Below are 57,463 nucleotides of genomic sequence, written 5' to 3'. Positions count from 1 at the left end.
TCGGTGCACAGCAGCTGGGTCAGCCACAGGGTCAGGCAGTCGATCAGCAGGCAGCGATCCGGCGCCGCGGCCTCCTGCAGCCGGGCGGCCAGGTCGTCGCCGGCCTCGATCAGGTCCCAGCCGGCCGGCCGCCGGCGGCGGTGCTGTTCCACCCGCCGCAGCATCTCGTCGTCGTCGGCGCGCGCGGTGGCCACGTAGGTCACCGGCTGTCCGGACGCCAGCGCCAGCTGTTCCGCCATGCGGCTCTTGCCCGAACGCACGCCGCCCAGTATCAGGGTTCTCATGACCGGGCGCCCCCTTGTTGCACGTGCAGCAGGTCCAGCAGTCGGTCGATGTCCATGTGTTCCTCCAGTGCGTCGGCCAGACGCTCCAGGCTCGCCTCGCGCAGCGCGTCCAGATCCACGGCGGCGCCGTCCGCCTCCAGCCCGGCCCAGGCCAGCAGTGCCCCGGCGGCGGCCGGCTCGTCGAACACCCCGTGCACGTAGGTGCCGGCCACTGCGTCGTCCGTCGAACGAGCGCCGTCCGGCCCGGCGGCCAGTTGCAGCACCGGGCGTTCGCAGTCCGCCCCGGCGGTGTGCCCGGCGTGGATCTCGTAGCCGCGCACCGGCGCCGCCCGCTCCATCACGCCCTTGCCGGTCACCTGCCGCAGCTGCTTGGCCGGGCGCAGCGTGGTCTCCACGTCCAGCAGGCCCAGCCCGACTGATGAACCCGGGGTGCCCTCGACGCCTTCCGGATCGTGTACCGCGCGCCCCAGCATCTGGTAGCCGCCGCAGATCCCCAGCACCCGACCACCGTAGCGCAGGTGGCGCATCAGTTCGCGTTCGAAGCCCTGTTCGCGCAGCCAGGCCAGGTCGTCGCGCACCGCCTTGGACCCCGGCAGGAGCACCAGATCCGCCGGCTGCAGCCGCTCCCCCGGCCCGGCGAAGCGCAGGGACACCCCCGGGTGCAGGCGCAGCGGGTCGAAATCCGTATGGTTGGAGATCCGCGGCAGCGCCGGCACCACCACCCGCAGGGCCTCGCCCTCGCCGCTCGCCCACGCGTCACTCGCCGGGGCCGCCTCGCGCAGCAGCGCGTCCTCGGCATCCAGCTGCAGCCCGGACAGATACGGCAGCACGCCCAGCACCGGCTTGCCGGTCTCGGCCTCCAGCCAGTCCAGCCCGGACTGCAGCAGCGCCGGATCGCCACGAAAGCGGTTGATCACGAAGCCGGCCACCCGCGCCCGTTCGCTTTCCGCCAGCAGCGCCAGCGTACCCACCAGATGCGCGAACACCCCGCCGCGGTCGATGTCGGCGACCAGGATCACCGGGCAGTCCACCGCCTCGGCGAACCCCATGTTGGCGATGTCTCCCGCGCGCAGGTTGATCTCCGCCGGCGAGCCGGCCCCTTCCACCAGCACCGCGGCATATTGCGCCGCCAGACGCCGGTGCGCCGCCAGCACCGCCTCGCGCGCCACCGGCTTGTAGTCATGGTAGGCGCGCGCGTCCAGCTCCTCCACCGCGCGGCCGTTGACGATCACTTGCGCACCCCGGTCGCTGGAGGGCTTGAGCAGCACCGGGTTGAAGTCGGTATGCGGCTGCAGCCCGCAGGCGGCGGCCTGCAGGGCCTGGGCCCGCCCGATCTCGCCGCCCTGAGCGGTCACCGCGCTGTTGAGCGCCATGTTCTGCGGCTTGAACGGCGCCACCGCGATCCCGCGCCGGCGCAGCACGCGCCCCAGCCCGGCCACCAGCACGCTCTTGCCGGCATCCGAGGTGGTGCCCTGGACCATCAAGGTGCCGCCGGTGTCAGTCATCACTCAGCTCCGTAAGCGCGGCCTCCAGGCGCTGCCAGCCCGCCTCGTCGCCGGGCAGCCCGAAGCGCAGGCTGGCCGGCTCGTCGAAGCGCCGCACCAGGATCGCCGCGCGCGCCAGCCGGTCCTGGATCTCCTCGGCACGTTCGCTGCGCACCCACTGGAACAGCGCGGTACCGCCATCCGGGGCGAGTCCGTGTGCGCGCAGCAGGGCCGCCAGGCGTTCGCCCTCGCCCGCCAGCTGCACGCGCCGCGCCGACTGCCAGCCATGATCCGCCAGCGCCCCGGCCGCGACCTGCCGCGACGGCCCCGGCACGCTCCACGGCCCCAGGCGCGCGCTCAGCGCCCGGCGCAGCGCCTCGGGCGCGAACACGAACCCGACGCGGGCCCCGGCCAGGCCGAAGAACTTGCCCAACGAGCGCAGCACCACCAGCCCGTCACGCGGACCATCGGGCACCAGACTCAGCTGCGGCTCGCTGTCGACGAAGGCCTCGTCCACCACCAGCCAGCCGCCGCGCCGCGCCAGCCGCGCGTGCCACTCGCGCAGCTGCGCGGGCCCGAAGCGCGTGCCGGTGGGGTTGTTGGGATGGATCAGGACCAGCACGTCGAGCGCATCCAGCACGGCCTCGATGGCGCCGGCCTCGGGCTCCACCGGCTGCACGACGTGGCCGCAGGCGCTCCAGGCGCGGGCGTGTTCGTTGTAGCCGGGGTGCAGCACGCCGACCCGGGCCTGCTCGCGGCCGGCGCCCTCACCCCACAGCGCCGGCAGGGCCTGGATCGCGGCCTGGGACCCGGGCAGCGGCAGCAGGGCGTCGCTGCCGTAATACGCGGCGGCCGCCGCCTCCAGCCCGTCGTCGGCCTCCGGCAGCCGCGTCCAGGCCTGCGGCGGCAACGGCGGCACCGGCCAGCCCCGCGGGTTGATGCCGGTGGACAGGTCCAGCCAGTCCTCGACCGGATGCCCCCAGCGCCGGGCCGCCGCGCGCACGCCCCCGCCATGGCGCGACTCCGGCGTCGCGCCGTCCCGGGATCCGGACCGGGTGTCAGGCGAGGACAACGAACGACACTCCGATCACGATCACCGCCATCCACAGCGCCAGCGCGCGGTCCACCAGCGCCATCGCGCGGCGGATGCGCGCGGCCCCGGACGCGGCGACATCTTCCGATGCGGTCTCCGGGGCCATATCCGGGGCCACGTCCGGGACCGGCTCGGGCCCCAGCGACGGCCGCCACTCGCGCCGGCCGTGGTAATACGCATAGCCGCCCAGACGCACGCCCAGCGCGCCCGCGCCGGCGGCCATCACCGGCCCGGCGTTGGGGCTCTTCCACGCGGCGGCCTGTTCGCGCCAGCAGCGCAGCGCGCTGCCCATACGCCCGGCGGCGGCATAGGCCAGCGCGGTCAGGCGCGCGGGGATGTAGTTGAGCACGTCGTCCAGCCGCGCGGCGGCCCAGCCGAAATGGCGGTGGCGCGGCGTGCGATAGCCCCACATCGCATCCAGGGTGTTCACCAGCCGATAGGCCACCACACCCGGCGCGCCGGCCACCAGGAACCAGAACACCGTGGCGAACAGCGCGTCGTTGCCGTTCTCCAGCACCGATTCCACGGTCGCGCGACTGACACCGTCGGCATCCATCTTGTCGGTCGCGCGCGACACCAGCATCCCGGTCCCGGCGCGCGCCCCGTCCAGGTCGTCCTGCTCCAGCGCCACCGCCACCCGCTCGGCGTGCTCGTCCAGCGAGCGCCAGCCCAGTGCCAGCACCAGCACCAGCAGGCTGACGATCCAGCCCCAGGCGAGACTGGCCGCCCAGGCCGCCAGCACCACCCAGGGCAGCACCAGCACCGTCAGCAACAGGGTGCCGCGCAGCCGGCTGTCCGCGTGGAAGCGCCGTTCCAGCCCCTGCGCGAGGCGCCCGAAGCCCGCCAGCGGATGGAAGCGCCGCGGATCACCGAACAGCCGGTCCAGGGTCAGGGCGCCCAGCAGGACGAGAAAGGCGGTCACGCGCTGTTCTCCTCCCGGGAGCCACCCCGGAAATCGTCGCCGACGTCGTCCTTCGGATCGGGGACCGGGGTCGAACCCGCCCGGCCCCAGCAATCCTCGAACACCAGCTCGTCCAGCGGACGCCGGGTATCCCAACCCTCGGTCTCCAGCATCGGCTCGTCGTAGAACGCCTCCACCTCACCCAGGCACAGGATCGCGATCGGGTGCGCCCCCTCCGGCATCCCCAGGGTGCGCGCCAGCCATTCCGGCTCGAACAGCGACACCCAGCCCATGCCCAGGCCCTCGGCACGCGCCGCCAGCCACAGGTTCTGGATCGCGCAGGCAGCCGAACACAGGTCCATCTCCGGCAGGGTGCGCCGGCCCAGCACGTAGCGCTCGCGCCCGTCGGTCAGCGCGACCACCAGGATCTCCCCGGCGTCGCGGATGCCCTCCAGCTTCAGCCGCTGGACCTCGGCACCGCGTTCGCCGCAGGCTTCGGCCGTGCGCTCGTGTTCGGCGGCCACATGGCCGTGGATGCGTTCGCGCAGCGCCGGATCGGCCACCCGCACGAAGCGCCAGGGCTGCATGTAGCCGACGCTGGGCGCGCGATGCGCGGCCTCCAGCAGACGCCCCAGCACCTCCGGGTCCACCACCGTGCCGGCACGGAAATGCCGCATGTCGCGGCGCTCGTTGATGGCGCGGTAGACCGCCGCGGCCTCGGCAGGCGGGAAGGCGTTGGCGGAAAGGTCCGACGAACTGGCCGGCCGCGAACCGGACGGCGGGGCGGATGACGGGGTGTTGCGGGACATGCGAAGTCGTCTCCCGGCAGCGGGCGAGATGGGTGCAAGGGTGTCGCGAGGATCCGGCGCATGGCCGGACGGGAAGGCAGGATGATACGCGTTCGCACCCGCCCTCTCCAGTGCGCCCGGTCACACACGGCCCTGCCGCGGGCGGGCTCTCCCGCGGGGGCCGTGACACTCCTGTTATGATATTGCGTCCTTGCAGGCGCGGCACACCGCCGGTTGCGGCTTTTTCCCGCCGGGGCACCATCCGCGCCAGCCCCCCGGAACCGGAAATCCAGGAACCACTGCGCATGTCATATCGTTCGAACCTGTTGCCGGCCCTGCTCGCGGCGAGTGCCCTGCTGCTGAGCCCGGCCGGCCACGCCGCCGACAACGACTCCATTTCCGTGATCGACGACACGGATCGGGAAGTCCGGCTGGACGCCCCGGCCGAGCGGATCGTGAGCCTGGCCCCGCACATCACCGAGGTACTGTTCGCGATCGGCGCCGGCGACCGCGTGATCGGCGCGACCGACCACAGCGATTACCCCGAACCGGCCGCGGACATCCCCCGGGTCGGGGGCTACACCAGTCTCGACCTGGAACGCATCCTCGCCAAGGAACCCGACCTGGTGGTGGCCTGGGAGAGCGGCAACTCGCGCTCGCACATCGAGCGCCTGCGCGAACTGGGCCTGACCGTCTACACCTCCGAACCGCGCGGGTTCGACGGCGTGGCTTCCAGCATGGAGCGCATGGCCGAACTGGCCGGCACTGCGGAACAGGGCCGCGCCGAGGCCCAGCGCTTCCTGCAGGAGATCGAGGCCCTGCGCGCCGAATACGCGGATCGCGACCCCGTCCCGCTGTTCTATCAGGTCTGGGACCAGCCACTGATGACGGTGAACAACGAACACCTGATCGCCGAGGCCATCGAGGTCTGCGGCGGCGAGAACGTGTTCGGCCACCTCGACCGCCTGGTACCGCGCATGGACCGCGAAGCGGTGATCCACGCCGACCCCGAGGTCATCATCGGTGGCGGCATGGGCGAGGACAACCCCGCCTGGGTCGAGGCCTGGCGCGAATGGGACAACATGCTCGCGGTGCGCCGCGACAACCTGTTCTTCCTGCCGCCGTCGCTGCTGCAGCGCCACACCCCGCGCATCGCCGAGGGCACCGCCCTCATGTGCGAGGAGCTGCAGACCGCCCGCGACCGGCGTCCCGAATCGCCGTAAGTCCCCGTGACCCGATCCTTCCTGCTGGCGGCGGGCGTGCTGCTGCCCGCCTCGCTGCTGTCGCTGGTGGTGGCCCTGGCCTGGGGCAGCGTGGCCATCCCGCTCGGCGAGCTCCCGCGGGTGCTCACCGGCGAGGCCTCGGCGCTGCACGCCACGCTGATCACCGAACTGCGCCTGCCACGCGCGCTGGCCGCGTTCGCCGCGGGCGGGCTGCTGGGCGTGGCCGGCGCGCTGATGCAGGTGCTGCTGCGCAACCCGCTGGCCGACCCCTACGTGCTGGGCCTCTCCGGCGGCGCCTCGGTGGGCGCTCTGCTGGCCATGCTCGCCGGGCTGTCGATGTTCTCGGTATCCGCCGCGGCCTTTGCCGGGGCCATGCTCTCCACACTCATCGTGTTCGGCCTGGCGCATGGCACCGGATCCTGGACCGCCACCCGCCTGCTGCTGACCGGCGTGGTGGTGGCCGCCGGCTGGGGCGCGCTGATCAGCTTCCTGCTGGCGGTCAGCCCCACCGCGGAACTGCCGGGCATGCTCTACTGGCTGATGGGTGACGTCTCGCATGCCCGCCATCCGGGCCCGGCCTGGGGCGTGCTGGTGTTCGTGGTGCTGGCGGCCATGCCGCTGGGCCGCACCCTCAACGTCCTCGCGCGCGGCCCCATGCAGGCCGCCGCGCTGGGCGTGTCGGTGCGCCCGGTCGAATGGTCGATCTACATCGCCGCGTCGCTGATCACCGCCACCGCGGTCACCCAGGTGGGCGCAGTGGGCTTCGTCGGCCTGATCGTGCCGCACATGCTGCGTCTGGTGTTCGGCAACGACCAGCGGGTGATCCTGCCCGCCTCGGCGCTGGCCGGCGGCATCCTGCTGACCCTGGCGGATACCCTGGCGCGCACCATCATCGCCCCGGAGCAGCTGCCGGTGGGCGTGATCACCGCAATGCTGGGCGTGCCGGTGTTCCTGTTCCTGCTGTACCGGAGCCGCTGAGATGAGCCGCGCCGACGCACATGCCGATGCCCTCAGCGTGCACGAGGCCCCCACCGCCGACACCCTGCTGGCCACCCGCGACCTGGTGATCGACATCCCCGAACGCGCGGACTCCTCGCCGCTGCACCTGACCGTCAACCCCGGCCAGTGCTGGGGCATTCTCGGGCCCAATGGCGCCGGCAAGAGCACGCTGCTGCACACCCTCGCCCGCCTGCGCCCCCCGCGCGCCGGCGGGATCGAACTGACCGGGCAGCCCCTGGGCAGCCTGTCGCGGCCGGATCTGGCACGGCGCCTGGGTCTGGTGTTCCAGAACCACCATGACGGCTTCCCTGCCACCGTCCTCGAAACCGCGCTGATCGGCCGCCACCCGTACCTGCGCCCCTGGGACATCGAGACCCGCGAGGACGTCGACGCCGCCCGCGCCGCGCTGGCCACCGTGGATCTCGACGGCATGGAGAGCCGGCAGGTGGATACCCTCTCCGGCGGCGAACGCCAGCGTCTGGCCCTCGCCACCGTACTGACCCAGGACCCGCAGGTCCTGCTGCTGGACGAACCCACCAGCCAGCTCGACCTGCACCACCAGGTCAGCGTTCTGCAGCGCGTGCGCGAAATCGCCGGCGGTGAACGCCGCGCTGCGGTGATGGCCCTGCACGACGTCAATCTGGCCGCCCGCTTCTGCGACCACCTCCTGCTGATGTTCCCCGACGGCGGCGCCTGCTGGGGCCCCACCCGCAGCATGCTGGTGCCCGCCGCGCTGGAACGCCTGTACAACCAGGCCCTGAGCGTGGGCGAGGTGGACGGCCACCCGGTATTCCTGCCCCGAGTGGAGTAGCCCATGGAGTTTCATCGCATCCTCGAAGGCACGACCGATCCTGACAGCCTGCAGCGACGCCTGACGGTGCCCGCCCTGCCAACAGCCTGCGAACTGATCGACAACCTGGTCGAAGACCGGGGGACCGCCCAGGGCGTCATCTATTGCCTGTGGGGCGAGTTCCGCGTGAACCGCGAGCTTATCCACGGCGGCGTGCGCTTCAGCCTGCCGGACTGCCCCAACGGCGTGGCCTGGACCCTGACCACCGGCCACCCGCCCGACGAATCGGCCGTCGTACTGCATCTGACCATGCATCGGCGCGAACACGAGCCCGACTTCATCGAGAGCCTGGAGGCCTTCGCCGACGCGTGGCAGCTCCCCTGACCGGCAACAACGCGCCGGATCGGACCATGCAATTTTCTTTTCGTTTTGCGGTCGGTATGGTGCAGACTCGACGCGAAGGAGAACGCCATGAACCCCACGCCACCGGACAGCATCCGCCACTCGCACCCGACGCAGGACGGCGCGGGCGTGAAGATCCGCCGCATCCATGACTTCGGCGGCGGCCTCGACCCGTTCCTGATGCTGGACGAGCTGAAGACCGCCCCCGGCGACGAAGACGTGGGCGGCTTTCCCGACCATCCGCATCGCGGTTTCGAGACCTTCACCTATCTGGTGCGCGGCGGCGTCAGCCATCGCGATTCCATGGGCAACGAAGGACAGGTGCAGGCCGGCGGCGCGCAATGGATGAGCGCCGGCCGCGGCGTGATCCACTCCGAGACCCTGCATCCCGATCCGGAAGGGCTGCACGGCTTTCAGCTGTGGGTGAACCTTCCGGCCGCGCGCAAGATGGAGCCCCCGCGCTATCGCGACGTCGGCACCGACGCCATGCGCCACCTGCCGGAGGAAGACGCCCCGCTGGACTTCAAGGCCGTGGCCGGCTCCTGGCAGACCAGCGCCGGCGACACCGAGGGCCCGCTCGGCCAGATCGGCGAAGGCGCGGGCATGGCGGATCTGAGCCTGCCGGCCGGCTATCGCCTGTCACTGGCCGTGCAGCTGGACGAGCGCGTGCTGGGCTACGTCTTCGAGGGCGCGCTCACCGGCCTGAACGCCGGCGAACTGGGCGTCTGGCACGGCCACACCATGATCCACCTGATCGCCCGTCAGGACAGCCGCGTCCTGCTGTTCAAGGGCCGCCCGCTGGCCGAACCCATCGCCCACTACGGCCCGTTCGTGATGAACAGCGACGCCGAGATCCAGCAGGCCATCTCCGACTACCAGTCCGGCCGCCTCGCCGCCCGCCCCGCCAGCATCGACTGACAACGGGGCCGCGGGGCCACGCGCCCACGCGACGGCGGCGCACGAATTCAATGCATTGTCCCTGTCTGCATTCAAGACCGGCCCTTCCAGTACCCCGGCTCTCGATGAAGGTTCATCACCGCAATGACGAGGACACCTCCCTCTTCCGCGGAGTAAAGCACTCCATACGGAAACCTCCGTACCAGGGCCCTCCGGATATCTCCGTCAAGCACTGGCCAGGCCGCTGGATACGATACGGCCCTCTGAACTGCCGAATACACTTCCACAGAAAGATCGTATCCGAGGCCAGGCTCGATCTCTTCGTAGTAGCCCACAGCCTCACGCAATTCGCGCTCAGCTTCCGGATGAAAGCGGAAGCTCATTGAGATTGCTCGCCCCAGATCTTCGCAAACACTTGTTCTCCGGGAACGGCCTCCACATCACCGGAACGAAACTCCTTCAATCGCTCCTGCGCCACCGAAGCCCATTTTTCATCGATCCGGGATTCGGGGGGATTGAGACTGCGCAGAAGCGAATCGACCACCAGCGCACGCTCCTCAACTGGGAGTGCCTCGGCTTCATCAATCAGGTCCTTGATCCTCATAGATCACCTCTCACGTAGATCCTGTTACTTCCGAACGCCAGCCATCAGACGCTCAAGACACGATCGGCCCCCGGACGGTACTACACCACAATACTCCGCGACGCGGGCCTACCCCCGCGCGTCGCGTTCCCAGTTCATGCAGCGGCGCACGGCTTCCTTCCAGCCGTGGTACTGGCGGTCGCGCGTGGCGGCGTCCAGCTGCGGCTCGAACACGCGTTCGATGCGGCTGAATGCGCGCAGGTCGTCGCGGCTCCACAGGCCCGTGGCCAGACCGGCCAGGCCGGCGGCGCCCAGGGCGGTGCTCTCGGTGATGGCCGGGCGCTCCACCCGCACCCCCAGCTGGTCGGCCTGGAACTGGACCATCAGATTGTTGGCCACCGCACCGCCGTCCACCCGCAGGGTCTGCAGGGCCAGGCCGGAATCGGCCTGCATGGCCTCGATCACGTCGCGGGTCTGGTAGGCCAGGGCATCCAGCGTCGCGCGCGTCACGTGCTCCTTGCGCGTGCCCCGGGTCAGGCCGAAGATCGCCCCGCGCGCATGCGGATCCCAGTACGGCGCCCCCAGCCCGGCGAAGGCCGGCACCACGTAGACCCCGCCGGCGTCCTCCACCCGGCTCGCGAAGTACTCCGACTCCGCGGCCGTATCGATCAGGTGCATCTCGTCGCGCAGCCACTGCACGGCGGCCCCGGCGATGAAGATGGAGCCCTCCAGGGCGTATTCCACCTGCCCGTCCAGGCCCCAGGCGATGGTGGTCAGCAGGCCGTGTTCCGAGGTCACCGGGCGGGTGCCGGTGTTCATCAGCAGGAAACAGCCGGTGCCGTAGGTGTTCTTGGCCATGCCCGGCTCGAAACAGGCCTGGCCGAACAGGGCCGCGTGCTGGTCCCCGGCCATGCCGGCCACCGGCACCCGCGCGCCGCCGAACATCTCCGTGCCGGTGTGGCCCAGTACCTCGCTGGAGGACACCACCTCGGGCAGCATGGCGCGCGGGATGTCCAGCGCTTTCAGCAGGGTGTCGTCCCACTGCAGGCGGTGGATGTCGAACAGCATGGTGCGCGAGGCGTTGGTCACGTCGGTGACGTGGCGCTCGCCGCGCGTGAGGTTCCACACCAGCCAGCTGTCCATGGTGCCGAACAGCAGGTCGCCGTTGCGGGCCTTCTCGCGCGCGCCGTCCACGTGATCGAGGATCCAGCGGATCTTGGTACCGGAGAAATAGGCGTCCGGCAGCAGCCCGGTGGTCGCGCGGATATGGCCTTCCAGACCCTCGTCGCGCAGGCGGTCGCAGAGATCCGCGGTACGCCGGTCCTGCCACACGATGGCCGGATGGATCGGGCGGCCGCTGTGACGATCCCATACCAGCGTGGTCTCGCGCTGGTTGGTGATGCCGATGGCCGCCAGCTGCGCGGGCTTGATGCCATTGCGCTCCAGCGCCTCGCGCGCCACGCCGATCTGGGTGCCCCAGATCTCCATCGCGTCATGCTCCACCCAGCCGGAGTGCGGGTAGGACTGGGCGAACTCTTTCTGCGCGACCCCGGCGATACCGCCCTCCAGATCGAACAGGATGGCCCGGCAGCTGGTGGTGCCCTGGTCCAGGGCGAGGATGTATCCGTTGGCCATGATGTCCTCCCGCTTGATCCGCCTCGCCCCGAGTTTCAGGCGAGCGCGTCCGCATCCGCAAACTGCAGCGCCGCCAGCCGTGCATACAGCCCGCCCTGCGCCAGCAGTTCGGCATGGGTGCCCTCGCCGACCACGCGGCCGCCGTCCAGCACGACGATCCGGTCCGCCGACTGCACGGTGGCCAGCCGGTGGGCAATGGTCAGCACGGTGCACGCGTGCCGCACCTCTTCCAGCGCCGCCTGCACCTCGCGTTCGCTTTCGGCGTCCAGCGCGCTGGTGGCCTCGTCCAGCAGCAGCACGGCCGGCTCGCGCAGCAGGGCGCGGGCCAGCGCCAGACGCGCCCGCTGGCCGCCGGACAGGCGCACGCCGCGCTCGCCCAGCGCGGTGTCCCAGCCTTCCGGCAGCGCCTCGATGAACCCCCGCGCATGCGCCGCCTCCGCGGCCGCCTGCAGCGCCGCGTCGGACGCATCCGGCACGCCGTAGGCCACGTTTTCGCGCACGGTCCCGGAGAACAGCACCGGCTCCTGCGGCACCACCGCGATGTGCCGGCGCAGTTCGTCCGGCCGCAGGCGGCGCAGGTCGTGCCCGTCGAGCCGGATACAGCCCGCATCCGGGTCATGAAACCGCAGCAGCAGCCGGAACAGGGTCGACTTGCCGGACCCCGACGGTCCCACCAGCGCCACCGACTCGCCCGGGCGTACCCGCAGGGAGACCCCGTCCAGTGCCGGCGGCTGCGGGCGCGTCGGATAGGCGAAGACCACGTCCTCCAGCGCGATCTCGCCGCGCACCGGGTCCGCCAGGGCTTCGGGGTGTCGTGGCCAGGGCGGCCCGGAACGGACCTCCGCGAGTTCCAGCAGGCGCTCCGCGGCCCCGGCCGCCCGCAGCAGTTCATTGGTCACCTCGCTGAGCGCGGCGATCGAACCCGCCACCAGGGCCGCGTAGAACAGGAACGCGGCCAGCTCGCCCGGGGTCATCATCCCGTCCAGCACGCGGTGGCCACCGATCCACAGGACCCCGGCGATCAGGCCGAACATCAAAAGCATCACCGCAGCGGCCAGCAGTGCGCCGGTGGCGGCCCGGCGCGTGGCCATGCCGAAGGCGGCTTCCACCGCCGAGGCATGCCGGCCGCGTTCGGCGTCTTCCTGGCCGTGGGCCTGCACCGTCTCGATCGCGTACAGGGTCTCGTCAGTGCGTGCGCCCACGTCCGCGACCCGGTCCTGGGTCCGGCGCGAGAGCCGGCGCACCCGGCGCCCCAGCAGCCACACCGGCACGGCCACCGCCGGCAGGCCGGCCAGCAGCAGGACCGCCAGCGGCGGACTGGACAGGAACATCAGGACCAGCCCGCCGACGATCAGCAGCAGGTTGCGCGCGGCAATGGTCAGGGTGGTGCCGACCACGGTCTGGATCAGCGTCGCGTCGGCCGTCAGGCGCGAGATCACCTCGCCGGTGCGGGTCTGCTCGAAAAACGCCGGATCCAGCCGGATCACATTGGCGAAAACCGCGCGGCGCAGATCGGCCACCACCCGTTCCCCGAGCCACGTCACCAGATAGATGCGCGCACCCACGCCGATGGCCATCACCGTCACCACCACCAGCAGCAGCACCAGCGCGCGGTTGAGCCCGGCGGGGTCCTCGGGACCCAGGCCAGCGTCCACCAGCAGGCGCAGCACCCCGCCGAAGGCCAGGATCGCCCCCGAGCCCACCACCAGCGCCACCAGCCCGAACACGATCCGCCGCCGGTACGGCCGCAGGAATGCGAGCAGCGGCATCAGGACCCGCAGGTTGCGGGCCGCGGGGCGCGGGGTGTCGGCGTCGTCCCAGTTCATGCCGGCTGCCGGCGGTGGGGGAATGCGGGTGCGGAGAGGGTCATCCGCCGGCTGCGACGAATTCGACGGTGTTCCCGTCAGGATCGCGCACAAAGGCCGCGGGACGCCCGGAACGGCTGCGCTGCGCGGGGAAACCCGCCGCCTCCAGCCGTGCCAGCAGGGCCTCCAGCCCGTCCACCGCCAGGGCCAGATGGCGGTCGCGGCCCCCGGCGACCCCGCGCTCCACCGGATCCGGGTTGGGCACACCCAGCAGATGCAGGGCGCGCCCGTCACCCAGATCGAACCAGCGCCCGGGGAACCCGAGATCCGGGCGCGGCAACGGCGCCAGCCCGAGCAGATCCCCGTAGAACGCGGCCGAGCGCTCCGGTTCCGCCACCACCACGCTCACGTGGTGCACCCCGCGCACCACGCCGTCGCTCATGCGACCGCCCCGTCTCCCGGGGTCTGCAGCAGCACCACGGTCTGCGCGGCGAGACCCTCCTCGCGGCCGGTATAGCCCAGCCGCTCGGTGGTGGTGGCCTTCACGTTGACCGCGTCCGCCGGCAACCCGGTGTCCGCGGCGATGTTGGCGCGCATGGCCTCCACATGCGGGCCCATGCGCGGACGCTGCGCGATGATGGTGGCGTCGATGTTCACCGGGACCCAGCCCGCCGCGCGCACCCGGCGCAGGGTCTCTTCCAGCAGGTCGCGGCTGTCGGCACCGGAGAACGCCGGATCGCTGTCGGAAAAGTGGCGGCCGATGTCGCCCAGACCGGCCGCCCCCAGCAGGGCATCGCACAGCGCGTGCAGCAGCACGTCACCGTCGGAGTGGGCGCGCACGCCGTAATCGAACGGGATCCGCACCCCGCCGACCACCACGTGATCCCCCGCCTCATAGGCGTGTACATCGAAACCCTGGCCCACACGCATCGCCGTCATCCCCGATACCCTCCGTCGAGCCGGCCCTGTTCCAGCAAGTATAGACGGGCCAGTTCGAGGTCCTCGGCGCGCGTAATCTTGATGTTCATCAGCGAGCCCTCCACCAGCCGCGGCCGCAGTCCCGCCCATTCGATCGCGCTGGCCTCGTCGGTCACCGGGTGTCCGGCGGCACGCGCACGGGCGTTGACGTCGCGCAGCGTGCCCAGGCGGAACATCTGCGGGGTCAGGGCCCGCCACACCCGCTCGCGATCGAGGGTGGATTCCACCCGACCATCGGCGTCCGCCCACTTGATGGTATCGGTGGACGGGGCCGCCAGTACCCCGCCCACGGGATCGTCGCGCAGCTCGTCCAGCATGCGGTCGAGATCGTCCGGCGGCAGGCACGGGCGCGCGGCGTCGTGCACCAGCACCCAGTCCTCGGGGCCGGCGCGTTCCTCGAGGAAGTCCAGGCCGTTCTGCACGGAGTCGGCCCGCTCGTCGCCGCCGGCCACGCGGAACAGACGCCCGCCGGCCAGCGGCAGGTCGAGCGCGTCCGGGTCCACGTCCGGGCCCAGCACCAGGATCACGCCGCGAATCCGCGGATGCTCCAGAAAGATCGACAAGGTATGGGCCAGCACGCTGCGCGGCCCCAGGGTGAGGAACTGTTTGGGACGATCCGTCCCCATGCGACGACCAATCCCGGCTGCGGGGATCAGCGCCCAGAAGACTCCCGAACCTTCGGGGGAGTCGGCATCACTCATCGAACGGATCCTCCACGATCGTCGTGTCCTCCTCGAAATGCTCCGGCGCGGCCCCGGTGGACGCGTCCTCGGGCATCAGCCCCGGGACTTCGCCCGGGGCTTCGTCTTCTTCATCCACGATGAAGAAAAAGGTCTCGTCCTCGCGAATCATGCCCAGGTCGCGCCGGGCGCGTTCTTCCACCGCCGCGGAGCCCTCGCGCAGATCGCGGACCTCGGCCTCCAGCGCCCGGTTGCGTTCGCGCAGGCGCTGATTTTCCGCTTCCTGCATGGCCGTCTCGCTGCGCAGTTCGCGGACATCCGGCCAGCCGCCCTCGCCGAACCACAACGGCCACTGCAGCGCCAGCACGAGCAGCACCAGACCGCCCGGCAGCAGCCAGCGCATCGCTCAGGCCTCCGGCCGGGACACCCCGGTTCCCCGGGGTCAGGGCCGGACCCGGAAGGCGTCCATGCCCGGGTAGCGGGCCTGCCCGCCAAGATGCTCCTCGATCCGCATGAGCTGGTTGTACTTGGCCACGCGATCGGAGCGCGACAGCGAGCCGGTCTTGATCTGCCCGGCGCCGGTGGCCACGGCCAGATCGGCGATGGTCACGTCCTCGGTCTCGCCCGAGCGGTGCGAGATCACCGAGGTGTAACCCGCCTCGCGCGCCATCTCGATCGCCTGCAGGGTCTCGGTCACGGTGCCGATCTGGTTCAGCTTGATCAGGATGGAGTTGGCCACGCCGCGGTCGATGCCCTCGCGCAGGATTTGCGTGTTGGTCACGAACAGATCGTCGCCCACCAGCTGCACGCGCTCACCCAGACGCTCGGTCAGGATCTTCCAGCCCTCCCAGTCGTCTTCGGCCAGCCCGTCCTCGATGCTGAGGATGGGGTACTGATCGACCCAGTGCGCGAGGTAGTCGCAGAATTCCTCGGCATTGAACGACTTGCCCTCGGAATCCAGGTGGTAGCGGCCATCGCGGTAGAACTCGGAGGCGGCGCAGTCGAGGCCCAGCCAGATGTCGCGCCCGGCCTTGAACCCGGCCTGATGGATCGCCTCGAGGATGGTCTCCACCGCGGCCGAGTTGGACTCCAGGTTGGGCGCGAACCCGCCCTCGTCGCCCACGCCGGTGCCCAGACCGCGCTGGTTGAGCACCTTCTTCAGCGCGTGAAAGACCTCGGCACCGTAGCGCACCGCTTCACGCACGCTGGGGGCACCCACCGGCAGGATCATGAACTCCTGCATGTCGACGCTGTTGTCGGCATGCTCACCGCCGTTGACGATGTTCATCATCGGCACCGGCAGCAGATGCGCATCCGGCCCGCCGACCGTCTCGAACAGCGGGCGTTCGGCATCGGCCGCGCGGGCATGCGCCACGGCCATGGACACCGCCAGCAGGGCGTTGGCGCCCAGGCGCGACTTGTTCTCGGTACCGTCCAGCTCCAGCATGCGCTGGTCGACCGCGGTCTGGTCGGCCTCCATGCCGCGCAGGGTGTCACGGATCTCGCCGTTCACATGGCCCACCGCCTTCTCCACGCCCTTGCCGCCATAGCGGGCCGCGGCGTCGCGCAGTTCCAGGGCCTCGCGCGCCCCGGTGGAAGCACCCGACGGCACCGACGCCCGCCCGGTCGCACCGGAGGCCAGGACGACGTCGGCTTCCACCGTCGGGTTGCCGCGGGAATCGATGATCTCGCGCGCGTGGATCTCGGCAATCTGGGACATGCTCGTACTCTCTCCTTGACTCGTTCGATTCGGGGCCGGCCGCCCCCGGGTCACCCCGGGGTCAGCCCAGGCCGTATTCGGCTTCCGCCAGCGGACGCGACTTGGTCGCCTCGTCCAGCGCCTTCAGGGTTTCCAGCAATTCGCGCATGCGCGGCAGCGGCCAGGCATTGGGACCATCCGACAGCGCGTTCGCCGGATCGGGGTGGGTCTCCATGAACAGCCCGGAGATACCGCTGGCCACGGCCGCACGCGCCAGCACCGGCACGTATTCGCGCTGCCCGCCGGAGCTGGCACCCTGCCCGCCCGGCTGCTGCACCGAGTGGGTGGCGTCGAACACCACCGGGGCGCCGGTGCGGCGCATGTCGGCCAGGCCGCGCATGTCGGAGATCAGGGTGTTGTAGCCGAAGGACACCCCGCGCTCGCAGACCATCACCGACTCGTTGCCGGCCTCGCGCGCCTTGTCCACCACGTTGCCCATGTCCCAGGGGGCCATGAACTGGCCCTTCTTGATGTTCACCGGGAGCCCCTGACGGGCCACGTTCTGGATGAAATTGGTCTGGCGGCACAAAAACGCCGGGGTCTGCAGCACGTCCACCACCGCGGCGACCTCCGCCAGCGGGGTGTCCTCGTGCACGTCGGTCAGCACCGGCACGCCCATGCGCTCGCGCACCGTTTCGAGGATGCGCAGCCCTTCCTCCATGCCCGGCCCGCGATAGCTGCGGGTGGAGGAGCGGTTGGCCTTGTCGAAGGAAGACTTGTAGACGAACGGGATCCCCAGTTCGCCCGTGATTTCGGCGAGCTGCCCTGCGGTTTCCTCGGCCATAGCCTCCGATTCTATCACGCAGGGACCGGCAATCAGGAAGAACGGCCGGTCCAGGCCCACGGAGAAACCGCACAGTTCCATCAACCCGCCCTCAATCGGTCAGCGCCGCGCCGACATCCGGCGCGCGCTCGTTCTGGTAGTCCCGCGCCGCACGGACGAAGCCGGCGAACAGCGGGTGTCCGTCGCGCGGCGTGGAGGTGAACTCGGGGTGGAACTGACAGCCGACGAACCACGGATGTTCCGGAAGCTCCACCGCCTCCACCAGTTCCCCGGACTCGGACAGCCCGGAGATCACCAGACCGGCCTGCTCCAGACGCGCGCGGTAGGCGTTGTTGAATTCGTAACGGTGGCGGTGGCGCTCCTCGATGCGGCTGGTGCCGTAGGCCGCGGCGATGTGCGAGCCCTCGGTCAGGCAGGCGGTCTGCGCACCCAGGCGCATGGTGCCGCCGAGATCGCTTTCGGCATCCCGATGTTCGATCCGCCCCTCGCGGTCCTGCCATTCGGTGATCAGTGCGATTACCGGATGCGGAGTATCGGGCGCGAACTCGGTGGAATGTGCCCCGTTGAGGCCGGCCACGTTGCGGGCGTATTCGATCACCGCCACCTGCATGCCGAGGCAGATGCCCAGATAGGGGATACCCTCCTCGCGCGCATGGCGAACCGCCTCGATCTTGCCCTCGACCCCGCGCTCGCCGAAGCCGCCCGGCACCAGGATCGCGTCCAGCCCTTCCAGCTCGGCGCGTGCCTCGGGGGTGTCGCCCTCCAGCTTTTCCGAATCCAGGTAGCGGATGCGCACCCGGGTGCCGACCTCGATGCCCGCATGGGTCAGGGCCTCGTTGACCGACTTGTAGGACTCGGTTAGTTCGACATACTTGCCGACCATACCGACCGTGACCTCCGATTCAGGGAACTCCATGGCGTTGACCACGTGCTTCCAGTCGGACAGGTCGGCGACCGGCAGATCCTCGATGTGCAGCTTGCGCAGCACGATCTCGTCGAGCTTCTGCGAATGCAGCCACAGCGGAATCTTGTAGATGTTGTCGACGTCCACCGCAGAGATGACCGCCTTTTCCTCGACGTTGGTGAACAGCGCCATCTTGCGCCGCTCCCCCTCGGGGATCGCCTGACTCGAGCGGCACAGCAGGATGTCCGGCTGGATGCCGATGGAACGCAGTTCCTTGACCGAATGCTGGGTCGGCTTGGTCTTGATCTCGCCGGCGGCGTCGATATAGGGGACCAGGGTCAGGTGCATGAACAGCGCGTTGTCGCGCCCCAGCTCCACGCCCATCTGGCGGATCGCCTCGAGGAACGGCAGGGACTCGATGTCGCCCACCGTGCCGCCGATCTCGATCAGTGCGATGTCGGCGTCATCCGCCCCTTCGCGGATCGAGCGCTTGATCTCGTCGGTGATGTGCGGAATGACCTGCACCGTGCCGCCCAGATAGTCGCCACGACGTTCCTTGCGGATTACGTTCTCGTAGATCTGGCCGGTGGTGAAATTGTTGTGCCGCGAGGTGCGGATGCGCACGAAGCGCTCGTAGTGCCCGAGATCCAGGTCGGTCTCGGCCCCGTCATGGGTGACGAACACCTCGCCATGCTGGAACGGACTCATGGTCCCCGGATCGACGTTGATGTAGGGGTCCAGCTTCATCAGCGTGACCTTCAGGCCACGCGCCTCGAGGATCGCCCCCAGGGAGGCGGATGCAATACCTTTGCCCAGAGACGAAACCACGCCTCCGGTGATAAAAACGAATCGCGTCATGCGGGAAACCTGGCCGGGACCGACGGGGGTCAAAATGCCCGCAAAGGGTACCAGACCCCCCGTTTCCGCTCAATCGCGAACGCGCTCCGCGAAGGGCCTTCGGGCCCGTCATGGCGGGCCTGAGGCGCCCCGCCCCGGCTCCACCACCGGCGCCGTATTCCGACAACGCAAACCGGGTCACGCGGTCGAATCCGCTCCCGGCCCCCGCGGCCACAGCACCGCCCGCACGGTCCCGCCCGGCGGACGCAGCAGCGGGATACGCGCACGCCGCCACGGCGGAATGCCGCGCTCCTGCATCAGCGACTTCAGCCGCCGGTGCCGACCGCCCGCCGCCACCCGCTCGCCGCCCCGGCGGAACACCACCTCCACCGCCCCGGCCAGCAGCGGATCGGCGAACGCCGGATGCTCGCGCGTCAGCACCCGCCCATCGGGCAGACGCAGGCGCTGCTGGTCGGCCGGCCACGGGATGGGCGACGCGGGCTCCGTCTCCGGCGGATCCAGATACAGCGCATCGCGGTAGCGCCGCAGGCAGCCCTCGTCCCAGTCCAGCCGCGGCTGGCGATCCCCGTCCGCCTCCAGGGCCTGACGCAGGAATTCCGCCAGCCGCCGGTGGCCCGGCGGGCGCAGGCCGTGTTCCCGGATCCAGTGCCGCAGAAGGGCGCTCCGGCGCCCCGGTTCCAGCGGCCGCAGGACGGACAGCGGCAGAACTTCGCCGGCCCCGGCGCCCGCCAGCTGGCGCGCCAGATCGGCGTCCTCCCCGCCCGCCACCTCGGCCTGCCAGCGAGCGGACCGCGCCAGCCCGGCCGAGGCCGCAAAACGTTCATTGAGCCGCGGCAGGATCTCGCGGCGCAGGAAGTTGCGGTCGAACCCCGGATCGGCGTTGGTGGGATCCTCCACCCAGGTGAGCCCGTCCATCCATGCCCGCCCCGCCACGGCTGCATCCGCCACGTCCAGCAGCGGGCGCGCCAGCCAGCCCTCGCCTTCGCGGCGCCACGGGACCATGCCGCGCAGTCCGTGTGGTCCGCTGCCGCGCAGGGCCGCGAGCAGGAAGGTCTCGGCCTGGTCCCCGGCATGATGCGCGGTGACCACCACCCCGGTCGGCCCCAGGTCCTCGCGCAGCAGCGCATAGCGGGCGTGCCGGGCCGCGGCCTCCACCCCGTCCGCGCGGGTCTCGAGGGGACCGACCGCGCGGTGCTCGAAATGCAGACCCAGCGAATGCGCCACCGCACGACAGTGTTCCGCCTGGGCCGCCGACTGCGGGTGCAGCCCGTGGTCCACGTGCCAGACCTCGGGACCGGGAGTATCCGCTGCCCGACAGGCCGCGCTCAGGGCGTGCAGCAGGACGCTGGAGTCACGCCCGCCACTGAAGGCAACGCGCAGGGGGCCGCCCGCGGGACACTCCTCGAGGAACCGCCGCAACGCGACGTCGACGGGGTCAGGCGCCGGCTTCCTGGAAGGCACCGTAGTCCATCAGCCGGCGGTAACGCCGTTCCAGGCGCTTGCCCGGGTCCAGCCGCTCCAGCCCGCCCAGGGTCTCGGCCAGCGCCGCACGCAGATGCTCGGTCATGGTCTCCGGATCGCGGTGGGCGCCGCCCAGCGGTTCGTCGATCACCCGGTCGATCAGCCCCAGGTCCTTCAGCCGGCCGGAGGTGATCCCCAGCGCCTCGGCGGCCTCGGAGGCCTTTTCCGAACTCTTCCACAGGATCGAGGCGCAGCCTTCCGGCGAGATCACCGAATAGGTCGAATACTGCAGCATGAGCGTCGCATCGCCCACCCCGATCGCCAGCGCACCGCCGGAGCCACCCTCACCGATCACCGTGGCGATGATCGGGGTGTCCAGCCGCGCCATCACCCGCAGGTTGCGCGCGATCGCCTCGCTCTGGCCGCGTTCCTCGGCCCCCACGCCGGGATAGGCGCCCGGGGTGTCGATGAAGGTGAACACCGGCATGCGGAAGCGCTCGGCCATCTCCATCAGGCGCAGGGCCTTGCGATAGCCCTCCGGACGCGGCATGCCGAAATTGCGCTGCACCTTGTCCCGGGTCTGGCGCCCCTTCTGGTGGCCGATGATCATCACCGGCCGCCCGTCGAAGCGGGCGATGCCGCCGACGATCGCGGGATCATCGGCATAGGCGCGGTCGCCGTGCAGTTCCTCGAATTCCTCGAACAGCGCCGGGATGTAGTCGAGCAGATACGGACGCCGGGGATGACGTGACAGCTGGGCAATCTGCCAGGGCGTGAGCTTGGCAAAGATGCTTTCGGTCAGCGACTGGCACTTGTCCTGCAGCCGCTGGACCTCTTCCTGGATGTTGACCTCGGTGTCGTCGCCCACGTACTGCAGGTCGCGGATGCGGGCCTCCAGCTCGGCGATCGGCTGTTCGAAGTCGAGAAATTCCGGGTTCATGCAAGGATTCCAGTCAGTCACGTTCGGGGTGGCGAGTGTAACGAATCGGCGCGATCTACGCTGGCCGCCTGCGGGCCCCGCCGGCCGGGGCCTAGCCCCGCTGGTAGAGCAGCCGCGCCTCGCAGGACGGCCCCAGGGTCTGCTGGATGCCGCGCAGCAGGGTCTCGTTCGGCAGGACCCGCCATTCTTCCGGCACCTTCAGCTCCGCCTCCATGCCGTCGCGGCGATAGCGCAGGCGCAGCGGGCAGCCGGACGGGGCACCCTCTTCGCCCCCCTCCGGCGTCCCGCCACTGCCATTGCCGTTGCCGCGCCCGGCCGGCCGGTGCTCCTGCAGCAGGCCGTGCAGCCCCGCGATCTGCTCCGCCCGGACCTCGCGCAGGTCCAGACACAGCGCGCGTGCCCATTGCGCGCGCGCCTCGTCCAGGGTCAGGACCCGGCGCGCGCGCATGCGCACCCCGCCGGCGTAGTCGTCCAGGGTCACCGTACCCTCGGCCACCAGCAGGGTGTCCGGCTCCAGGCGCTCACGATACTGGTTGAAATCGTCGTTGAAGAGCACCAGCTCGGCGCGCCCGCTGCGGTCGTCCAGGGTTGCCACGCCCATGCGCCCGCTGTTGGTGTTGCGCACCCGCACGCCCACCACCAGCCCGGCGATGCGCACGGTCTCCTGGCGTCCGCGCCCGCGGTTCTCGCCCTCGTCGGGGCGCTGTTCCAGTTTCGCCTCCAGCTCGGCCAGGCTGGTGCCGGTCAGGCTGCGCAGCTCCTCGCGATAGCGCTCCACCGGATGCCCGGTCAGATACAGCCCGAGGGTCTCTTTCTCCCCGCGCAGCCGGTCATCGTCCTCCATCTCCGGCTGCGTCTCGCTCTCCGGCACCACCGCGGCCGCCGGGTCGCCGAACAGATCCACCACGCCGAGGCTGGCATTGCGTTCGGTCTGTTCCGCCGCGGCTACCGCGGTGGGGATGTCGGCCAGCAGGGTCGCGCGGTTGGCCCCCAGCGAATCCAGCGCACCGGCCCGCACCAGGGTCTCCAGCACCCGCTTGTTGAGCTTGCCCAGATCCACCCGCTGGCACAGATCCACCAGCCCGTGGAACGGCCCGCCCTCGTTGCGTGCCTTCAGCAGGGTCTCGATCGCGGACTCGCCGACGCCCTTGATCGCCCCCAGCCCGTACACCACCGTGCGCGCGTCCTGCACGGTAAAGCGGTAGTCGGACTGGTTCACGTCCGGCGGGAGCACCGCCAGCTCCATGCTGCGGCATTCCTCGATCAGACCGACCACCTTGTCGGTGTTGTCCATGTCCGCGGACAGCACCGCCGCCATGAACGGCGCCGGGTAATGGGCCTTGAGCCAGGCGGTCTGATAGGCCACCAGGGCATAGGCCGCGGAGTGCGACTTGTTGAAGCCGTAGCCGGCGAACTTCTCCACCAGGTCGAAGATGTAGGTCGCGGTGTTTTCCTCCACCCCGCGCTCGACCGCGCCATTGACGAAGATCTCGCGCTGCTTGGCCATCTCCTCGGGCTTCTTCTTGCCCATCGCGCGGCGCAACAGGTCCGCACCGCCCAGGGTGTAGCCGGCCAGGACCTGGGCGATCTGCATCACCTGCTCCTGATACAGGATCACGCCGTAGGTCGGCTTGAGCACCGGCTCCAGATCCGGGTGCGGGTATTCCACCTCGGAGCGCCCGTGCTTGCGGTCGATGAAGTCGTCCACCATGCCCGACTGCAACGGACCCGGCCGGTACAATGCCACCAGCGCGATGATGTCCTCGAAGGAATCCGGCTGCAGGCGCCGGATGAGATCCTTCATGCCGCCGGATTCCAGCTGGAACACTGCCGTGGTCTGGTAGTTCTTCAACAGGCGGAACGACTCCGGATCATCCAGCGGGACACCCTCCAGGTCGATCTCGATCTCCGGATCCATGCGCCGCAGGTTCTGCACCGCCCAGTCGATGATGGTCAGCGTGCGCAGCCCGAGGAAGTCGAACTTGACCAGGCCCACCGCCTCGACGTCGTCCTTGTCGAAGTGGGTGACCAGCGAGCCGCCGTCGTCTTCACAGTACAGCGGGGAGAAGTCGGTCAGGGCCGACGGCGCAATCACCACCCCGCCGGCATGCTTGCCGGCGTTGCGGGTCAGGCCTTCCAGTTTCATCGCCAGATCAATGATCGCGCGGACCTCCTCGTCCTCGTCGTACTGCGCCTTGAGGTCCTCGCTCTCGGCCAGGGCCTTTTCCAGGGTCATGCCCAGTTCGAACGGGATCAGCTTGGCGATGCGATCGACGAAACCGTAGCCATGCCCCAGCACGCGCCCGACGTCGCGTACCACGGCCTTGGCCGCCATGGTGCCGTGGGTGATGATCTGCGAGACCTTGTCACGGCCGTAGCGCTCGGCGACGTATTCGATCACGTCGTCGCGTTTCTCCATGCAGAAGTCGACGTCGAAGTCGGGCATGGAGACGCGTTCGGGATTGAGAAAGCGCTCGAACAGAAGCTCGTAACGCAATGGATCCAGGTCGGTAATGCCCAGCACGTAGGCCACCAGCGAGCCGGCACCGGAACCGCGCCCGGGCCCCACGGGAATCCCGTTGTCCTTGGCCCACTGGATGAAGTCGGCCACGATCAGGAAGTAGCCGGGGAAACCCATCTGGCAGATCACGTCCAGCTCGCGCGTCAGCCGTGCCTCGTAGTCCGCGGTCTCGGCGAACTGGAAGCGCTCCAGGCGTGCGCGCAGCCCCTGATCGGAGATCTCGCGCAGATGCTGCTCCACCGTGCGCCCCTCGGGCACCGGAAAATCCGGCAGCACCGACTCCCCGAGGGTCAGGCGCACGCTGCAGCGCCGGGCGATGGCCACGCTGTTGGCCAGGGCCTCGGGGATATCGTCGAACAGCGCGGCCATCTCCTGTGGCGTGCGCAGGTACTGTTGCTCGGAGTAGCGCCGCGGCCGGCGCGCGTCGTCCAGGGTGTGGCCGTCGTGGATGCACACCCGCGCCTCGTGGGCCTCGAAATCCTCGCTGCCGAGAAAACGCACGTCGTTGGTCGCGACCACCGGAAGCCCGTGGCTCTCGGCCGCGCCGATCGCGGCCTCGATCCAGGCCTCCTCGCCCGGCCGCCCGGTGCGCGTGAGCTCCAGGTAGAAGCGCCCGGGGAAACGCTCCAGCCACGGGCGCAGTACGGGTTCGGCGAGGGCCTGCGCGACCCCGCTGCCACTGACGAACAGCCCGTCGATGGTCCCGGACAGGGCGATCAGCCCCTCCGCCGCACCGCCATCCAGCCACGCGCAGTCGATCCGCGGCACGCCTTTCTCCTGGCCTTCCTGCCAGGCGCGCGAGATCAGCCGGGTCAGGTTGCGATAGCCGGCATCGTTCTGCGCCAGCAGGGTCATGCGCGCCGGGGTGGCATCGGCGCGCGCGTCGCGCACCAGCACGTCGGCCCCCACGATCGGCTGCACGCCGGCGCCGATCGCCGCCTTGTAGAACTTCACCAGCCCGAACAGGTTGCAGTGGTCGGTGACCGCCACCGCCGGCATGCCGGCCGCGGCCACGCTCTGCACCAGCGGCTTCAGACGCACCAGGCCGTCAATCAGGGAATACTCCGAGTGCAGCCGCAGGTGCACGAACCCCGGGTCCTGCAGGTTGAGATCGTCAGTGGTTTGGGTATTCATCATCATGCCTCGCTGGCGGCCGCCAGCGCCCGCGCCACCGGACCATAGCTGCGCCGATGCTCGGGGCACGGCCCGTGCTGTTCCAGCGCCGCCCGGTGCGCGGCGGTGGGATAACCCGCATGCCGGTCGAAGCCGTATTCCGGCCACTGCTCGTGCAGCGCGCGCAGTTCACCGTCGCGTGCCACCTTGGCGATCACCGAGGCGGCACTGATGGCCGCGACGCTGCCATCACCGCCGACCCGGGCCTCGGCGGTCCAGGGACCCTCGGGGGTGAAGCGCCCGTCCACCAGCAGATGTGCCGGGGCCGGATCCAGGGCCTGCACCGCCCGCTGCATGGCCAACAGGGTCGCGCGATGGATGTTCAGGCGATCGATCTCGCCCGCCTCGGCGCGCCCCAGGGCCCAGGCCAGGGCGCCATCGCGGATCTGCTCGTCCAGGGCTTCGCGCCGGCGCGCCGTCAGTTTCTTGGAATCGGTCAGACCGGGGGCATAGAAGCCCTCCGGCAGGATCACGGCCGCAGCCACCACCGGCCCGGCCAGCGGTCCGCGGCCCACCTCGTCGACGCCCGCGACCCGCCCTGTACCGCCTGCAATCCCGCTCATGAAGCCGCTCCCGCCGTTCGCGCGCAATCCCCCGGCCCATGGCCCGCACGCCACCCGGGGGATCCGTTACAATAGCGCCGAAATCCTAGCACAGCCCCCTCCGGACCGAGCATCCCGACCATGTCTCAGAATCCCCTGCGCTGCGCCGCCATTGGTGTTGGCCACCTCGGCCGCTGGCATGCGGCGAAATACGCGGCCCTCCCCGATACCGAACTGGTGGCGGTGGCCGATGCCGACCCCGAAACCGCCCGGCGCGTCGCCGAAGAACACGGCTGCGCCGCCGAAACCGACCACCGCGCGCTGATCGGCCGGGTGGACGCGGTCTCCATCGCCGCGCCCACCACCCTGCACTACGCGATCGCCCGCGACTTCCTCGACGCCGGCTGCCACGTATTGGTGGAAAAGCCCATCACCGCCACCCTGGACGAAGCCGAGGCACTCAACCGCCTCGCCGAGGAGCGCGGCGTGGTACTGCAGGTCGGGCATCTGGAGCGTTTCAACGCCGCCCTGCGCCAGCTGGCCGAGAATCCGCTGCACCCGCGTTTCATCGAGTCGCACCGGCTGGCGCCGTACAAGCCGCGCGCCACCGACGTCTCGGTGGTGCTGGACCTGATGATCCACGACATCGACATCATCCTGGCGCTGGTCGACTCACCACTGGCCGAGATCCGTGCTTCCGGCGCCCGGGTCCTGACCGGCGACATCGACATCGCCAATGCGCGCCTGGAGTTCGAGAACGGCTGCGTGGCCAACGTCACCTCCAGCCGCATCAGCACCAAATCCGAGCGGCGCATGCGCATCTTCCAGTCGCATGCCTATGCCTCGGTAGACTTCCAGAACCGGATTCTGTCGTTCAACCACCTGGGCGACGTCGATCCCGAGACCGGCGCGCCCGAGATCCACCGCGACGAGCGCGTATTCGACGAAGCCGATGCGCTGCTGGCCGAGATCCGCGCCTTCGTCGCCGCCGCGCGCGGCCAGGCCCCGGTGCTGGTCAGCGGCCGCGACGGCCAGCGCGCGCTGGAGACCGCCAGCCGCATCACCGAACTGGTGCAGGCCAATCTCAACGTGATGGGCCGCGCCGACGGCCCGCACTCGTCCCTTTGATTTCTCCATTCCCGAAAACGGCAACAGGAGCCCGCCCGTGATCCCCATGGTCGACCTGCAGCGTCAGTACCAGACGCTGCGCACCGAGATCGATGCCGCCCTGCAGGAAGTCCTCACCGGCGCCCGTTTCATCCTCGGACCCAACGTCCAGGCCCTGGAAGAGGAGCTGGCCGACTACCTCGGCGTGGAACACGCCATCACCTGCGCATCCGGCACCGACGCCCTGCAGCTGGCCCTGCATGCCGCGGGCATCGGTCCGGGCGACGAGGTTATCACCACGCCCTTCACCTTCATCGCCACCGCCGAGGCGATCCGTTACCTGGGCGCCGAGCCGGTATTCGTGGACATCGACCCGCGGACCTTCAATCTGGATCCGGAGCAGATCGAGCCGGCCATCAGCCCGCGTACCCGCGCCATCCTCCCGGTGCATCTGTTCGGCCAGCCGGCCGACCTGCCGCGCATCCGCGAGATCGCCGAGCGCCACAAGCTGATGGTGATCGAGGACTGCGCGCAGTCCTTCGGCGCCAGCATCGACGGCGCGCAGACCGGCTCCACCACCGCGTTCGGGGCATTCAGCTTCTTCCCCAGCAAGAACCTCGGCGCGTTCGGCGACGGCGGACTGGTCACCACCTCCTGCCCGTCCTCGGCCGAGGCCCTGCGCCGCCTGCGCAACCACGGCTCCAGCCAGCGCTACTACCACGACGAGATCGGCTACAACTCGCGCCTGGACGAGATGCAGGCCGCCATCCTGCGCTGCAAACTGCCGCACATCGACCACTACAACGCCGAGCGCCGGCGCGTGGCCGCACGCTACAGCGAGGGCCTCAAAGGCTTGCCGCTGGAGACCCCGCACGAGGACGGCATCGGCCTGCACGTCTACCACCAGTACACCCTGCTGACCGATCACCGCGACGCGCTGATGCCTGCCCTGACCGAGGACGGCATCGCCAACGCGATCTACTACCCGGTGCCGCTGCACCAGCAGAAGGCGTTCGCAGAGCCCGACGGCGAGCCCGAATCCCTGCCGGTGACCGAATCGGTGGCCGCGCGCTGCCTGTCCCTGCCGATCTTCCCCGAACTGGAAGACGCGCAGGTCGACCGCATCGTCGAACGGATCCGTGTTTCCCTGACATGACCCGCGAGGTGGTCGTCTGCGCCGGCGAGAGCTCCGGCGATGCCCTGGGGGCGGGGCTGGTGCGGGAACTCGCCGGCCACGCGGACGACCTGCATTTCTCCGGGATGGGCGGCGAACGCATGCGCGCCGCCGGCGTGGACACCCGCATCGACGTGGAAGAACTGGCGGTGGTCGGGCTGGTCGACGTACTGGTCAACTACCCCCGCCTGCGGCGGCTGTTCCGCCGCATGTGCGACCATCTCGAGACCACCCGCCCCGCGCTGCTGGTGCTGGTCGACTACGTCGAATTCAACCTGCGCCTGGCCGCGCACGCCAAACGCCTGGGCATCCCGGTGCTGTTCTACGTCAGCCCCCAGCTGTGGGCCTGGCGCAGCGGCCGCATCCGCCGCATCCGCCGCTACGTGGATGCCATGGCCGTGCTGTTCCCGTTCGAGACCGCCATCTACGAACGCGCCGGCGTGCCGGTACGCTACGTCGGCAACCCCCTCGTTGACCACGTGCAGGCGCCGGAACCACCCCTGCGCGAACGCCTGGGCGTCGCACCGGACACCCGCGTAATCGGCCTGCTGCCGGGCAGTCGCGGCGGCGAGCTCAAGCGCCACTGGCCCCTGCTGCTGGAAACCGCCCGCCGCCTGCACCATCGACATCCGGATCTGCGCTTCGCGGTGGGCCTCGCCCCCGGTGTCACCGCGGAGCGCCTCGCCGGGCTGGCCGCCTCACCCGCCGCGGGCGGGGAGCCCGGCAGCGAGCCGCCACTGGACTATGTCGGTGAAGAGGACGGGACCCACGCGATCATGGCGGATGCCGACCTCCTGCTCACCGCGTCAGGCACCGCGACCCTGGAAGCCGGCCTGCTGCGCGCCCCGATGCTGGTGTTCTACCGCATGGGGGCCGTGTCGCATCTGGTGTTCCGCCGGCTGGTGCACCTGGAGCACATCGCTCTGGTCAACATCGTCGCCGAGGAAGGGGTCGTCCCCGAATACCTGCAGCACGACGCGACGCCGCAACGCCTCGCCGAGGATGCGGACGCCCTGCTGCGGGAACCGGAACGCCTGGAAGCGATGCGCGAGCGCCTGTCACGGGTACGGGAAAGACTGGGCGACGGCGGCGCCGATCGCCGCGTGGCCGCAGCGGCCGCCGAGATGCTGGAGCACGGACACCTGCTGCCCGCCGACTGACGCCCCGTGCGGGCTCGGCGCGTTTGCCCCTGGTTCGCGACCAGGGCCGCCCCTGCATGCCGGAACCCGACAAATGCCCCGTGCGCCCCATGCGGTACCCCTGCAGGAGCGCGCTTACGCGCGAAAACCGCGATCAGTGCTGGCGACCACCCCGCAGGATGCCGCGCCGCGATCCCTGGACGAAGTGGATCAGGTCGCGCACCTCGGGGATATCGGTCTCCGCCAGCATCGCGTCGAGATGGGATTCGCGCCCGGCCCGTCCGCGCATGCCGCGGATGAACACCCGGTGCAGCCCCTGGATCGCCACGTCGCTGAAACCGTTGCGGCGCAGCCCCACCTTGTTGATGCCGATCAGCCGCGCATAGTTACCGCTGGCCAGACAGTACGGCGGCAGGTCGCGGTTGAGCGCCGAGCCCATGCTGGTGAACGCGAAGGTCCCCACGCGGCAGAACTGGTGCACCAGGGTAAAGCCGCCCAGGGTGGCCTTGTCGTGGATCTCCACGTGGCCGGCCAGCGAGGTGGCATTGGAGAAGATGATCTCGTTGCCGATGGTGCAGTCGTGGGCGATGTGCACATAGGCCATGATCAGGTTGTCATGGCCGATCACCGTCTCGCCCAGCCCCTTGGCGGTGCCGCGGCTGAGGGTCACCGACTCGCGGATCACGTTGCGGTCGCCGATCACCAGCCGGGTCGGCTCACCGCGATAGCTGGTATCCTGGGGCTCCTCGCCGATCGAGGAGAACTGGAAGATACGGTTGTCGCGGCCGATTTCGGTCGGACCGTTGATCACCACGTGCGGCCCGACTCGGGTCCCCGCGCCGATGCGCACGTTCGGGCCGATCACCGAGAACGGTCCGACTTCCACCGAGCTGTCGAGCTCGGCGCTCGGATGGATGTCCGCCCGCGAATCGATCACGCGTCGATTTCCTTGCCCGCACACATCAGTTCAGCGGTGGCGCAGATCTCGTCGCCTACCTTCGCCTCGGCATCGAAGCGCCAGATCCCGCGCACCGTGCGCGTCAGCTCCACCCGCAGATCCAGCTGATCGCCGGGCACCACCTGGCGGCGGAAACGCGCCTGGTCGATGCCCACGAACAGGTAGAGCTGCTGCTTGTCCTGATTGACGCCGCGCGCCTCCTCGGTCTTGAAGGCCAGCAGCCCGGTCGCCTGGGCCAGGGCCTCGAGGATCAGTACCCCCGGCATCACCGGCTTGACCGGGAAATGCCCCTGAAAGAACGGCTCGTTGATGCTGACGTTCTTCAGCCCGACCAGATGCTCGCCGGGTTCGCACTCCACCACCCGATCCACCATGAGGAACGGGTATCGATGGGGGAGGTACTGCATGATCTGCTGAACGTCGAGGGCATCCACGGGGCGTATCCTGTGTTCTTGTTAGGGTATTGTCGTGCCGGGCCGCCGGATGCCCTGCTTTTTATGTGTCGCGCGCGCGCCGACCCATGCGCCGCAGACGGGCCAGGGTCCGGTTCCACAGGCGGGCCTCCTGGTGCGGAACACCCGAGGCGTAGTGCCCGGCATGATCGATGCTGCGCGTAACCAGTGTCATCGCGTGGATCGTCACGTGATCGGCAATGCTCAGATGGCCGAGGATCCCCGCCCCTCCACCAATGGCGCAGTGACGACCGATACGGGCGCTGCCGGCGATTCCGACACAGCCGGCGATGGCCGTATGGTCTCCAATCTCGACGTTATGGGCAACATGAACAAGGTTGTCGATCTTCACGCCTTCACCAATCCGGGTATCTTCCACGGCCCCGCGGTCGACCGTGCAGTTGGCCCCGATCTCCACGTCGCTGCCGACCCGGACAGCGCCGAGCTGCTCGATCTTGAGCCAGGTGCCGTCTTCCGGCGCGAAGCCGAAACCGTCGGCCCCGATGACCGTGCCGGCGTGCACCAGACAGCGCTCGCCCAGCACCACGCCGTCGAGTACGCGCACGCCGGGATGCAGGAAGCTGCCCGCGCCGATCACCGCGTCGCGGCCGACATGGGCCTGCGCCTCCACCACGGCACCGGATTCCAGGCGGGCACCCGCGCCAATGACCGCGCCGGCAGCGACCGTCGCGGCGGGATCGACCCGTGCCGACGGATCGACAACCGCCGAAGGCGCAATGCCCGGCTCACGCGCGCGGCGCGTTGCGGCCAGCATCTGGCTCACGCGCGCATAGGCCGGATAAACCGCCGCCACGCGGATGCGCACCGCCCCCGCCGGCAGAACCGCGGCAGGCAGATCGGCGGGAATCAGCAGGGCCCCGGCGCGCGAATCCGCCAGCCCGTCCGGCAATGCATCGGCGCGCACCACGAATGCCAGCTGATCCGGTGCCGCACGCGCCGGGGAGGCCAGTCCGCGGATACGCCGCGCACCGTCGCCCTCCAGCTCGCCCCCGACCCGACGCGCCAGGGCCGCGGTCTCGATGCCGTCCGGATCACTCACGCTGCATCGCGGCCAGCACGTCGTCGGTGATGTCCACGCGATCCGAGGCGTAGAGCACGTTGCGCTCGGTCAGGATCACGTCAATGTCGCGCTCGCGCGCCAGCTCGGCGATCGCGTCGTTGATGCGCCGCTGCAGGCGCGACAGTTCCTCGTTGCGACGCACGTTGAGGTCTTCGGAAAAGCTCTCCTGGGCGCGCCGGAATTCGCGCGAACGCGCCGAGAACTCGCGTTCCAGCGCGGCCCGTTCGGACGGATCCATCATGTCGCCCTCGCGCTCCAGGCGATCGCGCAGCCGCTGCAGTTCCTCACGTTCGGCCACCAGCTCGGAATCGCGCGGGGAGAATTCCTCCTCCAGCTCGCGCATCGCCTGTTCCGCTTGCGGCGAATCCTCGAGGATCCGGTTCATGGTCACATACCCCACGGTCTGCGCCCCGGCCAGCGCGGGCACTGCCGTCCAGCCCGCCACCACCAGCGCGACCCCGATACCGGCCGTTATCCAGGCCTTCATGCCGCCTCCCGGGGCATTGCCGCCCCCGTGATTGTTGCTGCCGTGTCCGCCGCTCTCAGAAACCCGCTCCCAGCTGGAACTGGAAACTCTGAGTATCGTCACCGGGCTCGTCGTTCAGCGGCTCGGCCACACTGAAGCTCAGCGGCCCCACCGGCGAGAACCAGGTCAGCGCCAGTCCCGCCGCCGCGCGCAGCTCGCCCACGTCGAAATCGCCCGGCTCGTTGAACACGTTGCCGGCGTCCACGAAGGTACTCATGCGGATCGCATCGTTATCCGCGGCGAACGGGGCCGGGAAGAACAGCTCGCCGGACACCGTGGTCCGCAGGCGCCCGCCATAGGGATCATCGTTGCTGTCGCGCGTGGCCGGCTGCCCGTTGCGCAGCGGCCGCAGGTCACCCAGACGGTTGTCCTCGTAGCCGCGCACCGACTGGATCCCGCCGGCAAAGAACCGTTCGAAGAACGGCAGTTCGTCGCTGCCGAACCCGTCGCCGTAACCGATGCCGCCGGAAACGGAGAAGCTGAAGCGCTCGCTCAGGCGGAACAGCTCCTCGCCGGAATAGGTCAGCTTGTAGAACTCGCGATCGCTGCCGGGAATCGCCAGCTCCATCCCGATCCGGTGCCGCCGGCCCTCGCTGGCGAAGGTGGTGGAGTCGCGGGTGTCGTGGATGTAGCTGGTTTCCAGCTTGACCAGGTTGGCCGTGTCGCCGAACTCGTCCAGTTCGTCACGGATTTCCTCCGGCGTACCCGTGCGTCCGCCGGTGTGGTCCACGGTATTGACCTCGATGTGCTCGAATCCCGGCCGGATGCGCACCCGATCCACCTCCGACAGCGGGATCCCGTAGGTCACGTTGAAGCCGTAGCGGTCGGTGGAATAGCGCGAGATGTTCGCCGCTTCGGCGTCCACCTCGCGGTAGAACACCGAGAACCCGCGGCTGGCCCCGGCCGGCGTGTAATGCGGATTGGTCAGGTCCATGCGGAACACCCGGTTCACGTCGGAGGTACTGATCTCCGTGGAAAACCGGTTGCCGGTGCCGAGGAAGTTGTCCTGCGATATCGAGCCGGACAGCAGCAGCCCCTGGTTCTGCGAATACCCGGCGCCGATCGACAGCGCGCCGGACTGGCGTTCGGTCACGCTGATGTCGAGATCGACCTCGTCGTCCGAGCCCGGCACGCGCCGCGTCTCCACGTTCGCGCTGGCAACGAACGGCAGCCGCTGCAGCCGGATCCGCGAGCGCTCGATCAGCGCCCCGTTGTACCAGGAGGACTCCATCTGCCGCAGCTCGCGGCGGTAGACGCTCTCCTGGGTGTTCTCGTTGCCGGAGATGTTGATCCGCCGTACGTACACCCGGGGGCCGGGATCCACGAAGAACGTCACCGTGACCTCCCGGTTGTCCTCGTCGACATCCGGCACCGGATTGACGTTGGCAAAGGCATAACCCTCGCGCTCCAGGCGTTCCGCCATGCGCTCCGCCGACTCGGTGACCTGGCTGCGCGAGAACGGCGCGCCCAGATCCACCTCGATCAGGCTCTCCAGTTCCTCCTCCGGAATCACGAAGTCACCGGCCAGCGAGGTCCCCGTCAGGGTGTAGGGCTCGCCCTCGTCCACGTTGATGGTAATGAACAGGTCTTCGCGATTGGGCGACAGCGTGACCTGGGTGGAATCCACGTCGAACTCGAGAAAGCCGGAATCCAGGTAGTGCGAGCGCAGGGTCTCGAGGTCGCCGGAGAGCTTCTCCCGGGAATAGTCGTCGCGGCTGGAGAAGAACTGCCACCAGCGCGGGACCCCCGATTCGAAATCACCCTTGAGGTCACCGTCATCGAACGCCTGGTTGCCGACCAGGTTCACGCCACGGATCTTCGCCTGCGGCCCTTCCGTAATGTCGATGTCGACATCCACCCGGTTGCGCGCAAGATCGACGATGTCGACGTCGATCCGCACGTTGTAGCGTCCGCGGGCGAAATACTGTTCGCGGATCTCGTTCTCGATGCGCTCCAGCAGGGTACGGTTGAACACCCGCCCGCTGCGCAGGCCCACCGATTCCAGCGCCTCCTCCAGCGCCTCGTCGGGGATGTCGTTGTTCCCGGAGAAGCGGATCTCGTTGATCGCTGGCCGTTCGGAAACGATCACCACCAGCACGTCGCCGCGGCGGGCGAGCTCCACGTCGTCGAAGAAGCCGGTGCGGAACAGCTCGCGGATCACTTCCGGCGTCTGGCTGTCGTCGAAGGTGTCCCCCACCTCCACCGGAAGATAGCTCAGGGCCGTCCCCGCGGTAATACGTTCCAGCCCTTCGATCTCGATGTCCTCGATCTGATAGGCCTGCCCCCAGGCCGGCCCCGCGAGGGTCACCAGGCCGAGCAGGGCCCATCCTTTCAAGCTTTGTCGCGCCATGCTGTCCGCCAAGTGGAGGGCGTCCGGTACCGTTTCCGGTCAGCCGAACAACCGTGTCAAGTCGTTGTAGAAGGCGAGGATCATCAATGCCGCGATCATCAGCAACCCGATCTGCTGGCCCACGATCTGGGTCTTTTCCGACACCGGGCTGCCCTTCACGGCTTCCGCCGCGTAGTACAGCAGGTGCCCGCCGTCGAGCATCGGTATGGGCAGCAGATTGATAATCCCCAGCGACACGCTGACGATCCCGAGAAACCCGAGGAAGGCAGATATCCCGATGACCGCGGACGTGCCGGCAAACTCGGCTATGGTAACCGGTCCGCTGATATTTTTGACCGAGGCCTCGCCGGTCACCATGCGCCAGAGGATCCCGAGGGTCAGGGTCGTGACCTCCCAGGTCCGCACCGCACCGGAGCCGATGGCTTCCACCGGCCCCTGGCGCACGATCACGCTCAGCTCGCGCATCGCCGGCTGATCCGGATCCACGCCGGCCCCGATCCGCCCGATGGTACCCTCTTCGGCCTCCACCGGCTCGGGGGTCAGCGTCACCTGTCGCCGCGTCCCGTCACGTTCCAGCGTGACGGACAGCTCGCTCCCGGCGCTGGCCCGGATCCGCTCGACCCAGGCATTCCAGCCGGCGACGCTGTCGCCGTTCATCGCGACCACCCGGTCCCCGGTCTGCAGCCCGGCGCGATCGGCCGGCGAGCCGGATTCGACCTGGCCGATCACGGGCTCCAGCTGCGGCCGGAACGGCGCCACGCCCAGGCGATCAAGGAACTGGCCCTCGCCCAGAAGCTCCGCGCGGGCCGACAGATCCAGACGGCGTTCGACCTCGCGGCCGTCGGCATCGCGAACCACCAGCGGCACCGTATCACCACGCACCGCGTGGTCAAGCAGCCGCAGATTGGCCTGTTCCCAGTCCCCGACCTCGCGCCCGGCAATGCGCACGATCTCCTCGCCGCGCTCCAGGCCCGCTTCCGCGGCCGGCGATCCCGGGGTGATCTCGCCCACCACCGGGCGCACGCCACCCACGCCGATCATGAACATCACCGCGAACACCGCGATCGCCAGCAGGAAGTTCGCCGCAGGGCCGGCGGACACGACGAAGGTCCTCGCCCCCAGTCCCTGGCGATCGAACGCCCGGTGTTCCTCGCCCGGCGGCACCTCGCCCTCGCGACCGTCGAGCATCTTCACATAGCCGCCCAGGGGGATGGAGGCGATCGCGAATTCGGTCCGGTCACGTCCGAAACGCCGCGACCACAACGGCCGTCCGAAGCCCACGGAAAAACGCAGGACCTTCACCCCCATCAGGCGGGCCGCCAGAAAATGGCCGTACTCGTGCACCGTGACGAGCACCCCGATCGCCACGACAAAGGCCAGCAGACTGGTCAGAAATCCCGTCACACCGCTTCACGCCTCCGCATGTCCAGCCAGTCCCGCGCGTGCGCTCTCGCCCGCGCGTCGGCACCCAGTACGACTTCCAGCGTGCCCGCGGGTTCCGCCTCCACCCCCTCCAGGGTCGCCTCGATCAGGGCCGGGATCGCGTCAAAGGCCAGCTCGCCCGCGAGGAAGGCCTCCACCGCGACCTCGTTGGCGGCGTTCAGCACCGCGGTGGCCGTGCCGCCCTTCTCCAGCGCGCGCTGCGCCAGGCGCAGGGCCGGATAACGGGTCTCGCAGGGCTCGGAGAATTCCAGCGCCCCCATGCTGAGCAGGTCCAGTGCCTGTACACCGGAGGACATGCGTTCCGGCCAGGCCAGCGCATGGGCGATCGGCGTGCGCATGTCGGGGTTGCCCATCTGCGCCAGCACCGAACCGTCTTCATACGCCACCATCGAGTGCACGATACTCTGCGGATGCAGCACCACCTGGATACTCGACGGCGGCACCGCGAACAGCCAACAGGCCTCGACCAGCTCCAGCCCCTTGTTCATCATCGTGGCCGAGTCGACCGAGATCTTGCGGCCCATGTCCCAGTTCGGGTGAGCGCAGGCCTCGTCCGGGGTGATCTCGCCAAAGGTCTCCAGCGAGCGCTCGCGAAACGGCCCGCCGGAAGCCGTCAGCCAGATCCGGCTGGCCCCGTGCGGGCTTACCGGGTCGGCGCAGGTGTAGCCATTGGGCAGGCACTGGAAGATCGCGTTGTGTTCCGAATCGATCGGCAGCAGCCGCGCCCCCGAGCGCCCGACCGCATCCATCAGCAGCGCACCCGACATCACCAGCGCTTCCTTGTTGGCCAGCAGCACCCGCTTGCCGTGCTCCGCCGCCGCCAGGGTCGGCAGCAGGCCCGCGGCGCCGACGATCGCCGCCATCACCGCATCCACCTCGGGCGCGCGACAGACCTCGACCAGTGCCTCCATACCGCCCCGCACCTTGGTCTCGCAGCCGGCCGCGGCCAGTCGGTCGCGCAGGCTCTCCGCCGCCTCCGGTTCCCCCATCACCGCCACCCGCGGGCGATACTGCAGGCATTGCGCCTCCATCCGCTCGACATTGCGATATGCGGTCAGCGCGTAGACCGAGAAGCGTTCCGGCTGCCGCGCCACCACGTCCAGGGTGCTCAGTCCGATGGAACCGGTGGAGCCAAGGATGGTGATCTGTTGCTTGTTCATGGAATGCTCCCGGAGGTCGGGGCGTTATGCCCTGGCACGTTCAGGTGGCGGGCACCGGCCACAGCTGCAGCCAGTACAACCCGCCCGCCAGCACTGGCGCGGCCGCAAGATGGCTGTCCACGCGATCCAGAATACCGCCGTGCCCCGGCAGCAAGGAACCGCTGTCCTTGGCCCCGGCCCGGCGCTTGAGAATGCTTTCGAACAGATCGCCCACCACGGAGATCAGCCCCGTCACCATGGACAGCAGCACGAACGGGAGGGCCTCCATCGGATCCAGGTCGGCGGCCACGGCCACGATCACCGCGAACACGAATACCAGGCCCATGCCCCCCATCAGGCCCTCGCGGGTCTTCCCGGGACTGATCTCGGGCGCCATCGCAGTACGTCCGAAGCGCCGACCCGCGAAATAGGCCCCGGTATCCGCCAGCCCGATCATCACGATCAGATAGACCACCAGCAGCGGCTCGATTCGGTGCAGCGCGAGAATGGCGACCCCTGCCGCCATGACCATCAACAGGCCACTGACGCGCAGCAAGGGTCGCCAGAGCGACTCCGACGCGGTATCCGCGTGATAGAACGGCAGTGCAAAGGCCGCTGCCGCCCACAGCGCCACCCCGAGGATCACCCCCGTCAGCTCCAGGTGCGCACTGCCGGCCAGCGTCGGCAGTGCGATCCCGGCCATCACCAGGGCGGTCCAGGGAACCAGCATTGCGCCCCCCCGGAGCTGTGCCAGAACGCCCCATTCCCAGGCCGCCAGGCCCAGGGTCGCGGCGACCAGGATCAGCACCGCCCACGCCGGGCCCCAGGCAATCAGCGCCAGTGCCGGCAATCCCAGGGCACTGGCCGTAATCACTCGCTGTTTAAGCATCCGCCTCGGCCTCGCCCTGCGCGGCGGGAACACCGCCGAACCGACGCTGACGTCCGGCGTACCACTCGAGCGCGGCGGAAAAGTCATCCCGAGCCATTTCCGGCCACAGGGTATCGACAAAAAGCAGTTCGGCGTACGCCGCCTGCCATAGCAGAAAGTTGCTGATCCGCCGCTCGCCGCCGGTCCGGATCAGCAGATCCACGTCGGGCAGGCCCGCGGTACTGAGGTAGCGTTCCAGACCGGCCTCGTCGTCACTGCGCGCGCCGTCACCCTGCTCGCGCGCCCAGCGCAGCGCCGCCTGCTGCATGTCCCAGCGCCCGCCGTAACCCAGCGCGATCACCAGTTCCAGCCCCCGGTTATCAGCGGTCCGGCGCTCGGCTTCCTGCATGCGTTGCTGCAGCTCCTCGGGGAAACGCGCGCGCTCGCCGATGAAGCGCAGTTTCACGCCGCGCTCCAGCAGTTCCGGGAGTTCGCCCTCGATGGCGGAGACAAAAAGCTCGAACAGGGCCTCCACTTCTTCCCGCGGGCGGCGCCAGTTCTCGCTGCTGAAGGCAAACAGGGTCAGCGCGGTGATCCCCTGTTCACCAAAATAACGCACGGCCTCGCGCGTGGCGCCGAGACCTTCGCGGTGCCCGGCAGCCCGCGGCTCACCCCGCGCCTCGGCCCAGCGGCCATTACCGTCCATGATCACCGCCACATGGGCGGGCAGCTCGGCATCGGCGGCCATGTTCGGGTGCGGATCCGGCATGATCGGAGGCCGTCAGACCTCCATCAGCTCGTTTTCCTTGTCGGCGAGCATCTTGTCGATGCGCGCGATGTGATCATCCGTCAGCTTCTGGATCTCGTCCTGAGCGCGCTTTTCGTCGTCCTCGGAGATGTCCTTGTCCTTCACCTGCTGCTTGAAGGTATTGTTGGCGTCTCGCCGGATGTTGCGCACCGCGACGCGGGCGCCCTCCGCCTCGGACTTGACCACCTTGACCAGCTCGCGCCGCCGTTCCTCGGTCAGCGCCGGCAGCGGCACGCGGATCACCATCCCCTGGGACGACGGGTTGAGCCCCAGATCGGAAGTCATGATCGCCTTTTCGATCTTGCCGATCATGTCCTTCTCGTAGGGCTGCACCGCCAGCGTGCGGGCATCCTCGGCATTCACGTTGGCCACCTGGTTGATCGGCACCTCGGTGCCGTAATACTCCACGTGCACGTGATCCAGAAGGCTGGGGTGCGCACGCCCGGTGCGGATCTTGCCCAGCTCCGAGCGCAGAGATTCCAGCGTCTTGTCCATGCGCTCGCGCGCATCCTTGATCGTCGCATCTGTCATTGCCTGGACCCCTCGACCAGGGTTCCCACCGACTCGCCCATCACCAGGCGCTGCAGGTCCCCCTTCGCAAACATGTTCATGACTCGTATCGGCAGCTCGTTGTCGCGGCACATCACCAGCGCGGTAGTGTCCATCACCCCCAGACGCCGCTCCAGCGCATCGTCGTAGGTGAGCCTGTCGAAACGCCGTGCGTCCGTCTGTGTGAACGGATCCGCATCGTACACTCCGTCCACCTTGGTGGCCTTGATCATCAGATCGGCATTGATCTCGATCGCCCGCAGACTGGCCGCGGAATCGGTGGTGAAGAACGGGTTCCCGGTGCCGGCGGCAAACACCACCACCCGGCCCTTTTCAAGGTGCCGCACCGCGCGCCGGCGGATGTAATCCTCGCAGACCTGGTTGATGCGGATGGCCGACATCACCCGGCAGAAGCGCCCGGCCCGCTCGATCGCGTCCTGAAGGGCCAGGGCATTGATCACCGTGGCCAGCATGCCCATGTGGTCGCCGGTCACGCGGTCCACGCCGCCTTCGGCCAGCCCGGCGCCACGAAAGATATTGCCGCCCCCGATGACGATACCCACCTCGACCCCGCGCCGCGAGAGTTCGCAGACCTCTTCGGCCACCTGCGACAGCACCGCCGGATCGACACCGTAATGATGTTCCCCCAGCAGGGCCTCCCCGCTCAGCTTCAGCAGGATGCGTCGGTAGGCGGGCTGCGTGTCCTGGCTCATCGGGTTCCTTTTCTCGGGCTGGCTGACGGGATCGGAGTGGTATTAATCCTGAAATGCTGCTTGTTACGGGCAGGCCGGACCCCGCAGGATCCGGCCCGGCCGGCTCAGGCCCCGCGGGCCTGCGCCATCACTTCCTCGGCGAAGTTCTCGCTCTTCTTCTCGATACCTTCGCCCACTTCGTAGCGCACGAAGCCGGTGACCTTTGCGCCCTTCTCCTTGAGCAGGTCGCCCACGGTCTGGTCCGGGTTCATCACGAACGCCTGACCCACCAGGGTGATCTCGCCGAGGTACTTGCGGATGCGCCCTTCGATCATCTTCTCGATGATGTTCTCCGGCTTGCCGGATTCCTCGGCCTGGGCCTTGAACATCGCGCGTTCCTTGTCGAGCATCTCGGTCGGGACTTCGTCCTCGTCCACGCACACCGGCTGCTGGGCCGCGATGTGCATGGCGATGTGCTTCGCCAGCTCGTCGTCGGCCTTGTCCAGGGCCACCAGCACGCCGATGCGCGCGCCATGCTGGTAGGCGCCCAGCGAACCCTCGGCGTTGAGGCGCTCGAAACGGCGGACCTGCACGTTCTCGCCGACCTTGGCCACCAGCTGGGTGCGATGCTCTTCCAGCTTCTCGCCCTCGACTTCTTCATTCATCAGGCCATCCACGTCGGTGGCCTCGGTGTTCAGCGCGGTCTGCGCGCAGCGCGTGGCGAACGCACGGAAGTTGTCGTCGTTGCCGACAAAATCGGTCTCGCAGTTGACCTCCACGATTACTGCGCGATTGCCCTCGCTGACGATCTCCACGCGACCTTCGGCGGCCACGCGGTCGGCCTTCTTGTCGGCCTTGGCCATGCCCGACTTGCGCATGGCTTCCACGGCGGCCTCGAGATCACCGTCCACCTCGGTGAGGGCCTTCTTGCATTCCATCATGCCTGCGCCGGTACGTTCGCGCAGTTCCTTAACCTGGGCAGCACTGATTGCCATCGGAATCAACTCCTGAAGAATTCTTGCGGAGCCGGCCGCGCGGATCGCGGCCGGCCGGTTTCATCAAGCCTGGTCGGCGGCCGAAGCCTCGGCACCTTCGGCCGTTTCGGCCTGGCCGAACGCCTCTTCGCCGGCGGCAGTGGTCATCGTGCCCTTGGCCTCGACGATGGTGTCGGCGATCGCGGCAACGTACAGCTGGATCGCGCGCATCGCGTCATCGTTGCCCGGGATCACGTAGTCCACGCCATCCGGCGGGTTGTTCGAATCGACCACGGCGACCACCGGGATACCACGCTTCTTCGCCTCGTTGACCGCGATGCGCTCGTAGCCGACGTCGATCACGAACATGGCATCCGGCATGCGGTTCATGTCCTTGATGCCGCCCAGACCGCGGTCCAGCTTGTCCTTCTCGCGACGGCGGGACAGCGCCTCGCGCTTGTTCAGCACGTCGAAGGAGCCGTCGCTGTCCATGGTCTCGAGATCCTTGAGACGCTTGATCGACTGCTTCACGGTACTGAAGTTGGTCAGCATCCCGCCCAGCCAGCGGTGGGTCACGTGCGGCATGCCGGCGCGGCGGGCTTCTTCGGCGACCACATCGCGCGCGGAGCGCTTGGTGCCGACGAACAGGATCTGGCCACCGTCGGCCGCAACCTTGCCGAGGAAGTTCAACGCGTCGTTGAACATCGGCAGGGTCTTCTCCAGGTTGATGATGTGAATCTTGTTGCGCTCGCCAAAGATGTACGGCGCCATCTTGGGATGCCAGTAACGGGTCTGGTGGCCGAAGTGGACGCCGGCCTCCAGCATCTGACGCATGGTCACGAGGGACATGAGTGTTCTCCTGTTGTACGGGTTGGGCCTCCACGCATCCCGGCCTGAAACCGATCCGCTTGTGCGAACCAGCACCCGACAGACCGTGTCGATACGTGTGTGGATTAAGGTTGCGAGTCTCCGCTGAATTGCCAGCGAAGCGCGCGCTTTATAGCATAGAACGCTTATTCGAACCAAGCACGCGCGGCCCGTCATGCCGCGTCCGGAGACCCCATGTCCGTCACCATCAAGACCCCGGAAGAAATCGAGTACATGCGCGTGGCGGGCCGTCTGGCCGCCGAAGTGCTGGAGATGATCGAGCCCCATGTCGCCCCCGGCGTCACCACCGGCGAGCTCGACCGGATCTGCCATGACTATATCGTCAACGACCAGGAGGCGACCCCCGCGCCACTGAATTACCGGGGGTTCCCCAAGTCCGTGTGCACCTCGGTCAACCACGTGGTCTGCCACGGGATCCCCGGGGATCGCACACTCAAGAACGGCGACATCGTCAACATCGACGTCACGGTGATCAAGGACGGGTTCCACGGCGACACCAGCCGCATGTTCACGGTCGGCAAGCCGAGCATCCAGGCGCAGCGGGTGATCGACGTCGCCCGCACCGGGATGTACCTGGGCATCCAGCAGGTGCGCCCCGGCGCGACCCTGGGCGACATCGGCCACGCCATCCAGACCTACGCCGAAAAGCAGCGCTGCTCGGTGGTGCGCGAGTTCTGCGGCCACGGCATCGGACGCGGCTTCCACGAGGACCCGCAGGTGCTGCACTACGGCAAGCCCGGTACCGGCATGGTGCTGGAAGCCGGCATGTGCTTCACCATCGAACCCATGGTCAACGCGGGCAAGCGCCACACCAAAGTGCTGGCCGACGGCTGGACCGCGGTCACCAAGGACCGCAGCCCCTCGGCCCAGTGGGAGCACACCCTGCTGGTGACCGACGACGGCTACGAGATCCTGACCCTGCGCAAGGATGAGACCCCGCCGCAGGAAGCGGCGGCCTGACATCCGTCCCGACACCGCCCCGGAGGCGCGCATGGCCAACACGGAACCCGCCCTGACCGACAGCAGCGCGGACTACCGGGAGCTCAGCCGCCACCCCGGTGACATCGCGCGGTTCCGCGAATATCGCCGGGGGATCGTGGAACAGCAGTACCGGGGCTTCCATGACGGGGTGGCGATCGAGGATCTGATCTTCGGCCACGCCCGCCGGATCGACGACCTCCTGCGCCTGATCTGGGCCCAGTTCGGCCTCGCCGCCGACCCGAACCTGTGTCTGGTGGCGGTCGGCGGCTACGGCCGGGGCGAACTGCATCCGGCCTCCGACATCGACATCCAGATCCTGGTGACGGGCGAACACGACGCCACGCGCTCCGAACGCATCGGCGAGTTCGTCACCTTCCTCTGGGACATCGGCATCGAGGTCGGCCACAGCGTACGCAGCATCGAGGACTGCACCCGCGAGGCCCGCGACGACATCACGGTGGTTACCAACCTGATCGAGTCGCGCTATGTGAGCGGCAGCCTGGCCCTTTTCAACGACTTTCGCGCCACGATCGAGGCCGATCGCGTATGGGATTCGCGCAGCTTCTATGCCGCCAAGCTGGCCGAACAGCAGGCCCGCCATCGTCGCTTCGGCGAAACCGCCTATCGTCTGGAACCCAACGTCAAGGAAGGCCCCGGCGGACTGCGCGACATCCAGATGATCGGCTGGGTGACCAAGCGCCACTTCGGCGCGGAACGGATCGAGGAGCTGGTCTCGCTCGGCTTTCTGCGCGAGGGCGAGTTCCAGGAAATGGTGGAGGGGCAGAACTTCCTGTGGCGGGTGCGGTTTGCCCTGCACATGCTCACCGGCCGGCGCGAGGACCGCCTGCTGTTCGACCTGCAGCGTCAGCTCGCCAGCACCTTCGGCTTCGTCGACCAGAACCACAACCGGGCGGTCGAGCAGTTCATGCAGCGCTACTTCCGCACGATCAACGACCTGGAGCGCCTGAACGAACTGCTGCTGCAGCATTTCAACGAGGCGATCCTGGATGACCCGGAGCAGCTCCAGCAGCCCGAACGCATCCATCCCCGCTTTCAGGTCCGCGGCGGCTATCTGGAAGTCGCCCACGACCAGGTCTTCATGATCTACCCGCCGGCCCTGCTGGAAGTCTTCCGTATCCTCCAGCAGCACCCGGAGATCCAGGGCATCCGCGCCTCCACGGTGCGCCTGATCCGCGCCCACCGGCACCTGATTGACGGCCACTTCCGCCGCAACCGCCTCAACCGCGAGCTGTTCATGGCGATCCTGCGCGCCCCGCGCGGCATCACCAGCCAGCTGCGGCGCATGAACCGCTACGGCGTGCTGGGCAACTACCTGCCCGCCTTCGGCCGCATCATCGGGCGCATGCAGTACGACCTGTTCCACGTCTACACGGTCGACGAACACACCCTGCACGTGGTGCGCAATGCGCGCCGTCTCGCCCTGCCCGAATTCGCCCATGAACACCCGCTGGCCAGCGAGATCCACGCCGGCCTGGAACGCCCCGAACGCCTGGTGCTGGCCGCGCTGTTCCACGACATCGCCAAGGGCCGCGGCGGCGATCACTCGGAGCTGGGCGCACAGGACGCACTGCACTTCTGCCAGCAGCACGGGCTGTCGGACGCGGACGCCGCGCTGGTCGCCTGGCTGGTGCGTTCGCACCTTCTGATGTCCCTGACCGCCCAGCGCCGCGACATCTCCGACCCCGACGTGGTGATGGAATTCGCCCGCGAGGTACGCTCGCCGGAGCGCCTCGACTTCCTCTATCTGCTGACCATCGCCGACATCCGCGGAACCAACCCGGAGATGTGGAACAGCTGGAAGGACTCCCTGCTGCAGACGCTGTACCACGCCACCCGCAACGTCCTCGACCGCGGGCTCGACCGGCCGCCGGACATGGAGGAACAGATCCGCCAGACCCGCCGCGAGACCCTGGAACTGCTGGCGCCGCAGGGCATTGGCGGGGAAGATGCCGCCGTGCTGTGGGGCCGCCTGGACGACGAATACTTCCTGCGCCATTCGCCCGACGAGATCGCCTGGCACACCCAGGCCCTGCTGAACAACGACCTCGAGGACCTGCCCCTGGTGCTGGTCCGCCCGCGCACCTCGCGCGGCAGCACCGAGGTCTTCGTCTATGCCGAGGATCACCCGCGCCTGTTCGCGCGGACCACCGCCGCCCTCGCCCAGCTCGGTCTGGACATCGTCGACGCCCGCATCATCAGTACCGCCGACGGTCACAGCCTGGACACCTTTCTGGTGCTGGAGAACGCCGGCCAGACCGTCGAATCCGGCTACCGCACCCAGGAAATCTGCGCGACCCTCAACCGGGCGCTGCGCGATGGCGCCGTCGGCGCGGCCCCGGTGCAGCGCCAGCTCCCGCGGCGGCTGAAGCATTTCGACGTCGACACCCGGGTGGAATTCGAGGAAGGTTCGCCGGGCGGTGCCACGCGCATGCGCATCCGCGCGCTGGACCGCCCCGGCCTGCTGTCCACCGTCGGCCATGTGCTGGCCGAGCACGACACCGACATCCGCACCGCGCGCATCGCCACCGCCGGGGAACAGGTCGAGGACAGCTTCACCCTCACCGGCAGCGACCGCCGGCCGCTCACCGCAGCCGAACGCGAACGCCTGCGCGCGGCCCTGCTGGAAGCTATCCGGGAGTCGGAGCCCCCGAGTTCGAATGCGGGCCCGAATGGGAGTCCGAATGCAGCGGACGCGGGACCGGCATGACCCCCGCCTCCGCGGCGCCCGGCTCGCCCGCCTCGCCCAGCAGGCGCGACTCGAAATCCGTCAGCACACTGAATTCCACCCGCCTTGATGCCTCGCGATCCTCGCGTCCGCGCTCATCCAGCACTCGGCGCGAGGATGACATCCCGACCGCCGCGACGCGCTCGCGGAACCAGTCCTCGCCGCGCACGCGCTCCAGACCCCAGGCGTATTCCAGCACCGAACGCGTGCGCCGCTGACTCAGGTCCATGTTGGCGAAATAGGCCTCGCGCGCGTCCTCCGCCCCGGCCCATTCGCTGGACGTATGGCCCTCGATGCGCACCTCGCGGATCACCCCGGCGAACGGCCGCAGACGCTCGGCATAGCGCGGCATGAAATCCTCCAGGATGGCCTCGAAGCGCGGCCGGATCGCCGCCGAACTCTGCTCGAACAGCACCTCCGGCTCGCGGAAGCTGAGCGTCAGATCCTCGCGGTCCAGCTCCGCGTTCCAGCGCTCCAGGTCCTCCGCGAATTCGTCCAGCAACGCGGCGTGGATCGCATCGCGCAGCGCCAGCGCCTCGCTGCGGGTTTCTTCGTGGGCCGCCTGCGAACGCTCCACCTGCACCATGTGCAGCACCGCAATGAACAGGAAGATCATCATCAGCGCGGCCATCAGATCGGCCACCGCCAGCCATTGTGCACCCTGCTCGGAAGGCGTTCCCCCCGCAGCCCGCGCCCGCCGCGCAAACAGCTGCCGCAGGATCACGAGCGCCCCCCGGCGGCCGCCATGCTGCGCCCTTCGGTGGCGGACCAGCGGGCCTGCGCGGCCTGTCCCGCCTCGATCGCGTTCTCGAGGCTCTCCAGCATGCCCTCCAGACGCGCGTCCATCGCCGGGAAGGCCTCGGTCGCACGATCCCGCAGCGCCGCGATGGAGCCCAGCAGGGCCTCCAGCTCCACCGTCTCGCGGCGCAGGCTGGACAACGTCGCATCCTGATCCTCCACGTGCCGCGTGATGCGGAAGGCCTGATCGGTCAGCTTCTCCAGGCTGGCGCCGGAGTGCTCCATGCCCTCGCGTGCCTGATCAAACGCCCGCCGCAGTTCCTCCATCTGGTCGCGGTACTGCCCCTGCCATTCCAGCAGGCGACCCACCGAGGCATCCAGGCGGCGGAAATTCTCGCCGAACTGTTCGCCCAGGCGCGTGTTGAAGTCACGGATTACCTGCTCCAGCGCCGCCACCAGATGGCCGCTGCTCATCTCGCTCATGCGCTCCGCCAGCCCGTCCAGTGCCTCCAGGGTCTCGCGATGCTGGCGCTGCTGACGTTCCTCCAGGCCGCGGTCCATGGCCTCCAGGCGCTGTGCCACCGCCTGCATCGCATCGCGCTGTTCGCGCAACAGATCCGGCACCAGGGCCGGCTCCTGCGGCAACCCGTTGCCACCCGCGGCGCCCGCGCCCCCGGCCGCGTCCGGATCATCCGCGGCGGCGGGCTCGGGCCGCAGCACCTGCAGCAGGCGCAACAGGGCCGCCAGCGCAATGCCAACGATGCTGGTAACGAACGCCAGCTTCAGCCCTTCCAGCAGCGCCGGCACCGAGGCCTCGACCCGCGCCGCATCGAAGTCCAGCAACCCGATCGCCACCCCGAGGAAGGTCCCGAGGATCCCCAGCGTGGTCAGCAGTGCCGGGGCCGCCGCCTGCAGCCGCGTCATCCGCCCCAGTACCATGCCCGCCAACGCCAGACCGGCGAGGACCAGCAGGCCGAGGGAAAACGCGCCGATCACGGTCATCGGCGTCAGTGCCTCCAGCGCCCCCAGCAGGGCGCTCGCCAGTCCGTTCAACCACTGTGTCATGCTTGCTCCTGTCCGGGTGTCGGCGCCCGGGAAACGCCCGCGGCGCCATGGCCATGCCCACTCCCCGGATCCGCAAGCAAGATCAGGGCCACCGGACACAGGCCCCGCGCGCACGGGCGCCGCCCGACAAACGTCGACCTTCCGACACCGTCGGGCGCGCCACGCTGCTCCACTCACGCCCGTACCGTCAACAACCCGTCACGCCGCCGGGCGCCACTCGCCTGCGGGCGGCAAAGCGCCGCCAGAAACGCTACCCTGAGGGACTGATTTGCCCGGGAGGCCCCGATGCCAGGCCGCACCAACCTGCCCCTGATCCTGACCCTGGTCCTGCTCCTCGGGACCATGGCCGCGGCACTCCCCGCCGCCGCGCAGACGGCGGAGGGCCCCGCGGCGGATGCCGACCCCGTGACCCTGGGCATCCTTCCGTTCGCCAGCCCCAAAACCCTGTTTCAGCGCTATGCACCGTTGCGGGACTGGCTGGCGCAGACCCTCGACCGCGAAGTGCGCATCGAGACCGCACGCAATTTCGAAATCTTCCTCGGGCGAACCGATGCGGGCCGCTACGATCTGGTGCTCACCGGGTCCCATCTGGCCCGGCGCGCCCGCACGCACGGCGACTACCGTCCGCTGGTCGCGGCCACCCACCGCCTCTCCGCGCGGATCGTGACGCCGATCGATTCCCCGATCGACTCGGTACAGGACCTGGCCGGGCAAACCATCGCCGCCCCGCCGCGTCTGAGCATGGGCACCGTGGCCGTGCGTTATCTCCTGGATCTTCCACTGGCGGACAATCCGCCCGAGTACATCTATTATTCCCATCACGAGACCGCCCTGGACGCGCTGCAGCGCGGCCTTGCGGATGCTGCGATCATGGTGGTGGATGACGAGGCGGGTTCCGCACGTCCTGAAACGCGTGACCCGGACCGGGAACGCCTGATCTCCCTGCGGGACGGCCAACTGGTGCGCATGCTGATGCGCACGCCGCGCTTCCCGGGCGCGGTCATCCTGGCGCGCGAGGACCGCCTGCCTTCCACCGTTGACCTGGCCGGACAGCTGACCGCCCTGAGCGACACGCCGGAAGGGCGCGAGCGCCTGAACCGCATGGGCCACCGGGGCTTTGCAAGGTTCGACACGGACGCCATCCCGGACATAATGCCGCTGCCGGATCCGGGCTTTGTCCTTCCGGACAGCGGCGAACCGGCCGCGACGGACCGCTGAACCCGCCACCACTCGAACCACAACGGGGGAACACCATGGACAGCATGCTCGACGACACCGGAAAACTGGTCCTGCGCCTCGCGCTGGGCGTCATGATCCTGCTGCACGGAGTCGACAAGATCCTCGGCGGAATCAGCGGTATCGAGTCCATGGTGGTGGGCGCGGGCTTGCCCGCGTTCGTCGCCTGGGGCGTCTACATCGGTGAAGTCCTGGCCCCGATCCTGGTGATCCTGGGACTGTATGCGCGCATCGGCGCGGTGCTGATCGCGATCAACATGGTGTTCGCCATCGCCCTCGCCCATGCCCACGAACTGACCGACCTGACCGCCCACGGCGGCTGGGTCCTGGAACTGCAGGGCATGTTCCTGTTTGCCGCGGCGGCACTGGCACTCACCGGCCCGGGCCATTACTCCGTCAACCGGAGCTGACTCCCTTGGCCACCGCCCTTCTCTCCACCTGCAACCGGCCCCGGACCCGCGCCTGACCCCATGCGCCTGAACTTCGCCGCGCAGGTCGCGATCGGCACGGTCGCCATCCAGGCCGTGATGGTCATCGTGCTGATGGCCAGCGGAACCTCGCTCATCCGCGACAACCAGGCCGAGGTGCTGGAACGCTTCGCCGACCAGCAGGGCCGTCTGTTGAGTTCGGCCGTCGGGCCCGGTCTGGCCTACGCCGACCCCGGCATGCTGCAGGAGCTGCTGGACGACCTGGAGCAGGACACAACCCTGCGCTACGCGGTGGTCGAAGACGCGGACGGCCGACGCATGGCCGAGGTGGGTTCGGTGCCCGCCAGCCTTCCCGAACACGACGGCCTGCACCAGCAACCCGGAACCCTGGAGATGGGCATCCCGGTGGATCTGGCCGGGCAGCACCTCGGGACGATCCACGTCGAGTACTCCACCGATGACATCGACGCCCTCGCCACCGACCTGCTGCACCGCAACATCGCCCTGGCCCTGGGCGTGCTGGCCCTGTCCATGGCCGCGGGGACCCTCTTCGCGCTGATCGTGACCCGCCGGCTGCGGCTGCTCAACCTGGGCGGCCAGGCCCTGCAACGCGGCAATCTCGAATATCGCCTGAAGGTCACCTCCAGCGACGAATTCGGCGATCTCGCCCGCACGTTCAACAACGTCGCCGAACACCTGGAGACCACGCAGAGCGAGATCGAGCAGCAGAATACCCGTCTCAACCGCTCCGTTGCGCGCCTGGAATCCATGCTGGGCGGAGCCGACGCCCTCCTGTGGGAGGCCAATCCGCAGACCGGCCACTGGGAGTTCATCGCCGGCGACACCCGCCATCTCCTGGGATATCCGGTCGAGCGCCTCGCGCGCCCGGGGCTGCGCGTGCGGCGCATCCATCCCGAAGACCTGTCGCGGGTCAAGGATACCTCCCGGGATCCTTCCGAAAAGCCCCGCCTGGTGGACTACCGCTTCCGCCACCGCGACGGCTACTGGATGTGGCTGCGCGACATCCAGTCGTGGGCTGCCGACGACCAGGGGCGCCCGGTGCTGCGCGGCCTGACCCTCAACATCACCGCCCACCGCCAGGCGGCGGATGCCCTGCACGAGAGCGAGTCGCGCTACGAGGAGGTCGTCAACAACATCTCGGAAGTAATCTTCCGCACCGACGCCGAGGGCCGCTGGACCCTGCTCAACCCGGCCTGGGAGAAGCTGACCGGCTTCAGCGTGGACGAGAGCCTCGGCCGCAGCCTGTGCGAATTCGTCGCCACCGAGGACCGTGCCGAGGCCGACCAGGTCTGCCACACCCTGATGCAGGGCGAACAGGACCGTGATTTTGCCGAAGAGATCCGCCTGCGCACCCGGGAAGGCGATGCCCGCTGGGTCAGCGTGTTCGCCAGCACCCGGCGCGATGAACGCGGCCGCGTGATCGCCCTGTTCGGCACCATCATGGACATCAGTGACCGCAAGCGGGCGGAAGAAGAAGTGCGCCGCCTCGCCTTCTTCGACAACCTCACCCACCTGCCGAACCGCACGCTGCTGCACGACCGTCTGCGTCAGTCGCTGGCCCATGCACACCGAACCGGCCTGCACGGCGCGGCGCTGTTCCTCGACCTCGACAACTTCAAGGACATCAACGACACCCTCGGCCACGCGGTGGGCGACGAACTGCTGCAGCAGGTCGCCGCGCGCCTGCGCTCCACCACCCGCGAGGCCGACACGCTGGCACGCCTGGGTGGCGACGAATTCGTCCTCGTGCTCAACGACCTCAACGCCGACCAGGATCGCGCTGCCACCCAGGCCGAGGCGGTGGGACGCAAGCTGATCGAGCTGATGCGCGAGCCGTTCCCGATCGGCGGCCAGGACCGCCACGTGAGCCCCAGCATCGGCGCGACCCTGTTCAGCGGCGACCACCTCGGCGTGCAGGAAGTGCTCAAGCAGGCGGACCTGGCGATGTACCGGGCCAAGAACGCCGGGCGCAACACCGTGCGCTTCTACGACCCCGAGCTGCACCGCGCGGTGGAAGCCCGCTTCCAGCTCGAGACCGAGCTCCGGGAAGCCCTGCGCCGGGACGAGTTCGAGGTCCACTGCCAGCTGCAGGTCAACAGCGACGACCGCCCGGTGGGGGCCGAACTCCTGCTGCGCTGGGCGCACCCGGAACGCGGCTGGGTCTCGCCCGGCGAGTTCATCCCGGTCGCGGAGCAGACCGGGCTGATCGTGCCCATCGGCCAGCGCGTGCTGGAGGAGGCCTGCCGGCGCCTGGCGCAGTGGAAACACGACCCCGCCCTGCGCGACCTGACCCTGTCGGTGAACGTGAGCGCGCGCCAGTTCCGCCACGGTACGTTCGTCGCCGAACTCGCCGGCCTGCTGGAGGCCACCGGGGCGCCGGGCCCCCGGCTGAAGCTCGAGATCACCGAGAGCATGCTGCTGGAAGACATCGATCACGCGATCGACAACATGCAGCAGCTGCGCGAGCTGGGCATCGGCTTCGCCCTGGACGACTTCGGCACCGGCTACTCGTCGCTGGCCTATCTCAAGCAACTGCCGCTATCCCAGCTCAAGATCGACCAGTCCTTCGTGCGCGACGTCCTCGACGATCCCAATGACGCCGCCATCGCCGAGATGGTGGTCAACCTCGCCCACACCCTCCGCCTGGACGTGATCGCCGAAGGCGTGGAGACCGAAGACCAGCGCGCGTTCCTGATGCACCTGGGCTGCTGGCACTTCCAGGGCTTTCTGTACGGCCGTCCCGCAACCATCGAAACCGTCGAGGCCCTCGCCGGCACCGGCGAGCCGCTGGCCCCGGCCTCCGGCGAAAACGATTCGTAAAAACCGAATATTCGATCGCCAAAATGGCGATTTTCATTCGGCTGGTCAGGATCTAACCTTGGGGAAATATCCCGCAAGAAAGGACCCGCCATGACCACCCGAGTACTCGTGCTGTACTACTCCACCTGGGGCCACATCGAGCAGATGGCCGAAGCCGAGGCGCGGGGCGCCCGCGGCGTCGCCGACACCGAGGTCACCATCAAGCGCGTACCCGAACTCATGCCAGAGGATGTCGCCCGCAGCGCCGGCGCCCGGCTCGACCAGCCGGCCGAGATCGCCCGCCCCGAGGAGCTGGCCGACTACGACGCCATCATCATCGGCACACCCACGCGCTACGGGCGCATGGCCGCACAGATGGCGAACTTCCTGGATCAGACCGGCTCGCTGTGGTTCAACGACCGCCTGGTGGGCAAGATCGGCAGCGTGTTCGGCTCCACCGCCAGCCAGCACGGCGGCCAGGAGACCACCCTGATCTCCACCATCGTGAACCTGATGCACTTCGGCATGACCATCGTCGGCCTGCCGTACACCGAAAAGCGCCTGCTGGAAATGGGCCAGATCAGCGGCGGCACCCCCTACGGCGCCACCACCCTGGCCGACGGCGACGGCAGCCGCCAGCCCACCGAGGCCGAACTCGGCATGGCCGAATCCCAGGGCCGCCACGTCGCCGAAGTCGCCCGCGCCCAGAAGCTGGGCCAGGCCGCCGGCTGACAACACCCCTGGCCCAAATCGCCCGGAGGGCCGGCCTCCCACCGGGGCCGGGGTCGACCCGTAGGAGGCCAGCCCCCTGGCCGATTGGGTTCTCGCCGTCCCGCCGGGGCCGATCGGCCGGAGGGCCGGCCTCCTGCCGGGGGCAGGGTGCGACCCGTAGGGGGCCAGCCCCCTGGCCGATCAAGCCCCGGCAACCCACCGCGCCAAATCGGCCGGAGGGCCGGCCTCCTACACCACCCGGCTGTATTTCACTGGCGCGGCCTCCGGCCGGTCCAGCCAGGCATCGAAGGCCATGGCCACGTTGCGCAGCAACATGCGCCCGCGCGGGAGCACGTCGAGCTCGCGCTCGCCCACGCGCACCAGTTCGTCCCGTTCCATCTCGTCCAGCCGTTCCAGCTCCGCACCAAAATACTCACGGAAATCGATGCCGTGGCGGGCCTCCACCCGGCCGAAATCCAGATGCGAATGACACATGATGTCGGTGATCACCTCGCGTCGCAGACGGTCGTCATCCGACAGCACGATGCCGCGGAACACCGGCAGGCGCCCGGCATCCAGGCGCGCGTAGTACTGTTCCAGCTCGCGCACGTTCTGACTGTAGGTATCGCCGATACGCCCGATCGCGGTCGGCCCCATCGCCACCAGGTCGCAGTCGGCACGCGTGGAGTAGCCCTGGAAATTGCGCTGCAGCGTGCCGGCGCGCTGGGCGCGGGCCAGCTCGTCGTCCGGCAGCGCGAAATGATCCATGCCGATGTACACATAACCGGCATCGGTCAGCATGCCGATGGTCGTCTCCAGGATCGCCAGCTTCTCCGCCGCCGAGGGCAGCTCGTCCTCGTTGATCTGGCGCTGCACCTTGAAGCGCTCCGGCAGATGCGCGTAGTTGTAGATCGCCAGCCGCTCCGGCCGCAGCTCCAGGGTTTGTTCCAGGGTCCGCCGCGTGGTCTCCACCGTCTGCTTCGGCAGCCCGTAGATCAGGTCCACGTTGGTCGAGCCGAAGCCGCAGGCCCGCGCCTGTTCGATCGCCCCGGCCGTTACCTCGAACGGCTGGACGCGGTTGACCGCCTGCTGCACGTCCGGATCGAAGTCCTGCACGCCCAGGCTGATGCGGTTGAAGCCGCGCTCGGCCAGCAGCGGCAGCGTGCCCTCGCGCAGAGCCCGCGGGTCGATCTCGATGGAGAATTCGCGCTCCGGCCCGTCCGAGAGGTTGAAGTTGCGACCCAGCGAATCCATCACCCGATCCAGATCGGCATCGCTCAGGTAGGTGGGCGTGCCACCACCGAAATGCAGCTGTTCCACCGGGCGTTCCGGGTGGAACAGCCGCCCCTGCAGCGCGATTTCCTGATCCAGGTAATCCAGATAGCTGCGCGCGCGCTCGTAATTGCCGGTCACCACCTTGTTGCAGGCGCAGTAGAAACACACCGTGTCGCAGAACGGCACGTGCACATACAGCGACAACGGACGCGTGACGCCGTCGGCCTGCGAACGCTCGGCCTGCACCGCATAGGTGGTGTCGTCGAACCCCTCGTGGAACTGCGGCGCGGTGGGATAGGACGTGTAGCGCGGGCCACTGACGTCGTAGCGTTGCAGCATCTCGCGGTCGAAGATCAGGCTCTGTTCCATCGGGCACTCCTGTGGGCGGACCGTCCCATGATACCCCCGGGCCGCACCCCGGGGCTTGAGGCAGGTCACCCAACCCGCCTTATGCTAGCCTCTGCGCGCACATCCGGCCCGGCCCCGAGAAACCATGTCACCCGACGAATACTGCAAAGAAAAGGCCGCAAAGAGCGGCTCCTCGTTCTACTACGCCTTCCGTTTCCTCGAAGACGACCGCCGTCGCGCGATCACCGCGCTGTACGCCTTCTGCCGCGAGGTGGACGACGTGGTCGACGAGACCAGCGAGGAGGCCGTGGCCCGCGCCAAGCTGGACTGGTGGCGCGGCGAGATCGAACGGCTGTACGACGGCGACCCGCAGCACCCCATCACCCGCGCGCTGCAGCCGCATCTGGCCCCGTTCGATCTGGGCCGCGAGTACTTCGACGAGATCATCGACGGCATGCAGATGGATCTCGACTACGACAGCTACCCCGATTTCACCACGCTGTCGCTGTACTGCTACCGTGTGGCCAGCGTGGTCGGCATCCTCTCCGCGCACATCTTCGGCTTCACCGAGCGCGGCACGCTCAAGTACGCCCACGATCTCGGCATGGCCCTGCAGCTGACCAACATCCTGCGTGACGTGCACGAGGACGCGATGCGCGGGCGGGTGTACATCCCCATGGACGAACTGCAGAAACACGGCGTGCGCCCGGAGGAGTTCCAGCGCAACCTCACCGACGACCGCCACCGCGCACTGTTCGCGGAGCAGGCCGAGCGCGCCCGGCGCTACTACGACAAGGCCGAGGCCGAACTGCCGGCAGCGGACCGCTACGCCCAGCGCCCGGGCCTGATCATGGCCGCGATCTACCGCCGCCTGCTGGACGAGATCGCCGATGACGGCTACCGCGTGCTGGAGCACCGGGTTCACCTGACCCCGCTGCGCAAGCTGTGGATCGCCTGGCGCACCTACCGCCGCCTGCGCCGCGAACGCCGGCGCGGCTGAGCCCGCGTGTCCGTCCCGCCCGACGCCCGTCCGGTGGCGGTGGTCGGGGCCGGCTGGGCCGGCCTCACCGCCGCGCTCGCGCTGGCGCGCGCCGGCCACCCGGTGCACCTGCTGGACAGCGCAGCGGTGGCCGGCGGCCGCGCCCGCAGCCTGACCCTGGACGGGACTACACTGGACAACGGCCAGCACATCCTGGTGGGCGCCTGCGAAGCGGCGCTGGCACAGATCCGCTCGGTGGGCGTCGACCCGGAGCAGGCCTTCCACGCCCTGCCCTTCGGTCTGGAACTGCGAGCCGCCGACGGCACCGAGGCCCTGCGCCTGAACCCGGCCTCGCCGCGCCTGCCGGCGCTGGGCCGCGCGCTGTACGCCGCCCTGAAAACCGAACCGCTGGGCGTACGGCTGCGCGCAACCCTCGGCGCGGTCGGCCTGCTGCACGGCCCGCTGCATCAGGACCGACCGGTGCGCGCCTGGCTGCAGTACCACCACCAGCCGCCCGCGCTGATCGAACGCCTGTGGGAGCCGCTGTGCCTGGCGGTCATGAACACCCCGCTGCGCAGCGCCTCGGCGCAGGTGTTCCGCGAGGTGCTGCGTGAGGCCCTGACCCACGGCCCGGAGGCCGCACGCCTGCTGCTGCCGGCATGGCCGTTGGGCGCGATCTACCCGGAACCGGCGCTGGCCGAACTGCGGCAACGCGGCGCCACCATCGACCTCGGACGGCGCATCCGGCGCATCGAACTGCCCGAAGCCCCCGGGTCGGGGGCTTCGCCGGTCATGCTGGAGGATCGCGGTGGCCGGCGCAGCGAGGCACGCGCCGTGATCGTGGCCACCGCCCCGGCCGCCGCCGCCGGGCTGCTCCCCGAGGCCGCCGACCCGGGCGACCTGCGCGAGCGCATCCGCGGCATGGGCGGGCGCAGCATCTGCACCGTGTACCTGCGCTACCCGCGTGCGGTGGATGAACTGCCGCCCCTGCTGGGACTGCTGGGGCAGTACGGCCAGTGGGCCGTGCCGCGCCGCGTCAGCGGGCATCCGGAGTGGGTGGCCGTGGTCACCTCGGCCGCCGACGACGCCGCACCCATGGATGCCGACACCCGCGGCGCGACGGTGGCCGCGGAACTGGCCCGCTGCGTGCCCGGGCTGGACACCCCGGTCGCGCAGCACGCGGTCTGCGAACGCCGCGCGACCTTTGATGCCTGCACCGGGATCGACACCCGCCGCCCCGAACCGCGCACCGCGCGCCGGGATCTGCTGCTCGCCGGGGACTATCTGGTCCCCGGACTCCCTTCCACCCTCGAAGCCGCGGTGCGCTCCGGTTTAGAATCGGCGCATCTGCTCATGGAGGACCTCTCTTGACCGACACCCCGCTCGACATCCCGAAGCTGATCGACTATCGGCCCGAACCCGGCGCCTTTGCCGACCGCGTGATCCTGGTGACCGGCGCGGCCGACGGCATTGGGCGCCAGATCGCCGAGGCCTGCGCCGCCGCCGGTGCCGTGGTGGTCCTGCTGGACAAGGACATCAAGGGCCTGGAGCGCGTGTACGATGCCATCGAGGCCGCCGGGCACCCGCAGCCCGCGATCTACCCGCTCAACCACGAGGGGGCGACGGTCAAGGACTATGGCGAGATGGCCGAGAGCATCCGTGACTCGCTCGGCCGGCTGGACGGCGTGGTCCTCAATGCCGGGTGGGCCGGCACCCTCACCCCGCTGAAGCAGTACGACCCGGAACTGTGGTTCAAGGTCGTCAACGCCAACCTGAACGGGCCGTTCTTCCTGGTGCAGGCCGTCATTCCGCTGCTGGAAGCCAGCCCGACCGGCAGTCTGGTGATCTCCACCCAGGACGCCAGCCGCGCCTACTGGGGCGCCTTCGGCATGGCCAAGGCGGCGCAGGAAAGCTTGCTGGAGATCCTGCACCGGGAACACCGCCACGAAGGCGGCTTCATCCACGTCAACGGCGTGGACACCGGCCCGGTGCGCACCCGCTTCCGCCGCGCGCACTACCCCGGCGAAGACCCGGCCAGCCTGCCGGCACCGGAGGACACCGTGGGGCCGTATCTCTACTTCCTCGACCCCGGCGACCCGGCCGTCACCGGCCACAACCTGCGCCTCGAAGGCCACCTCCCGATCCGCCCCCTCCCCCCGGATTACGACGGCTGATTCCGGCCCCGATCGGCCGGGGGGCCGGCCTCCTACCGTTCCCCGAACCGTCCGTAGATACCGTGTCTCGCTTACTGGCTGCAACCGGTGCTACAGCGAGGTTGGTACGGCTGCTGCGACTTCAGCACACCGAAGGCGATGTGGAGCAACTTCCGCATTGCGGCGCCGATCGCGGCCATCTTCGCCTTCCCACGCCGCAACAGGCGCTGGTATTGATCCCGAACGTCGGCGTTGTGATGCGCGGCGGCGATCGCTGCCATGTAGAGCTTGCGTCGCAGACCGCTTGACCCCGTCTTCGCCAGCCGCGGTTGCCGCTGGATCGAGGTGCCC

General features: G+C 69.1%; 54 protein-coding genes (1 of these 54 cut by a window edge). 17 read left to right on the top strand and 37 right to left on the bottom strand.

What is annotated here, in order from left to right; all coding sequences use genetic code 11:
- The 5 genes in view from cobU to bluB are tightly spaced (at most 55 nt apart) and all read right to left on the bottom strand, a layout consistent with a single transcriptional unit that may run on beyond the window.
- Positions 1-284 carry the 5' portion of a bifunctional adenosylcobinamide kinase/adenosylcobinamide-phosphate guanylyltransferase gene (gene cobU, locus D893_RS01930; RefSeq protein WP_026289066.1) on the bottom strand. Its footprint begins 244 nt before the window's first position, so the window shows 284 of its 528 coding nt (coding positions 1-284); the start codon lies at positions 282-284; its stop codon lies off the left edge, out of view.
- A complete protein-coding gene (locus D893_RS01925) occupies positions 281-1,789 on the bottom strand; it encodes a cobyric acid synthase (RefSeq protein ID WP_110619033.1) in 1,509 nt (502 codons plus the stop codon). Before D893_RS01925 ends, cobU begins: the two co-directional genes overlap by 4 nt.
- Positions 1,782-2,771 (bottom strand): threonine-phosphate decarboxylase CobD, encoded by a 990-nt coding sequence (gene cobD / locus D893_RS01920; protein WP_110619032.1) that lies wholly within the window; start codon positions 2,769-2,771, stop codon positions 1,782-1,784. Before cobD ends, D893_RS01925 begins: the two co-directional genes overlap by 8 nt.
- Positions 2,772-2,826: 55 nt before the next feature.
- Positions 2,827-3,783 carry an adenosylcobinamide-phosphate synthase CbiB gene (cbiB, locus tag D893_RS01915; RefSeq protein WP_110619031.1) on the bottom strand — a complete coding sequence of 319 codons (957 nt, stop codon included), beginning with the start codon at positions 3,781-3,783 and terminating at the stop codon, positions 2,827-2,829.
- A complete protein-coding gene (gene bluB, locus D893_RS01910; RefSeq protein ID WP_110619030.1) occupies positions 3,780-4,571 on the bottom strand; it encodes a 5,6-dimethylbenzimidazole synthase in 792 nt (263 codons plus the stop codon). The genes cbiB and bluB overlap by 4 nt, the downstream gene beginning before the upstream one ends.
- Positions 4,572-4,855: 284 nt before the next feature.
- Between bluB and D893_RS01905 the strand changes: the two genes are divergently transcribed.
- From D893_RS01905 to D893_RS01885, 5 genes are all read left to right on the top strand, one after another.
- Positions 4,856-5,773: a cobalamin-binding protein gene (locus D893_RS01905; RefSeq protein WP_110619029.1), complete on the top strand. Its 918-nt coding sequence runs from the start codon at positions 4,856-4,858 to the stop codon at positions 5,771-5,773.
- Positions 5,774-5,779: 6 nt separating this feature from the next.
- Positions 5,780-6,751, top strand: a complete 972-nt coding sequence (locus tag D893_RS01900) for an iron ABC transporter permease (protein ID WP_018947826.1) — start codon at positions 5,780-5,782, stop codon at positions 6,749-6,751.
- A 1-nt stretch (position 6,752) separates the two neighbouring features.
- Positions 6,753-7,583 carry an ABC transporter ATP-binding protein gene (locus D893_RS01895; RefSeq protein WP_110619028.1) on the top strand — a complete coding sequence of 277 codons (831 nt, stop codon included), beginning with the start codon at positions 6,753-6,755 and terminating at the stop codon, positions 7,581-7,583.
- A gap of 3 nt (positions 7,584-7,586) precedes the next feature.
- Positions 7,587-7,946: a hypothetical protein gene (locus tag D893_RS01890; RefSeq protein ID WP_110619027.1), complete on the top strand. Its 360-nt coding sequence runs from the start codon at positions 7,587-7,589 to the stop codon at positions 7,944-7,946.
- An 87-nt stretch (positions 7,947-8,033) separates the two neighbouring features.
- On the top strand, positions 8,034-8,882 hold the full coding sequence (locus D893_RS01885) for a pirin family protein (protein ID WP_110619026.1): 849 nt from the start codon (positions 8,034-8,036) through the stop codon (positions 8,880-8,882).
- Positions 8,883-8,953: 71 nt separating this feature from the next.
- Here the strand turns inward: D893_RS01885 and D893_RS14025 are convergent, their stop codons facing one another.
- From D893_RS14025 to rnhB, 15 genes are all read right to left on the bottom strand, one after another.
- Positions 8,954-9,244, bottom strand: a complete 291-nt coding sequence (locus D893_RS14025; RefSeq protein ID WP_081618842.1) for a plasmid stabilization protein — start codon at positions 9,242-9,244, stop codon at positions 8,954-8,956.
- The gene (locus tag D893_RS01875; RefSeq protein ID WP_018947824.1) at positions 9,241-9,465 is read right to left on the bottom strand and encodes an addiction module protein; all 225 of its coding nucleotides are present in this window, start codon (positions 9,463-9,465) and stop codon (positions 9,241-9,243) included. Before D893_RS01875 ends, D893_RS14025 begins: the two co-directional genes overlap by 4 nt.
- 108 nt (positions 9,466-9,573) lie before the next feature.
- Positions 9,574-11,079, bottom strand: coding sequence for a glycerol kinase GlpK (gene glpK, locus D893_RS01870; RefSeq protein WP_018947823.1), 1,506 nt, complete (start codon positions 11,077-11,079; stop codon positions 9,574-9,576).
- 35 nt (positions 11,080-11,114) lie between these two features.
- Positions 11,115-12,905, bottom strand: coding sequence for an ABC transporter transmembrane domain-containing protein (locus D893_RS01865; RefSeq protein WP_110619025.1), 1,791 nt, complete (start codon positions 12,903-12,905; stop codon positions 11,115-11,117).
- 40 nt (positions 12,906-12,945) lie between these two features.
- Complete coding sequence (locus tag D893_RS01860) at positions 12,946-13,326, bottom strand: VOC family protein (RefSeq protein WP_018947821.1); 381 nt, start codon at positions 13,324-13,326, stop codon at positions 12,946-12,948.
- Positions 13,323-13,823: a 2-C-methyl-D-erythritol 2,4-cyclodiphosphate synthase gene (gene ispF / locus D893_RS01855; RefSeq protein ID WP_110619024.1), complete on the bottom strand. Its 501-nt coding sequence runs from the start codon at positions 13,821-13,823 to the stop codon at positions 13,323-13,325. The genes D893_RS01860 and ispF overlap by 4 nt, the downstream gene beginning before the upstream one ends.
- A complete protein-coding gene (ispD, locus tag D893_RS01850; protein ID WP_026332900.1) occupies positions 13,820-14,563 on the bottom strand; it encodes a 2-C-methyl-D-erythritol 4-phosphate cytidylyltransferase in 744 nt (247 codons plus the stop codon). Before ispD ends, ispF begins: the two co-directional genes overlap by 4 nt.
- Positions 14,556-14,945, bottom strand: coding sequence for a cell division protein FtsB (gene ftsB, locus D893_RS01845; RefSeq protein ID WP_018947818.1), 390 nt, complete (start codon positions 14,943-14,945; stop codon positions 14,556-14,558). The genes ispD and ftsB overlap by 8 nt, the downstream gene beginning before the upstream one ends.
- A 39-nt stretch (positions 14,946-14,984) precedes the next feature.
- Positions 14,985-16,262, bottom strand: coding sequence for a phosphopyruvate hydratase (eno, locus tag D893_RS01840; RefSeq protein WP_018947817.1), 1,278 nt, complete (start codon positions 16,260-16,262; stop codon positions 14,985-14,987).
- Positions 16,263-16,323: 61 nt separating this feature from the next.
- Positions 16,324-17,166 carry a 3-deoxy-8-phosphooctulonate synthase gene (gene kdsA / locus D893_RS01835; protein ID WP_018947816.1) on the bottom strand — a complete coding sequence of 281 codons (843 nt, stop codon included), beginning with the start codon at positions 17,164-17,166 and terminating at the stop codon, positions 16,324-16,326.
- 10 nt (positions 17,167-17,176) lie between these two features.
- Entirely contained in the window at positions 17,177-18,847 is a 1,671-nt protein-coding gene (locus D893_RS01830) for a CTP synthase (protein ID WP_077244858.1), read from the bottom strand.
- Between the two features lie 177 nt (positions 18,848-19,024).
- Positions 19,025-20,308 carry a tRNA lysidine(34) synthetase TilS gene (gene tilS / locus D893_RS01825; RefSeq protein WP_110619023.1) on the bottom strand — a complete coding sequence of 428 codons (1,284 nt, stop codon included), beginning with the start codon at positions 20,306-20,308 and terminating at the stop codon, positions 19,025-19,027.
- A complete protein-coding gene (locus tag D893_RS01820; RefSeq protein WP_018947813.1) occupies positions 20,283-21,248 on the bottom strand; it encodes an acetyl-CoA carboxylase carboxyltransferase subunit alpha in 966 nt (321 codons plus the stop codon). Before D893_RS01820 ends, tilS begins: the two co-directional genes overlap by 26 nt.
- Before the next feature lie 91 nt (positions 21,249-21,339).
- Positions 21,340-24,906, bottom strand: a complete 3,567-nt coding sequence (gene dnaE / locus D893_RS01815; RefSeq protein WP_110619022.1) for a DNA polymerase III subunit alpha — start codon at positions 24,904-24,906, stop codon at positions 21,340-21,342.
- A complete protein-coding gene (gene rnhB, locus D893_RS01810) occupies positions 24,906-25,505 on the bottom strand; it encodes a ribonuclease HII (RefSeq protein WP_024329401.1) in 600 nt (199 codons plus the stop codon). Before rnhB ends, dnaE begins: the two co-directional genes overlap by 1 nt.
- A gap of 120 nt (positions 25,506-25,625) precedes the next feature.
- On the opposite strand from rnhB, the gene D893_RS01805 reads away from it, so the two are divergent.
- The 3 genes from D893_RS01805 to lpxB are packed head-to-tail and all read left to right on the top strand — an operon-like array spanning position 25,626 to position 28,925.
- A complete protein-coding gene (locus D893_RS01805; RefSeq protein WP_018947810.1) occupies positions 25,626-26,612 on the top strand; it encodes a Gfo/Idh/MocA family oxidoreductase in 987 nt (328 codons plus the stop codon).
- A 37-nt stretch (positions 26,613-26,649) separates the two neighbouring features.
- Entirely contained in the window at positions 26,650-27,747 is a 1,098-nt protein-coding gene (locus D893_RS01800; protein ID WP_018947809.1) for a DegT/DnrJ/EryC1/StrS family aminotransferase, read from the top strand.
- On the top strand, positions 27,744-28,925 hold the full coding sequence (gene lpxB / locus D893_RS01795; RefSeq protein ID WP_110619021.1) for a lipid-A-disaccharide synthase: 1,182 nt from the start codon (positions 27,744-27,746) through the stop codon (positions 28,923-28,925). The genes D893_RS01800 and lpxB overlap by 4 nt, the downstream gene beginning before the upstream one ends.
- Positions 28,926-29,058: 133 nt before the next feature.
- On the opposite strand, the gene lpxA is transcribed toward lpxB, so the two are convergent.
- The 13 genes from lpxA to rpsB all read right to left on the bottom strand — a co-directional run bounded on the left by lpxA (position 29,059) and on the right by rpsB (position 41,593).
- Complete coding sequence (gene lpxA / locus D893_RS01790; protein WP_018947807.1) at positions 29,059-29,841, bottom strand: acyl-ACP--UDP-N-acetylglucosamine O-acyltransferase; 783 nt, start codon at positions 29,839-29,841, stop codon at positions 29,059-29,061.
- Complete coding sequence (gene fabZ, locus D893_RS01785; protein WP_018947806.1) at positions 29,838-30,296, bottom strand: 3-hydroxyacyl-ACP dehydratase FabZ; 459 nt, start codon at positions 30,294-30,296, stop codon at positions 29,838-29,840. The genes lpxA and fabZ overlap by 4 nt, the downstream gene beginning before the upstream one ends.
- Positions 30,297-30,357: 61 nt before the next feature.
- The gene (gene lpxD, locus D893_RS01780) at positions 30,358-31,374 is read right to left on the bottom strand and encodes a UDP-3-O-(3-hydroxymyristoyl)glucosamine N-acyltransferase (protein WP_110619020.1); all 1,017 of its coding nucleotides are present in this window, start codon (positions 31,372-31,374) and stop codon (positions 30,358-30,360) included.
- Positions 31,367-31,882 carry an OmpH family outer membrane protein gene (locus tag D893_RS01775; protein WP_110619019.1) on the bottom strand — a complete coding sequence of 172 codons (516 nt, stop codon included), beginning with the start codon at positions 31,880-31,882 and terminating at the stop codon, positions 31,367-31,369. The genes lpxD and D893_RS01775 overlap by 8 nt, the downstream gene beginning before the upstream one ends.
- A gap of 55 nt (positions 31,883-31,937) precedes the next feature.
- Positions 31,938-34,271 carry an outer membrane protein assembly factor BamA gene (bamA, locus tag D893_RS01770; RefSeq protein ID WP_110619018.1) on the bottom strand — a complete coding sequence of 778 codons (2,334 nt, stop codon included), beginning with the start codon at positions 34,269-34,271 and terminating at the stop codon, positions 31,938-31,940.
- A gap of 39 nt (positions 34,272-34,310) precedes the next feature.
- A complete protein-coding gene (gene rseP, locus D893_RS01765; RefSeq protein WP_018947802.1) occupies positions 34,311-35,675 on the bottom strand; it encodes an RIP metalloprotease RseP in 1,365 nt (454 codons plus the stop codon).
- Positions 35,672-36,874 carry a 1-deoxy-D-xylulose-5-phosphate reductoisomerase gene (ispC, locus tag D893_RS01760; protein WP_110619017.1) on the bottom strand — a complete coding sequence of 401 codons (1,203 nt, stop codon included), beginning with the start codon at positions 36,872-36,874 and terminating at the stop codon, positions 35,672-35,674. Before ispC ends, rseP begins: the two co-directional genes overlap by 4 nt.
- A gap of 40 nt (positions 36,875-36,914) precedes the next feature.
- Entirely contained in the window at positions 36,915-37,742 is an 828-nt protein-coding gene (locus D893_RS01755) for a phosphatidate cytidylyltransferase (protein ID WP_026289062.1), read from the bottom strand.
- Positions 37,735-38,490: a polyprenyl diphosphate synthase gene (uppS, locus tag D893_RS01750; RefSeq protein ID WP_018947799.1), complete on the bottom strand. Its 756-nt coding sequence runs from the start codon at positions 38,488-38,490 to the stop codon at positions 37,735-37,737. The genes D893_RS01755 and uppS overlap by 8 nt, the downstream gene beginning before the upstream one ends.
- A 12-nt stretch (positions 38,491-38,502) precedes the next feature.
- Entirely contained in the window at positions 38,503-39,060 is a 558-nt protein-coding gene (frr, locus tag D893_RS01745) for a ribosome recycling factor (RefSeq protein ID WP_018947798.1), read from the bottom strand.
- Positions 39,057-39,791, bottom strand: a complete 735-nt coding sequence (gene pyrH, locus D893_RS01740) for a UMP kinase (protein WP_018947797.1) — start codon at positions 39,789-39,791, stop codon at positions 39,057-39,059. The genes frr and pyrH overlap by 4 nt, the downstream gene beginning before the upstream one ends.
- 104 nt (positions 39,792-39,895) lie before the next feature.
- Complete coding sequence (gene tsf / locus D893_RS01735) at positions 39,896-40,765, bottom strand: translation elongation factor Ts (RefSeq protein ID WP_018947796.1); 870 nt, start codon at positions 40,763-40,765, stop codon at positions 39,896-39,898.
- 63 nt (positions 40,766-40,828) lie between these two features.
- Positions 40,829-41,593, bottom strand: coding sequence for a 30S ribosomal protein S2 (gene rpsB, locus D893_RS01730; RefSeq protein ID WP_024329411.1), 765 nt, complete (start codon positions 41,591-41,593; stop codon positions 40,829-40,831).
- Between the two features lie 213 nt (positions 41,594-41,806).
- Between rpsB and map the strand changes: the two genes are divergently transcribed.
- Both map and glnD read left to right on the top strand, forming a co-directional pair.
- Complete coding sequence (map, locus tag D893_RS01725) at positions 41,807-42,592, top strand: type I methionyl aminopeptidase (protein ID WP_018947794.1); 786 nt, start codon at positions 41,807-41,809, stop codon at positions 42,590-42,592.
- A 31-nt stretch (positions 42,593-42,623) separates the two neighbouring features.
- Complete coding sequence (glnD, locus tag D893_RS01720; RefSeq protein WP_110619016.1) at positions 42,624-45,341, top strand: [protein-PII] uridylyltransferase; 2,718 nt, start codon at positions 42,624-42,626, stop codon at positions 45,339-45,341.
- Here the strand turns inward: glnD and D893_RS01715 are convergent.
- Positions 45,262-46,083: an OmpA family protein gene (locus D893_RS01715; RefSeq protein WP_110619015.1), complete on the bottom strand. Its 822-nt coding sequence runs from the start codon at positions 46,081-46,083 to the stop codon at positions 45,262-45,264. The two genes, glnD and D893_RS01715, sit on opposite strands and share 80 nt — an antisense overlap.
- A complete protein-coding gene (locus tag D893_RS01710) occupies positions 46,080-47,162 on the bottom strand; it encodes a hypothetical protein (RefSeq protein ID WP_077244910.1) in 1,083 nt (360 codons plus the stop codon). The genes D893_RS01715 and D893_RS01710 overlap by 4 nt, the downstream gene beginning before the upstream one ends.
- Positions 47,163-47,447: 285 nt before the next feature.
- Between D893_RS01710 and D893_RS01705 the strand changes: the two genes are divergently transcribed.
- From D893_RS01705 to wrbA, 4 genes are all read left to right on the top strand, one after another.
- Positions 47,448-48,380, top strand: coding sequence for a phosphate/phosphite/phosphonate ABC transporter substrate-binding protein (locus tag D893_RS01705; RefSeq protein ID WP_077244911.1), 933 nt, complete (start codon positions 47,448-47,450; stop codon positions 48,378-48,380).
- Between the two features lie 35 nt (positions 48,381-48,415).
- Positions 48,416-48,808, top strand: coding sequence for a DoxX family protein (locus D893_RS01700; RefSeq protein ID WP_018947789.1), 393 nt, complete (start codon positions 48,416-48,418; stop codon positions 48,806-48,808).
- A 60-nt stretch (positions 48,809-48,868) separates the two neighbouring features.
- Complete coding sequence (locus tag D893_RS01695) at positions 48,869-51,667, top strand: EAL domain-containing protein (protein ID WP_018947788.1); 2,799 nt, start codon at positions 48,869-48,871, stop codon at positions 51,665-51,667.
- 90 nt (positions 51,668-51,757) lie between these two features.
- Complete coding sequence (wrbA, locus tag D893_RS01690; RefSeq protein WP_110619014.1) at positions 51,758-52,378, top strand: NAD(P)H:quinone oxidoreductase; 621 nt, start codon at positions 51,758-51,760, stop codon at positions 52,376-52,378.
- Between the two features lie 228 nt (positions 52,379-52,606).
- On the opposite strand, the gene hemN is transcribed toward wrbA, so the two are convergent.
- Positions 52,607-54,001, bottom strand: a complete 1,395-nt coding sequence (gene hemN / locus D893_RS01685; protein ID WP_110619013.1) for an oxygen-independent coproporphyrinogen III oxidase — start codon at positions 53,999-54,001, stop codon at positions 52,607-52,609.
- A gap of 124 nt (positions 54,002-54,125) precedes the next feature.
- Here hemN and hpnD point away from each other — a divergent pair, with 124 nt between their 5' ends.
- The 3 genes from hpnD to D893_RS01670 are packed head-to-tail and all read left to right on the top strand — an operon-like array spanning position 54,126 to position 57,133.
- Entirely contained in the window at positions 54,126-54,980 is an 855-nt protein-coding gene (hpnD, locus tag D893_RS01680; RefSeq protein WP_110619012.1) for a presqualene diphosphate synthase HpnD, read from the top strand.
- 6 nt (positions 54,981-54,986) lie between these two features.
- Positions 54,987-56,330, top strand: a complete 1,344-nt coding sequence (gene hpnE / locus D893_RS01675) for a hydroxysqualene dehydroxylase HpnE (protein ID WP_110619011.1) — start codon at positions 54,987-54,989, stop codon at positions 56,328-56,330.
- Entirely contained in the window at positions 56,327-57,133 is an 807-nt protein-coding gene (locus D893_RS01670) for an SDR family NAD(P)-dependent oxidoreductase (protein WP_018947927.1), read from the top strand. The genes hpnE and D893_RS01670 overlap by 4 nt, the downstream gene beginning before the upstream one ends.
- A gap of 71 nt (positions 57,134-57,204) precedes the next feature.
- On the opposite strand, the gene D893_RS01665 is transcribed toward D893_RS01670, so the two are convergent.
- On the bottom strand, positions 57,205-57,463 hold a 259-nt coding region (locus D893_RS01665; RefSeq protein ID WP_146220533.1), incomplete at its 5' end, for a transposase.

Source organism: Thioalkalivibrio sp. ALE21 (genome assembly GCF_003208255.1).
Taxonomy (GTDB): Bacteria; Pseudomonadota; Gammaproteobacteria; order Ectothiorhodospirales; family Ectothiorhodospiraceae; genus Thioalkalivibrio; species Thioalkalivibrio halophilus.
Note: the sequence above shows the minus strand (reverse complement) of the source record. Positions and strands in the feature narration are given on the sequence as shown.

Coding starts and splice junctions, on each gene's coding strand:
- glnD (WP_110619016.1), top strand. CDS start 42,624: ATGGCCAACACGGAACCCGCCCTGACCGACAGCAGCGCGGACTACCGG.
- uppS (WP_018947799.1), bottom strand. CDS start 38,490: ATGCCGGATCCGCACCCGAACATGGCCGCCGATGCCGAGCTGCCCGCC.
- D893_RS01820 (WP_018947813.1), bottom strand. CDS start 21,248: ATGAACCCGGAATTTCTCGACTTCGAACAGCCGATCGCCGAGCTGGAG.
- D893_RS01805 (WP_018947810.1), top strand. CDS start 25,626: ATGTCTCAGAATCCCCTGCGCTGCGCCGCCATTGGTGTTGGCCACCTC.
- D893_RS01755 (WP_026289062.1), bottom strand. CDS start 37,742: ATGCTTAAACAGCGAGTGATTACGGCCAGTGCCCTGGGATTGCCGGCA.
- ispC (WP_110619017.1), bottom strand. CDS start 36,874: ATGAACAAGCAACAGATCACCATCCTTGGCTCCACCGGTTCCATCGGA.
- lpxB (WP_110619021.1), top strand. CDS start 27,744: ATGACCCGCGAGGTGGTCGTCTGCGCCGGCGAGAGCTCCGGCGATGCC.
- D893_RS01905 (WP_110619029.1), top strand. CDS start 4,856: ATGTCATATCGTTCGAACCTGTTGCCGGCCCTGCTCGCGGCGAGTGCC.
- D893_RS01705 (WP_077244911.1), top strand. CDS start 47,448: ATGCCAGGCCGCACCAACCTGCCCCTGATCCTGACCCTGGTCCTGCTC.
- D893_RS14025 (WP_081618842.1), bottom strand. CDS start 9,244: ATGAGCTTCCGCTTTCATCCGGAAGCTGAGCGCGAATTGCGTGAGGCT.
- D893_RS01865 (WP_110619025.1), bottom strand. CDS start 12,905: ATGAACTGGGACGACGCCGACACCCCGCGCCCCGCGGCCCGCAACCTG.
- hpnD (WP_110619012.1), top strand. CDS start 54,126: ATGTCACCCGACGAATACTGCAAAGAAAAGGCCGCAAAGAGCGGCTCC.
- D893_RS01695 (WP_018947788.1), top strand. CDS start 48,869: ATGCGCCTGAACTTCGCCGCGCAGGTCGCGATCGGCACGGTCGCCATC.
- D893_RS01775 (WP_110619019.1), bottom strand. CDS start 31,882: ATGAAGGCCTGGATAACGGCCGGTATCGGGGTCGCGCTGGTGGTGGCG.
- ispF (WP_110619024.1), bottom strand. CDS start 13,823: ATGACGGCGATGCGTGTGGGCCAGGGTTTCGATGTACACGCCTATGAG.
- frr (WP_018947798.1), bottom strand. CDS start 39,060: ATGACAGATGCGACGATCAAGGATGCGCGCGAGCGCATGGACAAGACG.
- D893_RS01700 (WP_018947789.1), top strand. CDS start 48,416: ATGGACAGCATGCTCGACGACACCGGAAAACTGGTCCTGCGCCTCGCG.
- map (WP_018947794.1), top strand. CDS start 41,807: ATGTCCGTCACCATCAAGACCCCGGAAGAAATCGAGTACATGCGCGTG.
- ftsB (WP_018947818.1), bottom strand. CDS start 14,945: ATGCGCTGGCTGCTGCCGGGCGGTCTGGTGCTGCTCGTGCTGGCGCTG.
- ispD (WP_026332900.1), bottom strand. CDS start 14,563: ATGAGTGATGCCGACTCCCCCGAAGGTTCGGGAGTCTTCTGGGCGCTG.
- glpK (WP_018947823.1), bottom strand. CDS start 11,079: ATGGCCAACGGATACATCCTCGCCCTGGACCAGGGCACCACCAGCTGC.
- pyrH (WP_018947797.1), bottom strand. CDS start 39,791: ATGAGCCAGGACACGCAGCCCGCCTACCGACGCATCCTGCTGAAGCTG.
- bluB (WP_110619030.1), bottom strand. CDS start 4,571: ATGTCCCGCAACACCCCGTCATCCGCCCCGCCGTCCGGTTCGCGGCCG.
- D893_RS01925 (WP_110619033.1), bottom strand. CDS start 1,789: ATGACTGACACCGGCGGCACCTTGATGGTCCAGGGCACCACCTCGGAT.
- D893_RS01860 (WP_018947821.1), bottom strand. CDS start 13,326: ATGAGCGACGGCGTGGTGCGCGGGGTGCACCACGTGAGCGTGGTGGTG.
- eno (WP_018947817.1), bottom strand. CDS start 16,262: ATGTCCCAGATTGCCGAGATCCACGCGCGCGAGATCATCGATTCCCGC.
- D893_RS01895 (WP_110619028.1), top strand. CDS start 6,753: ATGAGCCGCGCCGACGCACATGCCGATGCCCTCAGCGTGCACGAGGCC.
- rnhB (WP_024329401.1), bottom strand. CDS start 25,505: ATGAGCGGGATTGCAGGCGGTACAGGGCGGGTCGCGGGCGTCGACGAG.
- D893_RS01710 (WP_077244910.1), bottom strand. CDS start 47,162: ATGACACAGTGGTTGAACGGACTGGCGAGCGCCCTGCTGGGGGCGCTG.
- D893_RS01890 (WP_110619027.1), top strand. CDS start 7,587: ATGGAGTTTCATCGCATCCTCGAAGGCACGACCGATCCTGACAGCCTG.
- dnaE (WP_110619022.1), bottom strand. CDS start 24,906: ATGATGAATACCCAAACCACTGACGATCTCAACCTGCAGGACCCGGGG.
- rpsB (WP_024329411.1), bottom strand. CDS start 41,593: ATGTCCCTCGTGACCATGCGTCAGATGCTGGAGGCCGGCGTCCACTTC.
- D893_RS01875 (WP_018947824.1), bottom strand. CDS start 9,465: ATGAGGATCAAGGACCTGATTGATGAAGCCGAGGCACTCCCAGTTGAG.
- D893_RS01885 (WP_110619026.1), top strand. CDS start 8,034: ATGAACCCCACGCCACCGGACAGCATCCGCCACTCGCACCCGACGCAG.
- bamA (WP_110619018.1), bottom strand. CDS start 34,271: ATGGCGCGACAAAGCTTGAAAGGATGGGCCCTGCTCGGCCTGGTGACC.
- hemN (WP_110619013.1), bottom strand. CDS start 54,001: ATGGAACAGAGCCTGATCTTCGACCGCGAGATGCTGCAACGCTACGAC.
- kdsA (WP_018947816.1), bottom strand. CDS start 17,166: ATGGAACTGTGCGGTTTCTCCGTGGGCCTGGACCGGCCGTTCTTCCTG.
- D893_RS01830 (WP_077244858.1), bottom strand. CDS start 18,847: ATGACGCGATTCGTTTTTATCACCGGAGGCGTGGTTTCGTCTCTGGGC.
- wrbA (WP_110619014.1), top strand. CDS start 51,758: ATGACCACCCGAGTACTCGTGCTGTACTACTCCACCTGGGGCCACATC.
- tsf (WP_018947796.1), bottom strand. CDS start 40,765: ATGGCAATCAGTGCTGCCCAGGTTAAGGAACTGCGCGAACGTACCGGC.